This is a genomic window from Streptomyces sp. NPDC002104 (genome assembly GCF_053593795.1).
The window spans coordinates 1-46,031 of sequence record NZ_JBSFDF010000058.1 but is presented as its reverse complement, the minus strand read 5'-3'; the positions used below and the strand labels follow the sequence as shown (position 1 = coordinate 46,031).

Sequence of the window (46,031 nt, the reverse complement as noted above, 5' to 3'; positions counted from 1 at the left end):
GCCTCCGCTTCCGCTTCCGCGAGACGGACCCCGCGGCATACGGGCGGAATTCGGGTCCCTCCGGACTCCCAGACGGAATATAGAATTCCGAAGCCCCCGGGAACGGGTCCGGGCAGCGCCCGGGGAACGGCGGAAGGGTGGGTAGGGGAACTCCGCCCCGCAGGGCCGCCCAGCCAGGCCGGGCCCGGGCCGGGCCGGGTCAGGGCCGGCTGGGCCGGGTCAGGGCAGGGTGCGGGAGACGCAGTGGGACAAGTGGTCGTTGACCAGGCCGCAGGCTTGCATGAGGGCGTAGGCCGTCGTGGGGCCCACGAAGCGGATGCCCGCCTTCTTCAGGGCCTTGGCCAGGGCCGTGGACTCCGGGGTCACCGCCGGGATCTCGGTGGTGCTCTTCGGGGCCCGCCCCGGCGCGGGGGCGTGGGACCAGATCAGGGCGTCCAGTTCACCCGCCTCCCACCCGGCCAGGGTCTTCGCGTTGGCGAGCGTCGCCTCGATCTTGGCCCGGTTCCGGATGATTCCCTCGTCCGCGAGGAGCCGCTCCGCGTCCGCCGCCCCGAACTCCGCCACCTTGGCGATCTCGAAGCCCGCGAAGGCCGCCCGGAACCCCTCCCGCCGGCGCAGGATCGTCAGCCAGGACAGCCCCGACTGGAAGGCCTCCAGGCACAGCCGCTCGTACAGCGCGTCGTCCCCGTGGACCGGACGGCCCCACTCGGTGTCGTGGTACACGACGTAGTCCTCGGTGGCCAGCCCCCAGGGGCACCGCAGGCCCCCGTCCGGACCGGCGAGCACGCCGCTCACTGCTCGGCGCCCTTGGTCAGGTCCACGGAGGCATCGGCGGACCCGGCCGCCACCGCGGACCCGGCCGCCACCGCCGGCCCCGCCGCCGCGGTGAGCTCGGCGATGCGCGCGTCACGCTCCGCCAGCTCCGCCGCCAGCCGCTCCAGTACGTCGTCCACGTCGGACATCCGGTAGCCGCGCGGGGCCACGGGCAGGCGCAGCTCGTCGATGTCCGCCCGGACGACGGGCCGGTTCTCCGGCAGGGCGTCGGACAGCCGGTCGGGCTCGGCATCCGGCAGCACGGCCTCGGACCCCCCGCCGGCCACCGCGAGGGTGACTCCCGCGACGACCACGACCAGCGCGATGAGCAAGAACGCGAACACGATCAACTCCCCTGAGAGACTCCGGCCACCAGGTTAAGGTCGCAGGCGAGGCGCGAGGGTCGCCGAAGGAGGAAAGAGCGGGATGCTGCGACTGGGCAGGCGCGAGTTCGACGAGCACGAGCCGGTGATCATGGCCATCGTGAACCGGACCCCTGACTCCTTCTACGACCAGGGAGCGACCTTCCGCGACGAGCCGGCCCTGGACCGGGTCGAGCAGGCGGTGGCCGAGGGCGCGGCGATCATCGACATCGGCGGGGTGAAGGCCGGTCCCGGCGAGCACGTGGACGCGGCCGAGGAGGCCCGGCGCACGGTGGGCTTCGTCGCCGAGGTCCGCCGCCGCCACCCCGACGTGGTGATCAGCGTGGACACCTGGCGCCACGAGGTCGGCGAGGCGGTCTGCGAGGCCGGGGCGGACGTGCTGAACGACGCGTGGGGCGGGGTCGACCCGAAGCTCGCGGAGGTCGCCGCGCGCTACGGAGCGGGCATCGTCTGCACGCACGCGGGCGGGGCCGAACCGCGGACCCGGCCGCACCGGACGGAGTACGAGGACGTGATGGCGGACATCCTGCGCGTCACGGTCGGGCTGGCCGAGCGCGCGGCGGCGCTGGGCGTACCGCGCGAGTCGATCATGATCGACCCGGGTCACGACTTCGGGAAGAACACCCGGCACTCGCTGGAGGCGACCCGCCGCCTCGCGGAGATGACGGAGACGGGCTGGCCGGTCCTGGTCTCCCTGTCCAACAAGGACTTCGTCGGCGAGACCCTCGACAAGCCGGTGAAGGAACGCCTCCTGGGCACCCTGGCCACGACGGCCGTCTCGGCCTGGCTGGGCGCCCAGGTCTACCGCGTCCACGAGGTCGCGGAGACCCGGCAGATCCTCGACATGGTCCGCTCGATCCAGGGCCACCGGCCCCCGGCGGTCGCCCGCCGGGGGCTGGCGTAGCGCCGGGGCCCTAGATCCCGACTTCCTTCGTCACGAGCGCGATGGCCTCGTCCACGTCGTCCGTGACGTGGAAGAGGTAGAGGTCCTTCTCCGAGGCCTTGCCCTGGGCGATGACCGTGTTCTTCAGCCAGTCGATGAGCCCGCTCCAGTACGCCGTGCCGAACAGCACGATCGGGAAGCGGGTGATCTTCTGCGTCTGGACCAGGGTCAGGGCCTCGAACATCTCGTCCAGCGTGCCGAGGCCGCCCGGCAGGACCACGAAGCCCTGGCTGTACTTCACGAACATCGTCTTGCGGACGAAGAAGTAGCGGAAGTTCAGCCCGAGGTCGACGTGCTCGTTGAGCCCCTGCTCGAAGGGCAGCTCGATGCCCAGGCCGACCGAGAGGCCGTTCGCCTCGCGGGCGCCCTTGTTGGCGGCCTCCATCGCGCCCGGACCGCCGCCCGTGATCACCGCGAACCCGGCCTCCACGAGCGCGCCGCCGATCCGCACGCCCGCCTCGTACTCCGGCGAGCCCGCCGGCGTCCGGGCGGAGCCGAACACGCTGATCGCCGGCGGCAGCTCCGCCAGGGTGCCGAAGCCCTCGATGAACTCCGACTGGATGCGCAGGACCCGCCACGGATCGGTGTGCACCCACTCGGAGGGCCCGGCCGTATCCAGCAGCCGCTGGTCCGTCGTACTGCCGGCCTGCACCTGGCCCCGCCTCCTCAGCACCGGCCCGAGCTGCTGCTCCTCGGGCCGACGACGAGCGGACCCTTCAGGGTTGCCCATGATGTGCTCCCTCCTGCTGATCGTTGGATCAGGTTAGGCGCACAAAGGTGACGAGAAGCGGAATTCAGGAGGTCAGCCAGGCGCGGAGTCGTTCCTCGCAGTGCAGGATCGCCTTCGTCTCCACGCGCTCGTCGGCCTTGTGGGCCAGCAGGGCGTCCCCCGGGCCGTAGTTGACGGCCGGGACGCCCAGGGCGCTGAAGCGGGAGACGTCCGTCCAGCCGAACTTCGGCATGGCGTGTCCGCCCACCGCCTCCATGAAGGCCGCGGCTGCGGGGTGGGAGAGGCCGGGGAGGGCGCCGGGAGAGAGGTCGTCGATCACGAACTCGTCGATGTCGCAGTCCGCGAAGACCTCGCGGACGTGGGCGATCGCCTCGTCCGTGCTGCGGTCGGGGGCGAAGCGGAAGTTGACCGTCACCGTGCACGCGTGGGGGATGACGTTGTTGGCGACGCCGCCGTCGATGCGGACCGCGTTGAGGCCCTCGTGGTACTCCAGGCCGTCGATCACGGGCTTGCGGGGCTCGTACGCCGCCAGCGTGGCCAGGATCGGGCTCGCCGCGTGGATGGCGTTGGAGCCCATCCAGCTGCGCGCGGAGTGGGCGCGCTCGCCGGACGTGCGGAGCAGGACGCGCAGGGTCCCCTGGCAGCCGCCCTCGACCTCGGCGTTGGAGGGTTCGAGGAGGACGGCGAAATCGCCGGTCAGCCAGTCGGGGTGGGCTTCGGCGACCTTGCCGAGGCCGTTGAGGTCGGCGGCGACCTCTTCCTGGTCGTAGAAGACGAAGGTGAGGTCGCGGTTCGGCTCCGGGACCGTGGCGGCGATGCGCAGCTGCACGGCCACGCCCGACTTCATGTCGGTGGTGCCGCATCCCCACAGGACGTCGTTCTCGTCGAGGCGGGAGGGCACGTTGTCGGCGATCGGCACGGTGTCGAGGTGCCCGGCGAGTACGACGCGTTCGGCGCGGCCCAGGTGGGTGCGCGCGACCACGTTGTTGCCGAAGCGGTCCACGGTCAGGTGCGGCAGGCCGCGCAAGGCGTGTTCCACGAGGTCGGCGAGTACCTTCTCGTCGCCGCTCACGGAAGGGATGTCGACGAGCCGGGCGGTCAGCTCGGCGGCGTCCAGGGTGAGGTCCAGCTCGGATTCGGACATGGAGCTGACCCTAACGCCCCGGACTGCGGCAGAGCCTTGTCCGTCCGGCCGATGGACGCGTCACATGGCTCAAGTACGGTGGGCGGCGTGCCGCAGACCGATCATTCCCGCCCTCGCCGCCGCCGCCCGCTCCGCTGGGCCGCGGGGTTCCTGGTGCTGGTGGCGGTGGCCGGGTACTTCGTGGTGCAGCGCGCGTCGAACGACAACGCCGGTGTCCCCTACTGCACGGCTTCGGCCGACGGGAAGGGTGGCGCGAAGGCCTCCGGCCAGTTCGGCGAGATGTCCCCCGAGCAGGCGGCGAACGCGGCGACGATAGCCGCCGTCGGGGTGTCCAAGGGGATGCCCGACCGGGCGGTGACGATCGCGCTGGCGACCGCGATGCAGGAGTCCGCCCTGCGCAACCTCGACCACGGCGACCGCGATTCGCTGGGCCTGTTCCAGCAGCGGCCCTCGCAGGGCTGGGGCACGCCGGACCAGATCATGGACCCGGTGTACTCGGCCGGGATCTTCTACGACCGGCTGGCCGACATCAAGGGGTACTCGCGGCTCCCGCTGACGGTGGCGGCGCAGAAGGTGCAGCTGAGCGGATTCCCGCAGGCCTACGCCAAGCACGAGCCGGACGCCACGGTGCTGACCGCGGCCTTCACCGGCGCCGGCCACCTGACCTGTACCGGGCCCGCGCCCGTACGGGCCGGCGATCCGGCGAAGGTCCGGGCGGACCTGGCCCGGCTGCTCGGCAAGAACCCCCTGTACGCGCTGCCGCCCGCGGGCACCCCGTCCGGGGAGGGCGCCGGGTCCGAAGTGAGCCTGGTGGCGAAGCCCGGCGGCGGGGATCCGGCGGTCCGGACCGGCCGGGTGCTCGCGCAGTGGGCGGTGGCCTGCTCCCGCGAGCTGGGGATCACGCGGGTCTCGTACGACGGGAAGTCCTGGGTCGCGGGCAAGGACGGCGACCGCTGGCGCGAGCAGGGCGCGGCGGCCTCGGGGAACGGCGCCGGGGATCCGGCCGCCGCGGGTCCGGGCCGGGTACGGATCTTCGTGCGCGGCTGATGTCCCGGGATGTCCGGCTGGACGGGCGTACGGCCGATCCCCCGTTCGGGGGTGACCCGTACGGCGGACACGGGGGTCCCGGCGGGATCACAACCGCAGGTCGGCGCGTGTTCCGGGCGGTCGGACCGGAAGCCGATTAAACGATCCGTTACTGATCCTTTACCCACCGGCTCCGCAACTCGCGCCCCCCTGCGAGCGGTTGTCACGGCGTACTCAGCCGCTACCGCTTAGGAGCAACATGTCCCTCCCCCTGACCCTCCGGATCGCCCGTGCCGCGCTGCTCGTCGCAGCCGGGGCAGCGCCCGTGGTCGGTGCGGCCGGCGCGGCCAGCGCCGCGGGCCTGGAGTCCGTGCCGCAGCTGGGCGCGCTCACCGCGCCGGACGCGACGGTCGCCGCCGCGGGCGACACCGCCACCCAGGCCGCCCCCGTCGCCTCCACCCTCCCGGCCCCCGCGCCCGCCGACGAGGTGACCGGCGCCGCGGGCAGCCTGCTGGCGGGGCTGCCGCTCGCGGGTGGCGGACTGCCCGGCGGGGTTCCCGGCGGTCTGCCGGGCGGGCTCCCGGGCGGGCTGCCCGGCCTCGGCTAGGGCCGGCCGCCGCCACAGGAACGCCGAGGGGCCCGGGAGCACGAACTCCCGGGCCCCTCGGGCCGTTCACCCGCCCGCCGGCAGGGGTCCGGCGGTCCCGCCGGATCAGCTCAGCCGCTTGACCGCCGCCTCGACGCGCTCGTCCGTGGCCGTGAAGGCGACACGGACGAAGTGCGCGCCCGCCTCGCCGTAGAAGTCGCCCGGTGCGACGAGGATGCCCAGGCCGGCCAGGTGGGCGACCGTGTCCCAGCAGGGCTCGTCCCGGGTCACCCACAGGTACAGGCTGGCCTCGCTGTGCTCGACGCGGAAGCCGTGGGCCTCCAGGGCGGTGCGCAGCGCCGCGCGGCGGGCCGCGTAGCGCACCCGCTGCTCCTCCACGTGCGCGTCGTCGCCCAGGGCCGCGACCGTGGCCGCCTGCACGGGGGCCGGGGTCATCATGCCGCCGTGCTTGCGGATCTGGAGCAGTTCGCCCAGGACCTCGGCGTCACCGGCGACGAAGGCCGCCCGGTAGCCGGCCAGGTTGGACCGCTTGGAGAGCGAGTGGACGGCGACGATGCCCTCGTACGAGCCCCCGCAGACCTCGTCGTGGAGGACGGAGACGGGCTCGGCCTCCCAGCCCAGTTCCAGGTAGCACTCGTCGCTGAAGATCAGGATCCCGTGCTCGCGCGCCCAGGCCACGATCCGTACGAGCTCCTCCTTGGGGAGGACCTTGCCGGTGGGGTTGGACGGGGAGTTGAGCCACAGCAGCTTCACGCGGGCCGGGTCGAGATCGGTGGTGGGGTCGTCGTAGACCACCGGTTCGGCGCCGCACAGCCGCGCGCCGACCTCGTACGTCGGGTAGGCGAGGCGGGGGTACGCCACCTGGTCGGCCGCGCCGAGGCCCAGCTGGGTGGGCAGCCAGGCCACCAGTTCCTTGGAGCCGACGACCGGCAGGACGTTGCGGTGCCCGGCGGCGCTCGCGCCGAGCCGGGTCCGCGCCCAGCCGGTGATCGCGTCGCGCAGGGCGGGGGTGCCCCACACCGTGGGGTAGCCCGGGGAGTCCGCGGCCCCGATCAGGGCGCGCTGGATCAGCTCCGGCACCGGGTCGACGGGGGTGCCGACGGAGAGGTCGACGATCCCGTCCGGGTGGGCCGCGGCCGTCGCCTTGTACGGCTCCAGCTTGTCCCAGGGGAAGACGGGAAGACGGGCTGAGACTGCGGCCACGTTGCGCGCTCGCTTTCGTGCTTTCCAGGAGGTCTTCGTTGTGCTGTGCAAACACCTCGGTCCCGTGCGGCTGCGAGCCGTACGGGACCGAGTGGCGCTACTGCCGGAAAGGTCAGTGCTCGCCGTTGATGCCGGCGGGCAGCGCCGCGACGAAGGGGTGGTCGCGCTCGATCAGGCCGAGCTTGGAGGCACCACCGGGCGAACCGAGCTCGTCGAAGAACTCGACGTTCGCCTTGTAGTAGTCCTTCCACTCCTCCGGGGTGTCGTCCTCGTAGAAGATGGCCTCGACCGGGCAGACCGGCTCACACGCACCACAGTCGACGCACTCGTCCGGGTGGATGTACAAGGACCGCTGGCCCTCGTAGATGCAGTCGACGGGGCACTCTTCGATGCATGCCTTGTCCTTGACGTCGACACAAGGCTCCGCGATGACGTAGGTCACGCTCTCGTTCCTCCTCATAAGGGCTTTCCATATCGCGCGGGAGCGCGGCGTCGTCGATGCCCGCCTCTAGTATCTCCGTTCCCGGGCACGATCCGAACAGGAGGGGCGGACAGAGCTGTGGAAATCACTGCCGGTGGACGGCTGGAGATCCGGATTACACCCGCTGACGTGGGTAAACGTGTCTCTGTGCGACAGGTGGAGCACGGCTCGACCGGGACCCCCCGTTTCACGGACACCGTAGGGGTTCTCACATCCTGGAACACGGGTGTGGTGACGATCACACGAAAGACCGGCGAGTCCGTCCGCATCGCGGAATCCTCGCTGGTGGCGGGCAAGGTCGTACCGGCCGCACCGGCGCGCCGCAGGGGGCCGGCGGCCTCCTTCGAGGAGCTCTCGCGGGTCTGCGCGCGGGCCTGGGTGCCGCTGGAGAGCGAGCCGCTGGGCGGGTGGACGCTGCGCGCGGCCGGCGGATTCACCCGCCGGGCCAACTCCGTACTGCCGCTCGGCGATCCCGGTGTTCCGGTGGACGATGCACTCGCGCGGGTGACCTCCTGGTACGCGCAGCGGGGTCTTCCGGCCTACGTCCAGACCGCCACGGGGGCCGCGGGCACGCAGGAGCTGCTGTGCGCGGAGCTGGAGGACCGGGGCTGGGCGCGCGAGGTGTCGGCGGAGGTCCAGGTCGGCGGGCTCGCGGCGGTGGGCGACCTCGACGTGGACGATTCCGTGGTCGCGGGCGTACGGCTGACCCGTACGCCGGACGAGGACTGGCTCTCCCGCTACGGGCGGGTGAAGGACCCCGCGACCGCGCGCCGCGTCCTGACGGCGGGGCCCTCGGTGTGGTTCGCGACGGTGCCCGGCCGGGCGATCGGGCGGCTCGTGGTGGACGGCCGGTGGGCCGGGTTCGCGGCCGTCGAGGTCGACCCGGAGCACCGGCGCCGCGGCCTGGCCACGGCCGTGATGGCGGCGCTGGCGCGGCGCGCGCTGGAGGAGGGCGCGTCGGCCGCGTGGCTGCAGGTGGAGAGCGACAACGCCGGGGCCCGGGGGCTGTACGGGGGGATGGGCTTCGGGACGCACCACGCCTACCACCACTACCGCCGGGCGGATCGGTGACCTCGCCCTGGCGCGAGCGGTTCGCCGCCGAGGCGCGGGCGGAGCGGCCCGACCTGGCCACGCTGTGCCTGCTGCTGGCCGCGGAGGGGGATCCGGAGCTCGACGAACGGGCCATGGACTGGGCGCAGATCGAGCTGGACCGGCTGGCGGGGATGCTGCCGTACGGGCTGCGGGGCGCCCGCGCGTGGGCCTCGGCGGTGTCGGAGCTGCTGGGCGGACGGCTCGGCTTCCACGGCACCCCGGCCGACTACGACCGGCTCTCGTCCTCGCTGCTGCACGAGGTGCTGCGACGGCGCCGCGGGCTGCCCATCCTGCTGTCCGTGGTCTGGCTGGAGGTGGCCCGGCGGGCCGGGGCCCCGGTGTACGGGCTGGCCCTGCCGGGGCACTTCGTGGTGGGCTTCGGTGATCCCGAGGAGGGCGTGGTCGTCGACCCCTTCGCGGGGGGCGCCTCGCTGGGGGCGGGTCCCGCGGAGCTGGCGGCGGGGCCGGGGCCGCGGACCGCGGCGCGCACGATGGACATCGTGCTGCGGATCCTGAACAACATCCGGGCGTGGGCCTCTTCACGGCCCGAGCAGTCGGGGGTGGCGCTGTGGGCGCTGGACCTGGCGCTGCTGCTGCCCTCGCATCCCGCGGCGTTGCGGTACGAGCGGGCGAAGCTGCTGGTGGAGCGGGGGGAGTTCGTGGCGGGGGCGGTGGAGATGGAGTCCTACGCGGTGGTCGTGGACGTGATCGATCCGCCGGCGGCGGTGCGGATTCGCGCCGAGGCGATGGCTGCGCGGGCCCTGCTGAACTAGGGGTCCCCGGGCCCTGCCCGGACCCCCTGGGGCTCCGCCCCGGCCCCCGGGCCTCGGACGCCTGCGGGGCCGGACACGGCTGGAGCCCCTCGCCGTTGTGCGGGGAGGGGCTCCGAGGCTCGGGCGGTCAGCTCGGGTTGGTTTCGATGACCGCGGTGCGTTCGGCGGTGGTTTTGCCGCGGAGGGCCTTGCCGAGGACTCCGGCGACGTCCTGCGGGGTGACGGCGGTCTTCTCGCCGGTCCCGCGCATGATGAGGACGCCGTCGAAGGTGTTCCCGTAGGCCGTCTTGAGGGCTTCCAGGTCGTACTTCTCGACGAGGTGGCCGTCCACGACCTGCATGCTCAGGATCTTCGGCAGGGACTTGGCGCCCAGCGGGATGGACTTGGCGCCCGCCTTGACGAGGACCGGGGCCGACATCGCAGGCTGGGCGAACTCCTTCATGGCGCGGTCCAGTTCGGCCTTGTCGACGACCGGGTCCTTGGTGGCGACCGGGAGTTCGACGGGGGCGGCCCGGCCGCTGGCGACCAGGTCGTGGAAGGCCTTGGTCACCAGGGTGACGGAGCCGTCCACATCGAGCGTGGAACCGGCCTTGCCGGGCACGGCGACGGCCTTGCCGCCGTCGAAGGTGATGGTGCCCTCGACGGCGGAACCGGCGGTGCCGGCCAGTTCCTGGAGGGCGACCCGCAGCTTCTCCTCGTCGGTGGGCATGACGGCCTCGGCGGCGCGCTGGCTGCCGAACAGGGAGCCGATGACCGTGACGGGGTTGTAGTCGCTGCCCGCCGCGTTGCGGACGGTGGTCTGGCTGTCCAGGCTCAGGCCGGCCTTCTCGGGCTTCAGCTCGACCTTCTTGCCGCCGACGGTGAGCTGGAGCGGGGTGGCGGCGCGGTTGCCGAAGGCGGTCTGGAGCTTGGCGACGGCCTCGTCGCGGGTGCCGCTGATGTCGACGTCGAGCACGGTGGTGCCCTTGGGGACGTCGGAGTGGTTCAGGAGCAGCCCGGCTCCGTAGGCCACGCCGAGCAGCCCGAAGAGGGCTCCGCCGACGAGGACCAGCTTGTTGCGGCCCTTCTTCGCCGGCCGGGCCGGGGCGGACGCGGGAGCGGCCGCCTGGGGCCTGGTCCTGTTCACGGGCGCCGAGGCCGGCACGGGCGGGAGCTGCCCGGTGGAGTCCAGCTCGGGGCCGGGCCAGCTCGGCTCCTGCGCCCCTCCCACCGGTACGGAGCCCAGCGCGGGCCCGCCCGTCGGCCCGTCCGGGCCACGGCCCGGGCCGGTGCCGGGCCACGCCGGGGCCGGCGGGACGGGAGTGCCGAGGGCCTGGGCGACGGGACCGGAGCCGGAGCCGGGGCCGTTGCTGTTGCCGTTGCCGTTGCCGTACGCGGCGCCGGGACCCTGCGCGGGGCCCGTGGGGGCACCCGTACGGGGGCCGCCGGGGCCGCCGGGGCCCGCGGGCGGCGCGGGGTAACCGGCGCCCGGCCCGGTGCCGACACCGGGTCCGCCGGGGCCGGGGCCCGTGGGCGCGCCGGGGCGCGGGCCGGCCGGGCCCTGGGCGAAGCCCTGCTGCGGGGGCCCGTCGAAGCGCGGGCCGCCGGACCGCGCCGGAGCGGGACCGGGACCACCGGGGCGGGAGCCCATGGGCGCACCCGGGCCGGGACCCATGGGAGCACCGGAGCCGGAACCCATCGGCGCACCCGAGCCAGGCCCCATCGGAGCACCCGGACCGGAGCCCATCGGAGCACCCGAGCCGGGACCCATCGGCGCGCCCGGGCCAGGACCCATCGGTGCGCCGGGGCGCGGGCCCGCCGGGCCCTGGGCGAAGCCCTGCTGCGGGGGGCCGTCGAAGCGCGGGCCGCCGGGCTGGGCCGGAGCCGGGCCGCGCGGCGGGGCCGGAGCCTGCTGCGGGGCGGGTGCCGGGGCGGTCTTGCGCGGCGCGAACCAGTTGCTGGCCGTCTCCTCGCCCTGACTCGGTTCGGGGGCGGGCACCGGGGCGGCGGGCTCGGGCTCGGGCCCCGCCTCGGCTTCGGGCATGGTCTGGCGTACGACCACGGGCGGAATCGGCCGCGAACCCGGGATGTTGATCCGGATCCGGGTCGTCAGCTGGGTCTCCGTCTTCGGCCCGTCGGAATCGGGTGTGGACGGCTTCGCGGGCGGTGCGGTCACTGAACTCTCCTCCGGGATGGTCGCCGTGCCCGGACCGGGGGGCACTGTCGTGGGCGGATTCTGGCCTGATCCGTACGGCGGCGTGCCCGACGGGTAGGCGGCCGCGCCGCGCCCGTTGGGCCCGGCGGGCGGACTGTCAGTTTCACGGCTCAAGGCAGGTTCTCCCGATCGGCTCCGCCGCCCGTCATAGCGTGCGCGGGCAGCTCGGCGGCCGGTCCACCATACTGGCCACCGCCCACATGCACCCGGCCGCCGGGAACGAAGGGTTCCCCTTGGCCTCCTGGACGCCCCCCGCGCAACCCTCCTGAGCACCTGTCGCCCGGTTGCCGGGGGTGCGCGAACGCACCGGCCGAGCCGCTCGTCAAGGCGTCGTGCGCGGCCGACGCCGCGTCACCCGGCCTTCCCCGCGGCCGAAACCGGCCGGTCTCCCGCGATGTTCATCGTGGCGCACATCACAGCGAGCACCACTCCACCCAAAAGGTAGACGTACATGCTGATTCCGGACGAACCAAGCAGGAAGTCCCCTTCCGGCCGGGGCACACCGAGGAGCACGTAGGAGAGGAACCAGCCACCCGTGGCGGCTCCCACCCCGACGCCGGTGCCCAGGGCGATGCGGGCTCCGGCGAACAGGCCGAAGAGCGCGAGGAGCGCGAGCACCAGTCCGCCCGGGAACCACAGGTCGACCACGAGCCAGCCGGCCGCGCCGGTGAGCACCCCCGCCGCCAACAGGCCGAGCAGGGCGGCGATCCGCGCACCGTTCCACGTGGTCGTCACGCCTCCACCCCCGCGAAGAGGTCGCGCTCGCGCTCGCCCGCCGGGGTACCCGGCAGGCCCGCGGCCAACTCGTAGTACTCGTGGGTGAACAGCGGCTGCGCGAGGTCGTTGGAGAGCGCGAAGAAGGGCCCGTCCACCGCGATCTGGGTGGCGTGGGCGCGCATCGCGGCGGTCTTCGCGGCCACGAACGCCTGCTCGGCGGCCTCGTCCCCGCCGATCTCGGCGGTGATCCGTTCGTCGGCCACCACGCCCGGTACGTCGTCCGGCGCGGCGGGTGCCGGGAAGGGCACCTCGCTCCCGGCCTCGCGCAGCCGGGCGAAGCCCTCCTCGACGACCGTGCGCGGTACGCGGTTCCAGTAGAGCTTCTGGATGGCGTGGGGCGCCCCGAGGTCCGGGCGGTACGCGGGCTCCGCGGCCAGTCCGGCGGCGCGGGTGGCCACGCGGTGGGCCTGGATGTGGTCGGGGTGGCCGTAGCCGCCGTCCGGGTCGTAGGTGACGAGGACCTGGGGGCGCAGTTCGCGGATCACCTCCACGAGGTACCCCGCGGCCTCGTCCACGTCGGCCGACCAGAAGGCGCCGGGCCGGCGGTTCTGTTCGGCGCCCATCATCCCGGAGTCCCGGTAGCGGCCGGGGCCGCCGAGGAAGCGGTGGTCGGCGACGCCGAGTTCCTTCATGGCCTCGGCGAGCTCGCCGACGCGGTGGGCGCCGAGGGTGTCGTCGCGGTCGGCCGTCAGGTGGGCGAGGGCGGGCGGGATGACCTCGCCCTCCTCGCCGAGCGTGCAGGTCACCAACGCGACGTGGACGCCCTCGGCCGCGTACTTGGCCATGGTGACGCCGTTGTTGATCGACTCGTCGTCCGGGTGCGCGTGCACGAGCAGGAGCCGATGGGCGGGAAGACCGTTCATGGGGGTAACCCTACGAGAAACGGCGGCCCGGCCCGCGGACCCGGAACGCCGCTAGAACTTGAGGCCGCTGATCATGCTCGCCACATTGTTGGTCAGCTGGGAGAGCGTCGGAGCCACGGTCGAGCTCGCCAGATAGAAGCCGAGCAGTACACAGACCACTGCGTGACCCGCCTTCAGGCCCGAACGCCGGACCAGCAGGAAGACGACGACTGCCAGCAGCACCACGGCCGAGATCGATAGTGCCACGGCGTTTCACCTCCACGTCGAGCGGACATCGGGTTCGCGTACTCGCAACTCGGTGCTCGGCAGAGTCATACCCACCGTGCGCTACGGATCATAACTATCCGTACCGCAACATCGATCGATTCCGGCAGCACGAGGGGCGCACGCCGCGCACGTCCGGGGTCACAGGAGTGCCGGCCGGGGAAGCTGTACGCCTCCCCGGCCGGCTGTCGGCACCCGCACGGCCGCACGAATCCAGGCTGCCCGGCCCAGATCTCGGGACAGAAACGGTCAAGTTGCCTACGTGTAAACCGAGTTGTGGATATGCCAGGTGCCGTTCACAGCTGTGGCGAGAAATGAGCGGTCACGGGGGCCCGCAGCTCACTCCTTGGTCGGCGGGACGACGGTCCGCTCGGAGGCGAAGTGGCAGGCCGAAGGATGGGCCGCCGGGCCAACCGGGAGGAAGGCCGGGATCTCCAGGAGCGGGACCTCGGAGGCGCAGCGCGCCTCGGCCTTCCAGCAGCGGGTGCGGAAGCGGCAGCCCGACGGCGGATTGGCCGGGGAGGGCACGTCGCCGGAGAGGATGATCCGCTCGCGGCCGGCGCGGGCCGCCGGGTCGGGGACCGGGACGGCGGAGAGCAGCGCCTGGGTGTACGGGTGGGTGGGGTGGTCGTAGATCTGGGTGTCGGTGCCGATCTCGACGATCCGGCCCAGGTACATGACGCCGACCCGGTCGGAGATGTGCCGGACGATCGAGAGGTCGTGCGCGATGAACACGTAGGAGAGGCCGAACTCGTCCTGGAGGCGCTCCAGGAGGTTGACCACCTGGGCCTGGACGGAGACGTCGAGGGCGGAGACGGGCTCGTCGGCGACGATGATCTCCGGCTGGAGGGCGAGGCCCCGGGCGATGCCGATGCGCTGGCGCTGGCCGCCGGAGAACTGGTGCGGGTAGCGGTTGATGTACTCCGGGTTGAGGCCGACCACGTCCAGCAGGTCCTGGACCTTGCGCCGCCGGTCGCCCTTGGGGGCCACCTCGGGGTGGATCTCGTAGGGCTCGCCGATGATGTCGCCGACGGTCATGCGCGGGTTCAGGGAGGTGTACGGGTCCTGGAACACCATCTGGATGTTGCGGCGCGCGGCCTTCAGGGCCCTGGCGGAGAGCTTGGCGAGGTCCTCGCCCTTGTACGTGATCGCGCCCGCGGTCGGGCGTTCGAGGTTGACCAGCATCTTGGCGACGGTGGACTTGCCGCAGCCCGACTCCCCGACGATGCCGAGGGTCTCCCCGGCCCGCAGGTCGAAGGAGACCCCGTCGACGGCCTTGACGGCGCCGACCTGCTTCTTGAAGAGGATGCCCTGGGTCAGCGGGTAGTGCTTGACCAGGTCCTCCACCACGAGGATGGGCTCAGCCACCGAGGCACTCCTTCCAGAAGAAGCACGCACTGGCGCGGTCCGGTCCGACCTCGGCCAGCGGCGGTACGTCGGTGCGGCAGACGGCCCGGGCCATCGGGCAGCGCGGGTTGAAGGCGCAGCCGGGCGGGATGGCGAGCAGGTTGGGCGGCAGGCCCTTGATGGCGTACAGCTCCTGGCCCTTCTGGTCCAGGCGCGGGATGGAGTCCAGCAGGCCCCGGGTGTAGGGGTGGGCCGGGTTCCGGTAGATCTCGTGGACGGGCGCGGCCTCGACGATCCGGCCGGCGTACATGACCGCGATCTTGTCCGCGACGTCGGCGACGACGCCGAGGTCGTGGGTGATCAGGATCAGGCCCATGTTGAGCTCGCGCTGGAGCTCCGCGAGCAGGTCCATGACCTGGGCCTGGACCGTGACGTCGAGGGCGGTGGTCGGCTCGTCCGCGATGATGAGCGAGGGTTCGAGGGCCATCGCCATGGCGATCATGATGCGCTGGCGCATGCCGCCGGAGAACTGGTGCGGGTAGTCCCCCACCCGCTCCCGCGCCGCCGGGATCTTGACCCGGTCCATCAGTTCGACGGCCTTGGTGCGGGCGTCCTTGCGGGACATCCCGCGGTGGACCTCGTACATCTCGCCGAGCTGCGCGCCGACGCTCAGGACCGGGTTGAGGGAGGAAAGGGCGTCCTGGAAGATCATGGCCATCTCGGCGCCGCGGACCTTCCTGCGCTCCTCCTCCTTCATCTTCAGCAGGTCCTTGCCCTTGAAGAGGATCTCGCCGCCCGCGATGCGGCCCGGCGGCATGTCGAGGATGCCCATGACGGCCTGGGCGGTGACCGACTTGCCGGAGCCGGACTCGCCGAGCACGGCGAGGGTCTCGCCCTCGGCCACGGAGTAGTTGACCCCGTTGACGGCCTTGGCGACGCCGTCCCGCGTCTTGAATTCCACGTGCAGATCGCGCACTTCGAGCAGCATGTGCGGGGCTCCTCAGCGCAGCTTGGGGTCGAGGGCGTCGCGCACCGCGTCGCCGAGCATGATGAACGCGAGCACGGTGATGCTGAGCGCGCCCGCCGGGTAGAGCAGCATGTGCGGGGCGTTGCGGATCTGCGAGGCGGCGTTGGAGATGTCGATGCCCCAGGAGACCGTGGGCGGCCGCAGGCCGACGCCGAGGAAGGACAGGGTGGCTTCCAGCGCGATGTAGGTGCCGAGCGCGATGGTGGCGACGACGATGACGGGCGCGATGGCGTTGGGTGCCACGTGCCGCAGCAGCATCCGGCCGTTGCCGGCGCCCAGCGCCCGCGCGGCCTGGACGTAGTCGTTCTGTTTGGCGGTGATGACCGAGCCGCGGGCGATGCGGGCCAGCTGGGGCCAGCCGAGCAGCACGATGAAGCCGACGACGGGCCAGACGGTGGTGCTGGTGACCACGGACAGGAAGACCAGGCCGCCGAGGACCACGGGGATGCCGAAGAAGATGTCGGCGACCCGGGAGAGCAGTGCGTCGCCCCAGCCCCCGAAGAACCCGGCGAGCCCGCCGAGCGCGGAGCCCAGCAGGGCCGCGCCGAGGGTGGCGCAGATGCCCACGGTGATGGAGGCGCGGGCCCCGTAGACGGTGCGGGTGTACACGTCGCAGCCCTGGGTGTCGTAGCCGAAGGGGTGGCCCGGGGCGGAGCCCTGCTGCGATTTGGACAGGTCGCACTGGAGCGGGTCGCCGCTCGCGATGAGCTGGGGCCAGATGGAGATGATCACGAGGAAGAGGATCAGCAGCGTGGAGACGATGAAGACCGGGTTGCGGCGCAGCTGGTGCCAGGCGTCGGACCACAGCGAGCGGGCCCGCTCCTGGGGGCCGGCGGGGCCCGCGCCGAGCTCCTTCTCCAGGCTTTCGCCCTCTTCCAGGGCGAGATCCATGGCTCCTCCCTGGCCGGTGGGGGCGACGGACTCGTACGGGCCGGGGCCCAGCGGATCGTAGGCGGCGCGCTCGGGGTCGGGCTCAGGCATAACGGATCCTCGGGTCCAGGACCGCGTAGAGCAGGTCGACGAGCAGGTTCGCCAGCAGGAAGACGATCACGAGGATGGTCACGAAGCCGACCACCGTCGGGGAGTTGTTGCGCAGGATGCCCTGGTAGAGCTGGTAGCCGACCCCGTGGATGTTGAAGATCCGCTCGGTGACGATGGCTCCGCCCATCAGGGCGCCGATGTCGGTGCCGATGAAGGTGACCACGGGGATCAGCGAGTTGCGCAGCAGGTGGCGGGTGACGACCCGGCGCCGGGGCAGGCCCTTGGCCACGGCGGTGCGGACGTAGTCGGCCTTGACGTTCTCGGCGATGGAGGTCCGGGTCAGCCGGGTGACGTAGGCGAGGGAGACCAGCGCGAGGACGATGCCCGGCAGGATCAGTTCGCTGAAGGGGGCGTCCGGGGAGACGGTGGGGCGCACCCAGCCCCATTTGACGCCGAAGACGAACTGGAGGAGGTAGCCCGTCACGAAGGTGGGCACCGAGATGACGACGAGGGTGAGCACGAGCACGCCGCTGTCGATGGACTTGCCGCGCTTGAGGCCGCTGATCACGCCGAGGGTGATGCCGACGACGATCTCGATGGCGATCGCGACGATGGTCAGGCGCAGGGTCACCGGGAAGGCCGAGGCCATGAGTTCGGTGACCTTCTGGCCGTTGAAGGCGGTGCCGAAGTCGCCCTGGAAGATCTGGCCCATGTAGTGCAGGTACTGCTTCCACAGGGGCTGGTCGAGGTAGAGGTCCTTGCGGATGCGCGCGGCGGTGGCGGGGTCGGGGGCCTTGTCGCCGAAGAGGGCCGCGACGGGGTCACCGAGCGCGTACACCATGAAGAAGATCAGGAACGTGCTGCCGATGAACACGGGGATCATCTGGAGCAGTCGCCGGATCACATAACGTCCCATGGACTGCTCCAGGTTCGATCCGTCTGAAGGGTCAGCTGACCTTGATCTGGTCGTACACCGGGACGCTGAACTGGTTGAGCTTCACGTCCGAGACCCGCTCCCCGTAGCCCGCGCTGCCGTTCTGGTACCAGAGCGGGATGGAGGGCATCTGCTCGGCGAGGATCTTCTCGGCGTCCTTGAACGTGGCGGTCGCCTTGGCGGCGTCGCTCTCGCGGTTCGCCGCGTCGACGAGCTTGTCGAAGTCCGGGTTGCTGAACTTGCCGTAGTTGGAGGAGGCGCCGGTGTAGTAGAGCGGCTCCAGGAAGTTCTGGATCAGGGGGTAGTCGGCCTGCCAGCCGGAGCGAAAGGGGCCGGTCAGCTTGAAGGCGCTCTGCTGGTTGCGGAAGTCGGCGAAGGTGCCGATCGGGTTGACCGTGCAGACCGGGCCCTCGCCGAGCGCGTTGTTGATGCTGTTGCAGACGGCGTCCATCCACTCGCGGTGCGAGCCGGTGTCCACGTTGGAGGTCAGCGAGACCTTGCCGCCGGGCAGGCCGCCGCCCTCCTGGATGAGCTTCTTGGCCTCGGCGGGGTTGAAGGAGCAGGCCTCGCCGCAGGCGGTGGCGGAGAAGCCGCCCTTGTCGCCGAGGGCGGGGGAGGTCCAGTCCTTGGCCGGGGTGCGGGTCTCGCGGAAGATCTGCTTGGTGATCTCGTCGCGGTTGATCGCCATCGAGATGCCGCGGCGGACCTTGTCCATGCCCTCCTTGTTCCACTGCGGGTCGTACAGCGGGAAGGTGAGGGTCTGGATGATGAGGGCCGGCTGGTTGATGTAGCGGTCGCCGAGGTCGTTCGCGACGTTCTTCAGCTGCTGCGCCGGGACGTCGTCGACCAGGTCGAGGTTGCCGGAGATCAGGTCGGTGTAGGCGGTGTTGTTGTCGGTGTAGACCTTCAGGTCCACTCCGCCGTTGACCGCCTTGTCCGCGCCCGTGTAGGCGTCCCACTTGCGCAGCTTCATGCCGGTGCCCTTGGTGTACGAGTCCACCGTGTACGGGCCGTTGCCGACGGGCTTCTTCAGCCAGGCGTCGTGGTCGGTGAAGAAGGCCTTGGGCAGGGGGGAGAACGCCTGGTAGCCGAGGGTCTCGGGCCAGGTGGAGAACTTCTCCTTGAGCGCGACCGTGAAGGTCTTGGGGTCCTTGACGACCAGCCCGGACATGGTCTTGGCCTTGGGGTCGCCCTTCTCGGGGTGGACGTCCGCGTAGCCGACGATGTCGGAGAAGAAGGGCGAGTTGTTCTGCTTCTTGGTGACGTCCGCGCCGTAGTTCCAGGCGTCCACGAAGGACTGCGCGGTGACCGGCTCGTCGTTGCTGAACTTCCAGCCGTCCTTCAGCGTGATCGTGAAGTTCTGGCTGTCGGTGGTCTCGATCTTCTCGGCGAGGAAGTTCTTCGCCTCACCGGTCTCGGGGTCGTACCGCTTGAGCCCCCGGAAGATCATGTCGAGGACCTTGCCGCCCTGGACCTCGTTGGTGTTGGCCGGCTCCAGCGGGTTCTGCGGGTCTCCCCACGAGGAGCTGACGATGCCGTCCGCGCCGCCTCCGCCGCTGTCGCTTCCGCCGCCGCAGGCGGTCGCCGCGAGGGCGACGGCCGCCGCACATGCGGCCCACTTGGCGTGGGTGGCTCCGCGCATGGAGTGCCTCCTCATGGATCCCAAGACTCACTTAGGGCCCAATGTCACCCTATGTGGGGTCCCGCACACTCCTCGTTGGACCGATTGCACCCTCGTGCCCCCCGCCTGTCACCCCTGCGAGTGCAAAGCCGGGGCGACGGCTCAAGGCCGCGGCCCGGAGCGGGGCGGGGGCGCGGGCAGGGAGTCGGGCAGAGGCGCGGGCAGGGGCGCGGGCAGGGTGTCGGCCCGGATCACAGCGCCAGCTGCCAGGTGTCCACCGTGTGATGGGCCGTCATCCCGTGCGCCTCGTACAGGGCGAGCGCTCCGCTGCTGTTGGCCGTGTCCACGCCGAGGCCCAGGGTGGCGCGGCCGCGGGCGGCGTAGGCGGCGAAGCAGTGGCGCAGCAGGTAGGAGCCGACGCCCCGGCCGCGGGCCTCGGCGCGTACGCCGAGGTGGCTGAGCCAGCCCATGCTGGTGCGGTCGTCGCGGGTGAGCACGACCCCCGCGTCGCCGAGCCCGGGCAGGCTCGCGATCCACACCAGCGACCAGTCCAGGGCGCGGCCGTCGATGTGGTCCAGCCAGGGCTCGTACGGGCGCTCCACGTGCCCGAAGTGCGCGGCGAAGGTCTCCTCGATCAGGGCGTGCGCACGGCGGCGCTCGCTCGCGTCCCCGTCGCAGGGGCGAAGGGTGAGCCCCGCGGGCGGGACCGGGGGCGTGTCGGCGGGCCCGAGCGCGCGGGTCAGCACCCGGTGGCGGCGCACCGTGCGGTAGCCGCGGCCGGGCAGCAGGCCGGGGTCGAGCGTGCGTCCGCCGCTCGGCGCGAGCCACAGGACGGGGTGCGGGGCTCCGGCGGTGAGTTCGCGGGCCCGGGTCTCCACCCGCTCCAGCAGCCGGACGGCGGCCTCGCGCCGGCCCGGCAGGACCCGGAAGTGGCAGTCGGCCCGGCCGGGGCCGGAGTCGGCCCACACCAGGGCGTAGCCCAGGAGCCGCCCGCCGTGGAAGGCGAGGAAGGAGTCCGCCTCCAGGTCGACGTCGGGGTGGTGCAGATCGGCCTCCACCGCGCCGAGGTCGGTCTCCGGGCGGCCGATCTCGATCCGGTCGATGGCGTTGAGGAGCCCGCAGATGTCCCCGGCGTCGGAGGGCCCGGCGGGCCGTACGGTGAGCATGCGGGCCATCAGACCACGCCGGCCGTCGGGGCGCCGTCAGCCGGCCCGGGGCGCGTGCCCCTCCCCCGTACCGTCACCCGCGGACGCCCGGTGCGAAAGAGCAGGGCGCCCGCCGCCGGAGTGGATCCGGTGACGGGCGCCCTGTGGTGCCGCTGTGCTGCTGTGCTGCTGTGTCGCTGCCTGGGAGGTCAGACGCCCAGGACGGCCTTCTCCTCGGCGAAGTGACAGGCCGACTCGTGCGAGGCCAGCGACGTGACGCCCTGGAACCGCTCCGGGATCGCGAGCAGCGGCTCCTCCACGGAGCACTTCTCCTCGGCCTTCCAGCAGCGGGTGCGGAAGCGGCAGCCCGACGGCGGGTTGGCCGGCGAGGGGACGTCACCGGTGAGGATGATCCGCTCGCGGCCCTCGCGGGCGGCCGGGTCCGGCACCGGCACCGCGGAGAGCAGCGCCTGGGTGTACGGGTGCGTCGGGTGCTCGTAGATCTGCTCGTCGGTGCCGATCTCGGCCATCTTGCCGAGGTACATGACGCCGACCCGGTCGGAGATGTGCCGGACGATCGAGAGGTCGTGCGCGATGAAGATGTAGGAGAGGTTGAACTCGTCCTGCAGCTTCTCCATCAGGTTGATGACCTGGGCCTGCACCGACACGTCGAGCGCGGAGACCGGCTCGTCGCAGATGATGATCTCCGGGTTGAGCGCGAGGCCGCGGGCGATGCCGATGCGCTGGCGCTGGCCGCCGGAGAACTGGTGCGGGTACCGGTTGATGTACTCCGGGTTGAGACCGACGACGTCGAGGAGCTCCTGCACCTTGCGGCGCCGGTCGCCCTTGGGGGCCACCTCGGGGTGGATGTCGTAGGTCTCGCCGATGATGTCGCCGACCGTCATGCGCGGGTTCAGCGAGGTGTACGGGTCCTGGAACACCATCTGGATGTTGCGGCGGACGGCCTTCAGGGCGCGGCCGGACAGCTTGGTGATGTCCTGGCCCTTGTAGAAGACCTCGCCGGCGGTGGCGCGTTCCAGGTTCATCAGCAGCTTGGCGACGGTGGACTTGCCACAGCCGGACTCGCCGACGATGCCCAGGGTCTCGCCCCGGTACAGGTCGAAGGAGATCCCGTCGACCGCGCGGACCGCGCCGACCTGCCTCTTGAACAGGATTCCCTGGGTCAGCGGGAAGTGCTTGACCAGGTTGCGGACCTGGAGGATCGGCTCGCGCTCGGGGGCGTTCTTGGTGAGCTCAGCCATGGATCTGCTCCTTCCAGAAGTGGCACGCGCTGTGACGGCCGGCCAGCTCGCTGCCGTCCTGCTCGCTGACGGGCTGGAGGGCGGGGATCTCGGACCGGCAGATGTCCTGCGCGGCGACGCAGCGCGGGTTGAACGAGCAGCCGGTGGGCAGGCGCAGCAGGTTCGGCGGCAGGCCCTTGATCGCGAAGAGCTCCTGGCCCTTCTGGTCCAGGCGCGGGATCGAGTCCAGCAGGCCCCGGGTGTACGGGTGCGCCGGGCGCTTGTAGATCTCGTGGACCGGTGCGGTCTCGACGATCCGGCCGGCGTACATGACGGCGATCTTGTCCGCGACGTCGGCGACCACGCCGAGGTCGTGGGTGATCAGGATCAGCCCCATGTTGAGCTCGCGCTGGAGCTCCGCGAGCAGGTCCATCACCTGGGCCTGGACGGTGACGTCCAGGGCGGTGGTCGGCTCGTCCGCGATGATCAGGTCGGGCTCCAGCGCGATCGCCATGGCGATCATGATGCGCTGGCGCATACCGCCGGAGAAGTGGTGCGGGTAGTCGTCGACCCGCTCCTTCGCCGCCGGGATCTTGACCTTGTCCATCAGCTCGATGGCCTTGAGCCGGGCGGCCTTCTTCGACAGGCCCTCGTGGACGCGGAACATCTCGCCCAGCTGGTAGCCGACGGTGAGCACCGGGTTCAGGGAGGACAGGGCGTCCTGGAAGATCATGGCCATCTTGCGGCCGCGCAGCTGGCGCCGCTCCTCGAAGGACATCTTGAGCATGTCCTGGCCGCGGAAGAGGATCTCGCCCTGCGGGATCTTGCCGGGGGGCATGTCGAGGATGCCCATGATGGCCTGCGCCGTCACGGACTTGCCGGAGCCGGACTCGCCGAGGACGGCGAGGGTCTCGCCGGCGCTCACCGAGTAGTTGACGCCGTTGACTGCCTTGGCCACACCGTCGCGGGTGTGGAACTCGACGTGCAGGTCGCGCACTTCGAGGAGCGGCGTCTGCGGGTCCCCGTCACGCGGGGAGGGAACGCTGGAGGTGTTGTCCATGGTGATCACTTACGCCCTCCTCAGCGCAGCTTGGGGTCGAGGGCGTTGCGGACCGCTTCGCCGAGCATGATGAAGGCGAGGACGGTGATGCTGAGCATGATCGAGGGGTACAGCAGGATGTGCTGGGCCACTCGGATCTGGGCCGCACCCGCGGAGATGTCCATGCCCCAGGAGATGGACGGGGAGGCGAGGCCCAGACCCAGGTAGGACAGGGTCGCCTCCGCCGCGATGTAACCGCCGAGGGCGATCGTGGAGACCACGATCACCGGGGCCATGGCGTTCGGCAGGATGTGCCGGAAGAGGATCCGGGAGGTGCCGGCGCCCAGCGCCTTCGCGGCGTGCACGTAGTCGGACTGCTTCACGGTGATGACCGCGCCGCGCATGACGCGGTTGATCTGGGTCCAGCCGAGGAAGGCGAGCGCGAAGACCACCGTCCACACCGTGCGGTCGGCGAAGGCCTGCAGGACGACCATCGCGCCGAGCAGGAAGGGGATGCCGAAGAAGATGTTCGTGATCCCGGAGATCAGCGTGTCCGTCAGGCCACCGAAGTAGCCGGCGAGCATGCCGGTGATGCCGCCGACGACGGTGACGATCGCGGTGACCGACACGGAGACGATGATCGAGGCGCGGGTGCCGTAGATGAGCCGCGAGTAGACACTGCGTCCCTGGCCGTCCCAGCCGAGCCACTCGGGAGAACCGACCTTGGCGAGCTCGGGCTTGCCGAGGAAGTGGTGGACCAGGTCGCCCTTGGTGGGGTCGATGCTGGTGAACCAGCCCGGGAAGGCGGAGATCACCAGGAGCACGAAGATCAGTACCGAGGAGACCACGAAGTAGGGATTGCGGCGCAGGTCCACCCACGCGTCGCCCCAGAGGCTGCGCGCCTTCTCGGCCTTGAGCGGAGCGACGGGGCCGACCGGGGGCTGCTGCACCCCGGTCTTGACGACTTCGGTCTGGGTCGTGTCAGGCATACCGGATCCTCGGGTCCATGACCGCGTAGAGGAGGTCGACGAGCAGGCTTGCTATCAGGTAGACGACCACCAGGAAGGTGACGACGCTGACCACGGTCATCCCTTCGCGGCGGACGACAGAGTCGTAGATCAGACCGCCGACGCCCTTGACGTTGAAGAGGCCCTCGGTCACGAGCGCACCACCCATGAGGGCGCCGATGTCGGTGCCGAGGAAGGTGACGACGGGGATCATCGAGTTGCGCATGAGGTGCACGCCGATGACGCGGCGCTTGGGCAGGCCCTTGGCGATCGCGGTCCGCATGTAGTCGGACCGCAGGTTCTCGGCCATCGAGGTGCGCGTCAGGCGCGCCACGTAGGCGAGGGACAACGAGCCCAGAACCATGGCGGGGGCGATCAGTTCGGACCACGTCGCCTGGTTGGAGACGTTGGGGTCGATCCAGCCGAGCTGGAAGGCGAACACCGTCTTGACGATGAAGCCCAGGACGAAGACCGGCATCGAGATGATCAGCAGGGTGAAAATCAGGATGAGGTTGTCCACGAACTTGCCGGCCTTGAGACCGGCGATGATCCCGAGGGTCAGGCCCAGGACGATCTCGATGGCGAACGCGAAGAAGGCCAGCCGGAGCGTGACCGGGAAGGCGTCTCCGATGACCTCGGTGATCGCGCGTCCGCTTCGGATCTGCGTTCCGAAGTCGAAGTGGAACAGGATGCCGGAGATGTAGTTCCAGTATTGCTGCCAGATCGGTAGGTCCAGACCGTGCTCGTGCCGGAGTGCGGCGAGCGTGGCCGGGTCTACACCCTTGTCCCCGAAGAGCCCGGCCACGGGGTCACCGGGCAGGCTGAACACCATAAAGAAGATGAGCAGGGTCGTCCCGAAGAAGACCGGGATCATCTGGAGCAGTCGTCGTGCGACATAGCGCCCCATCATGCCTCCGTAGAAGATGCGGCAGGCGCAGCCGGACGGGCCCTTTCGCCACGCACGCGCGTGACGGGATCGTCACTGCGTCGCGAAAGGGCCCCCCGGGCGCTGCATGTAGGCCCGGATGTGGGCCGGCTCCCCGCCGGCCCACATCCGTCGAAAGGAATTACGCTGTGGGACTTACTTCTTGACCTCGACACCTTCGAGGATCGGGTCGCCGTCCTGGGCGTACTTCACGTTCGAGACCTTCTCCGAGTAACCCGCGTTGACCTTGTAGTACCAGAGCGGGATCGACGGCATGTAGTTGACGAGCTCCTTCTCGATGGCCTGGTAGGCCTTCACGGACTCGTCGAGCGTCGGCGCGGTGTCCGCGGCGGCGATCTTCGCGTCGAGCTCGGGGCTGCTGAAGCCACCCTGGTTGCCGCCGGCGCCCGTGCGGAACAGGTCGCTGATGAAGTTGGCGTTCACCGGGTAGTCGAGGACCCAGCCGGAGCGGTAGATCGACTTGACCTGCTTGGTCTTGCGGGCGGTGAGGTCGGCCTGGAAGTCGGGCTTCGCGTCACCGGTGCACTTGACCTGCGTGGCCTGGGTGATGCTGTTGCAGACAGCCTCGACCCATTCCTTGTGACCGCCATCCGAGTTGAACTGGATGAAGATCTCGTTGTTCGGGACGCCGCCGCCCTCGGCGATGAGGGCCTTGGCCTTCGCCGGGTCGTACTTGGTGACGTCACCGGAGCCGGTCGGCGTGTAGCCGAGGACGCCCTTGGCGACCCAGCCGGTCGCCGGCTCGCGGGTGCCCTGGAGCACGGTCTTGGTGATGGTGTCGCGGTCGATCGCCATCGACAGACCCTGGATGACCTTCGGGTCGATCTTCTTCGGCTTCGACCACTGGTCGGCGTAGTACGCGATGGCCAGCGTCTGGACGGCGGAGTACGCCTGGTCCACGGCGCGGTCACCGAGGTCGGCGCGGTAGACCGGGAGGTCCTTCGGGCCGATCTGACGCAGGACGTCGACGTTGCCCGACTTCAGGTCCTCGTAGGCGGTCTCGAGGGTGGAGTAGTTCTTGAGAATCACGCCACCGTTCTTCGCCTTGTTCTCGCCCTTGTAGTCGTCGAAGCGGGTCAGCTCGATCTGCTTCTTGTGCTCCCAGGACTTGAACTTGTACGGGCCGTTGCCGACCGGCTTCTCACCGGCGGCCGCGGGGTCCGCGTAGAACGAGGCGGGCAGCGGGGAGAAGACCTCGTAGCCGAGCTTGTACGCGAAGTACGGCACCGCGTTGTTGAGCTCGATGGTGAAGGTGTTCTCGTCGACGATCTTCAGACCGGTGAGCGCCTCGGCGGTGGGCTTGGCGCCCTCGGCCTCGGGGTGCAGGGCCTCGAAGCCCTTGATGTCGGCGAACCAGGACGCGTTGCCCTGCTTGTTGTTGATGTTCGCGGCCCAGTTCCACGCCTTGACGTAGGACTCGGCGGTCACCTTGGTGCCGTCGTGGAAGGTCCAGCCCGGCTTCAGCTTGACGGTCCAGAGCTTGCTGTCCGTGCTGGTGACCGACTCGGCGTTGACGTTGACGATCTTGCCGTCGGCGTCGTAGTCGACGAGCTGCGAGAACAGGCCCGACATGACGATCGAGCCGTTGGACTCCATCGTGTCGGCCGGCTGGAGGAGCTTCTCCGGCTCGCCCACCTCGACCGAGAAGATGCCGTTCGGGTCGGCCTCACCGCTGGCGCCGGACTTGCCGCCGCCACCGCCGCAGGCAGTCGCTGCCAGGGCGACGACAATCGCGCCCGCTACCCACTTGGCGCTCTTGGCACCGCGCATGGGTTTCCTCCTCATGAGTCCACTGTCTGATGTGAAGGACACAGGCGCGTTTCGCCGACACCCCTGACGGCGATAGGACCGGTGTCCCGAGTGTGCTCGTGAGTCGACGCTCCCCACAGCGTGTGACCCATTGACCCGAGCTCAATGGAGCCATCCTCAGGGACGCCCTGACCGTAAACCACACTTAAGTGGTCTCGTTTTCACAACATCGCACTACGGCTAAAACCCGAAATCCGGACAAACGGATAGGAGACAGACATGAACGAAACGGACTGTTAGCTCTTCTTCCGGAGTGTCACGGTCGGTATGCGGACACCGGACCGAAACAATCCGCTTGACAAAAGCGAACAGCCCCCTCCGTCACGGTGTACGTGACGAAGAGGGCTGTTCACTTGAGCCGTCGCCGGACAGGACCCAGGTGTGACCCAGGTCCTACGCGACTACTTGCCGGACTTGGCGCGCGACGCGGTGCGCGAGCGGTCCTTCTGGTCCAGGACGACCTTGCGGATGCGGACGGCCTCCGGGGTCACCTCGACGCATTCGTCGTCGCGGCAGAACTCCAGGGACTGCTCCAGGGAGAGCTTGCGCGGGGGCACCACGTTCTCGGTGTTGTCCGCCGAAGCCGCACGCATGTTGGTGAGCTTCTTCTCCTTGGTGATGTTCACGTCCATGTCGTCGGCGCGGGAGTTCTCGCCGACGATCATGCCCTCGTACACCTCGGTGCCGGGCTCGGTGAACAGGACACCGCGCTCCTGCAGGTTGATCATCGCGAACGGCGTGACCGAACCGGCGCGGTCGGCGACGAGCGAACCGTTGTTACGGGTCACCAGCTGGCCGAACCACGGCTCCAGGCCCTCGTGGATCGAGTGCGCGATGCCGGTGCCGCGCGTACCGGTCAGGAACTCGGTACGGAAGCCGATGAGGCCGCGCGACGGGACGACGAACTCCATGCGGACCCAGCCGGAGCCGTGGTTCGACATGTTGTCCATGCGGCCCTTGCGGACGCCCATGAGCTGCGTGACCGCGCCCATGTGCTCCTCGGGGACGTCGACCGTCATGCGCTCGACCGGCTCGTGCACCTTGCCGTCGATGACCTGGGTGACCACCTGCGGCTTGCCGATGGTCAGCTCGAAGCCCTCGCGGCGCATCTGCTCGACCAGGATGGCGAGCGCGAGCTCACCACGGCCCTGGACCTCCCAGGCGTCGGGACGCTCGGTGTCGAGGACGCGGAGCGAGACGTTACCGACCAGCTCGCGGTCCAGACGGTCCTTGACCTGGCGGGCGGTGACCTTGCGGTCCTTGACCGCGGACTTGGCGTCCGCGCCCTTGCCGCTGCCGCCGCGGCCGACCATCGGGGAGGTGTTCGTACCGATGGTCATCGAGATCGCCGGCTCGTCGACCGAGATCAGCGGGAGCGCGATCGGGTTCTCCGGGTCGGCCAGGGTCTCGCCGATCATGATGTCGGGGAAACCGGCCACCGCGCAGATGTCACCCGGGCCTGCCACCTCGGCCGGCTTGCGGGTGAGCGCCTCGGTCATCATCAGCTCGGTGATGCGGACGTTGGAGATGGTGCCGTCCCGCTTGATCCACGCGACGGTCTGGCCCTTGCGCAGCTCGCCCTGCTCCACGCGCACCAGCGCGATGCGGCCGAGGAAGTTGTCCGCGTCCAGGTTGGTGACGTGGGCCTGGAGGGGGGCCTCCTCGTCGTACACCGGGGCCGGGACGTGGGCCAGGATGGTGGAGAAGAAGGGCTCCAGGCTGTCGCTGTCCGCGGGGACGGTGCCGTCCTCCGGCTTGGTCAGCGAGGCCACGCCGTCACGGCCACAGGCGTAGACGATCGGGAATTCGATCTGGTCCTCGTCGGCGTCCAGGTCGAGGAAGAGGTCGTACGTCTCGTTGACGACCTCGTCGATCCGGGAGTCCGGGCGGTCCGTCTTGTTGATGCAGAGGATGACCGGCATCTTCGCCTGCAGGGCCTTGCGCAGGACGAAACGGGTCTGGGGCAGCGGGCCCTCGGAGGCGTCCACCAGCAGGACGACCGCGTCCACCATGGACAGACCGCGCTCGACCTCACCACCGAAGTCGGCGTGGCCGGGGGTGTCGATGATGTTGATCGTGATCGGGGCCGACCCGTCCTTCGGGTGGTACTTCACCGCCGTGTTCTTGGCGAGGATCGTGATGCCCTTCTCACGCTCCAGGTCGTTCGAGTCCATCATGCGGTCGTCGAGGTGCTGGTGGGCGGCGAAGGCACCGGCCTGCTTGAGCATGGCATCGACGATGGTCGTCTTGCCATGGTCGACGTGGGCGACGATGGCGACGTTACGGATGTCGTGGCGCGTGGGCACTTCGGCGCTTCTCCCGGGATCGTGGATGGCGACGCGTACGGTCCGGCACGCGCGCCTCGACCGGGCGGAAAACCTGCCACGGCCTTACCCCATCGTACGTCGGCTGGCGGGAACTGCCTGCCGGGGGGTCTGTCAAGAGGCCGGACGACTGAGCACGACCGAGTCCTGGGTGGGGGAACTCGGGTGTGGGTGAATCCTGCAAACACGCGGGTCAACGGGTACGTACGACCTTGCCCGCCGGGTGATCCGGCGGGCAAGGGACTTGAGTCACATCTGAGCTTGAGACCTTCGAATCAACCCCGGATGCACCCGTTCGTCATCACTTCTTCGCGCTACTTCTTCGTGTTCTTGTCCTTGGCCGCGGCCGCCGGCTTCTTCCAGCCGATGTCCTGGTAGCGCGGGGCTCCGAGGCCGAAGGCGCCCGCGTTGGTCAGGCCCGGCTTCACGGCCACCAGCTCGGGGCGCTGGTAGAGCGGGATGGACCCGGCCGTCGCCCAGATCCGGGCGTCGGCCTTGCGCATCAGGTCGCGGGAGGCCGCCTCGTCCAGTTCGCCGAGCGCCTGGTCGAAGAGCTGGTCGATGTGGTCGGTGCCGACCCGGGTGTAGTTCTGTTCGACCAGGAGCGAGCCGTCGGCGGCCGGCTCCGGCTTGGCGAAGATGGGCCGGGCGTCGGTCGCCGGGTAGGCCGTCGCGGGCCACGAGTAGAGCGCCAGGTCGTACTGGCCCGAGGCGATGTGGTCCTTGAAGAAGCTCTCGTCGGCGACCTTGGTCAGCTCGGTCTGCACGCCGACCTTGTGGAGCATCTGCGCGATCCGCTCGCCGACCGTGCGCAGCGCCTCCGAGCCGGGGCCGGCCGGCAGGACGAAGCGCAGGGCGAGCGGCTTGCCGTCCTTGGCGAGCATGTTGCCGGAGGTGCGTACGGCCTGCTTGGCGGGGGCCGGGGCGGGGCTCGCCTTGGCCGGGTCCGCCGGTTCGGCGGCGGCCTCCGCGTCGAGGGCCGGGCTGCGCTTGCCGTCGTCGACGGCGTCGGACTGGGCCTCGGCCTGGGTGCGCAGACTCTGCTCCTGGAGGGCCGCGAAGGGGGCCGGGGCGAGCACCGGGGAAGGGTGGTTCTGCCCGCTGGGCCCGCTCTCGGCGAGGGCGTCCGCGTCCGCGTCGGCGTCGGCGTCGGCGAGCCCCCCGTCCGAGCCGGGGTGGCCGTACCGGCCTTCGGGGAGGTCATGGCCCGCCGGGTCCTCGGGGCCCTCGGGGCGTCCGTCGCCGTTGCGCCCGTCGTCCTGGCCGACGATGTAGAGGCCGTCGTTCCCGGTGCCCGGGCCCGCGGCCGCCGGGACGGCGGGGGTCTTGGAGTCGTCGGTGCCCTTCTCGGCCTCCGAGCCCGCCTTCGCACCGGCCGGCTCGGTGATCTTGCCGCCCCGGCGCCAGCCGGCGTCCGCGAGCAGGGCCTGCGAGGCCTGGGTGTCCTGGCCTCCGAGGGCGTCGCTGTTGTCGGCGTACGCCTGCTGCCCGGCCAGCGCGAGGTGGCTGCCCACCGGCTTCGCGGGCAGGCCGAGCGGCTTGAGGACGATGTCGGCGAGCGCCTGGCGGTCCAGGGCGCGGGCCACGGCGCGGCGCACCCGCTCGTCGGCGAGGGGGCCGCTCGCGCCGTTCATGGCGAGCTGCGTGTAGGCGGGCTCCAGGGACTTGCGGACGGTGAAGCCGCGCAGGGCGTTCTGCTCCCCGGCGTACCGCTTCACCGACTCCGCGTGCTTCTCGCGGCCGGCCTGGGCCTCCTTGGCCTTGTCCTCGTCCAGTCCGTAGGCCAGCGCCCACGAGAGGGTGGCCTGCGCGGCCGTCAGTGAGGCGGCCGGGCCGTGGGCCCCGTCGGCCTTGGCGGCGTCGCGGCGGGCCAGGGCGATCCGGTCGGCGCCGGTGCGGTCGATCTCCGCGATGTCGAGCTTGCCGGCGGCCAGCGCGGATGGGCGCTCGGAGCGGGGCACCGCGGTGAGCACCAGGGTGTCGAGCTTGGCGGGGCTGCCCCACCAGCGCGGGTTGCGGGTCAGCGAGGCCGTACCGGTCTTCTTGTCGATGGCGCCGAGCCCGAAGGGCCCCGCGGTGGCCTTCAGGGCGCCCCGGGCCCCCTCGTTGAAGCTCTCCGGGGTGCCGGTGACCTGCTTGGGGTAAAGGGGGCTGAACAGGGAGCGCCAGTCGGCGTACGGGCGGACGAAGGTGACCTTGACCTCCAGGTCCGTCTTGCCGCGCTCGATCTTCTCGATCCGGTCGTATCCGGCGTTGCGCGCCGTCCAGTACGCGGAGTCCTTGCCGTTCAGGGCCCGCCACTGGGAGACGAAGTCGGCGGCGCCGATCTCGCGGCCGTCGCTCCAGACCGCCTTCTGGTTGAGCTTGTACAGGACGACCTGCTTGGGCTCCCGCTCGACGACCTCGGCCTTCTCCAGGTAGTCGGGATTGGCCACCGGCCGCCCCTTGCCGTCCAGCACGAACAGCTGGGGCAGGACGGCCCCGGCGATCCGGTTGGTGGTGGCGTCGGCATCGGCCTGGAAGGCGTTGAGGGTGCCCGGCATGGAGTCCACGGCCCACCGCAGCACCCCGCCGTCGGCGACCTTGTCGCGGGTGGTGGCCGCGATGTCCTGGCCGGCGGCGGCCGGGCCGCCCTCGTCTTCACCCGCGCCGCAGCCCGCGAGCAGCGGCAGTGCAAGAACTCCCGAGGTCAGGAGCGCCAAGGACCTGCGCCTTCTCTGGGACATGGGTGGTACCTCCGGGACGGGGCGTGGGGGGAGCCGTGAAAGGGGGTTTTGATCACGTTCGGCGGTATATGGAGCTGATCACACTGGGTGCCGAAACCCACTGAAATCGACACCCCGCCACACCCGTCGCAGCCGCCCCTCGCCACGCCGCGAACCCCACCCGTGCGGACCAATCCGGCTTGCTTTCCGGGCGGGCGTTCCCCCGTAAGAGGGATGAAAGGGGGGCGGGAGGGGCGCACGGTTCACGCCTGCGCGCCCGCAATCGCTGCACGTCCCTTCACAACCGGGGACGGGAGGGGCGACACTCGCAGGCGCACATGAGCGTTGCCACCGCACCCAAGCGGAAGTGAGGGCAAATCATGTCCCTGCACGACGATGTGACCGCCGTACGGCGCAACCTGAACGAGCTGGTCCGCTCCGTGGAGCGGCTGGAGCGGGACGTCGCGAACGCGGCGCGGCAGGATCCGGCCGCCTCCCGGCCGCCGGCCGGCGGCGCGATGGTCAGCGTCCCGGACACCCCGTACGACAGCGCGCTGTGGACGGACGTCGACGACGAGGGCCTCGGCGCCCGCGACCGCCGCGCCCCCTGACCCACCGCTCCCGCACACCCCACCGTCCCGCCCGACCCGGTCACCCGCAGCGACGGCGGCCGGGTCCCCGGGGCACCCCTCATCACTCCACCCGGAGTCCCCCTTGGCCACAGGCACCCAACCATCCCCACAGCGGCCCGGCGGCGTCCACGACGCCTCGCGGGCCGCGATCGCGGCCCGGCACCTGCGGACCGACCGGTGGTGGCTCTCCCCCGCCGGCACCGCGGCCGGGCTGCTCGCCTTCATCGTCTACTCGTCCTGGCGGGCCTTCGCCAACGCCGACTACTACGCGGCTCCCTACGTCTCGCCGTTCTACTCCCCGTGCCTCGCGGAGAACTGCGCGGACATGCGGGGCGGCCCGAACCTCGATCTCCTCGGCAGCTGGTGGGGCCTGTCCCCCGCGCTGCTGATCCTGGTCTTCCCGCTGGGCTTCCGGCTGACCTGCTACTACTACCGCAAGGCCTACTACCGGGGCTTCTGGGCCTCGCCGCCCGCCTGCGCGGTGGCCGAGCCGCACGCCTCGTACAGCGGGGAGACCCGCTTCCCGCTGATCTTCCAGAACATGCACCGGTACTTCTTCTACGCGGCGCTGCCGGTCGCGGGCATCCTCACCTACGACACCGTGCTGACCTTCCGCGACGCGCACTACGCGTGGGGCCACATGGGGCTGGGCACGCTGCTGTTCCTGCTCAACATCGGGCTGATCTGGGCGTACACCCTGTCCTGCCACTCGTGCCGGCACATCATGGGCGGCCGTCTGAAGCACTTCTCCAAGCACCCGGTCCGCTACCGGCTGTGGGGCTGGATCAGCCGTCTCAACACCCGTCACATGCAGCTGGCCTGGGCCTCGCTGATCAGCGTGGCCCTGTGCGACTTCTACGTGTACCTGCTGGCCGGCGGCGCCTTCACCGATCCGAGGTTCTTCTAAATGACCCAAGTGGAACGGCAGCAGTGGGACGTGGTCGTCGTCGGGGCCGGCGGCGCCGGGCTGCGGGCCGCGATCGAGGCGCGCGAGCGGGGCGCCCGTACGGCCGTGATCTGCAAATCCCTCTTCGGCAAGGCCCACACCGTGATGGCGGAGGGCGGGATCGCCGCCTCCATGGGCAACGTCAACGAGGGCGACAACTGGCAGGTGCACTTCCGCGACACGATGCGCGGCGGCAAGTTCCTCAACCAGTGGCGGATGGCGGAGCTGCACGCCAAGGAGGCCCCGGACCGGGTCTGGGAGCTGGAGACCTGGGGCGCGCTCTTCGACCGCACGCCCGACGGGAGGATCTCGCAGCGCAATTTCGGCGGGCACGAGTACCCGCGGCTCGCGCACGTCGGCGACCGGACCGGGCTGGAGCTGATCCGCACCCTCCAGCAGAAGATCGTCCAGCTCCAGCAGGAGGACTTCAAGGAGTACGGGGACTACGAGGCCCGGCTCAAGGTCTTCCAGGAGTGCACCGTGACACGCGTGCTCAAGGACGGCGAGCGGGTGTCCGGGACCTTCTGCTACGAGCGCGAGAGCGGCCGGTTCTTCGTCCTGGAGGCCCCGGCGGTGGTGCTGGCCACGGGCGGGATCGGGAAGTCCTTCAAGACCACCTCCAACTCCTGGGAGTACACCGGCGACGGCCACGCGCTGGCGCTGCTCGCCGGGGCGCCGCTGCTGAACATGGAGTTCGTGCAGTTCCACCCGACCGGCATGGTCTGGCCGCCCTCGGTCAAGGGGATCCTCGTCACCGAGTCGGTGCGCGGCGACGGCGGGGTGCTGCGCAACAGCGAGGGCAAGCGGTTCATGTTCGATTACATCCCGGACGTGTTCAAGGAGAAGTACGCCCAGTCCGAGGAGGAGGGCGACCGCTGGTACGAGGACCCGGACCACAACCGGCGCCCGCCCGAGCTGCTCCCCCGCGACGAGGTGGCCCGCGCGATCAACTCCGAGGTCAAGGCGGGGCGCGGCTCCCCGCACGGCGGGGTGTTCCTCGACGTGTCCACCCGGATGCCGGCCGAGAGGATCAAGCGGCGGCTCCCGTCGATGTACCACCAGTTCAAGGAGCTGGCGGACGTGGACATCACCGCCGAGGCGATGGAGGTCGGCCCGACCTGCCACTACGTGATGGGCGGCATCGCGGTCGAGTCCGACACGGCCGCCACCCTCGGGGTGCCGGGCCTGTTCGCCGCCGGTGAGGTCGCGGGCGGGATGCACGGCTCGAACCGGCTCGGCGGGAACTCCCTGTCCGACCTGCTGGTCTTCGGCCGGCGCGCCGGACTGCACGCCGCCGAGCACGCGGCCCGGGACGCCCCGGCCGTCGGCGGGCGGCCCGAGGTGTCCCAGGCGCAGATCGACGCGGCGGCCGCGGAGGCGCTGGCCCCGTTCCACGCCGCCGAGGGCGCGGAGAACCCGTACACCCTCCACCAGGAACTCCAGACGGCCATGAACGACCTCGTCGGGATCATCCGCCGGGAGGGCGAGATGGTCCAGGCCCTGGAGACGCTCGCGGCCCTGCGCGTACGGGCCTCCCGGGCCGGGGTCGAGGGGCACCGGCAGTTCAACCCGGGCTGGCACCTGGCCCTGGACCTGCGCAACATGCTGCTGGTCAGCGAGTGCGTGGCCCGCGCGGCCCTGGAACGCACCGAGAGCCGCGGCGGGCACACCCGTGAGGACTGCCCTGCGATGGAGCGTTCCTGGCGGCCGGTGAACCTGCTGTGCCGGCCGGTCGATCCGGCCCCGTCCGATCCGGCAGCGGACCGGATCGAGCTGACCCGGGTGCGCACCGATCCCATCCGACCCGACCTGCTCGCGCTCTTCGAGAAGGAAGAGCTGGCCAAGTACCTCGCCGAAGAGGAGCTCTACGAGTGAGTACCTACGATGCCGCGTTCCGGATCTGGCGGGGTGACGCGGAGGGCGGTGAGCTGCGCGACTTCACCGTGGAGGTGCACGACGGGGAGGTGGTCCTGGACATCGTGCACCGGCTCCAGGCCACCCAGGCCTCCGACCTCGCCGTGCGGTGGAACTGCAAGGCGGGCAAGTGCGGTTCGTGCAGCGCGGAGGTCAACGGGCGGCCGCGGCTGATGTGCATGACGCGGATGTCGACCTTCTCCCGCGAGGAGACGATCACCGTGACCCCGCTGCGGGCCTTCCCGGTCGTCCGCGACCTGGTGACGGACGTGTCCTTCAACTACCAGAAGGCCCGCGAGGTGCCCGCGTTCGTGCCGCCGGCGGGGGTCGCCCCGGGCGAGTACCGGATGCAGCAGATCGACGTGGAGCGCTCGCAGGAGTTCCGGAAGTGCATCGAGTGCTTCCTGTGCCAGGACACCTGTCACGTGGTGCGCGACCACGAGGAGAACAAGGCGGCCTTCGCCGGTCCTCGCTTCCTGATGCGGGTGGCGGAGCTGGACATGCACCCGCTGGACGCGGCGGCCGAGGCCGGCCTGGACCGCAAGCGCACGGCGCAGGAGGAGCACGGGCTCGGCTACTGCAACATCACCAAGTGCTGCACGGAGGTCTGCCCCGAAGGCATCAAGATCACCGACAACGCCCTGATCCCGCTGAAGGAGCGGGCCGTGGACCGCAAGTACGACCCGCTGGTCTGGCTGGGGAACAAGATCGGCCGCCGCTCGGCCCGATAGCCGCCCCCAATCGTTCACTTGGCAGGACAGAATGCCCCCTGAGCAACGTCGTTGACGTGACGTCAGGGGGCATTCGCGGTGCGGGTGGGGGATGAGCTGGCGGGCCGGTACCGCCTCGAACAGCGGCTCGGCAAGGGCGGCATGGGCGAGGTCTGGCGGGCGCGGGACACGGCCCTGGAGCGGGCCGTGGCGGTGAAGGTACTGCTGGAGGCGGCCACGAACGACGAACTGGTCGCCCGCTTCCGGCGCGAGGCCACCATCGGGGCGCGGCTCCAGCACCCCGGCATCACCGTGGTGCACGACGTGGGCCAGGAGGACGGGCGGCTCTTCATCGTGATGGAGCTGCTCGCCGGCGAGGATCTGCGCACGATGCTGGTCCGGGCTCCGGGCGGGATACCGGTGGCGGACGCGCTGGACCTCGCCGCACAGACCGCCGAGGCCCTGGCCGCCGCGCACGAACGCTCCGTGATCCACCGCGACTTGAAGCCGGCCAACCTCTTCCTGCTGCCGGGGGGCCGGCTGAAGATCTGCGACTTCGGCATCGCGCACTCCTCCGACGCCACGGCCGGCTGGACGGTGACCGGCCGGATCTTCGGCAGCCCGCCGTACATGGCCCCCGAGCAGTGGCGGGGCGAGCGGGTGGACGCGCGGTGCGATCTGTACGCGCTCGGGGGCGTGCTGTACGCGCTGCTGAGCGGGGAGGCGCCCTTCGGGGAGGCCGAGAGCCCGTACGTCCTGATGCGCCGGCACATCGAGGATCCGCCGCTCCCGCTGCGCGAGGCCGGTGCGCAGGTCGCGCCGGAGGTGGAGCGGCTGGTGCGGCAGCTGCTGGAGAAGGCCCCGGCGGACCGGCCGGAGTCGGCGGACAGGGTGGCCGGGACGCTGCGGGCGCTGCTGCGGGCGGGGGCCCGGGCCGGAGCCGGGCCGGAGGTGGGCTCGGAGGTGCCCGTGGGGCGTACGGCCGCGGCGTTGCCGGACGGTACGGCGGCCCCGGGTGGTGGCGAGGCCCCGGGTGGTGGCGAGGTCCCGGGTGGTGGCGAGGCGCCGGGCGGTGGCGAGGCCCCGGGTGGTGGCGAGGCCCCGGCGGCCGTGCCGGGCCGGGCGGGTGCGGGCGGGGTGCCCCGGAACGGCTTCGGCCCCGCATCCGTGTCCGCGCCGGACGTCAGGGGCGGCTTCGGGCCCGCGTCCGCACCCGCGCCGGACACCGAGGGCGGATACGGGCCCGTCCCCGCACCCGCACCGGACCACGGAAGCGGGCACGGGCCCACCACGGCATCCGGTCCCGGCACCGAGGCCGGGCACCGGCCCGTCCCCGCACCCGCGCCGGACCACGGAAGCGGGCACGGGCCGCGCACGGCGGCCGCTCCCGGCACCGAGGCCGGGCACCGGCCCGTCTCCGCACCCGCGCCGGACCACGGAAGCGGGCACGGGCCCACCACGGTGTCCGGTCCCGGCACGGGGGCCGGGTACCGGCCCGTCCCTCCGCGCACGCCGGACACCGGCAGCGGGTTCGGGTCCGTCTCCGTGGCCGGTCCCGGTGCCGGGGGCGGGCCCGCGGCCTCCGCCGCGGCGGACACCGGGGCCGTTCCCGCTCCCGTACGGGAGTTCGTACGGGAACTGCTGCGGGAGGCCGAGGAGTCGCTCCGCGCGCTGCCCGCCGGCGACGCGGCGCGGATCGAGGTGCTGGCCGTCGCCGCCGATGCCGCGGCCCGCTTCGACGGCGGGCTCGCGGGACGGCTGCTGGCCGCCGCCGAGGTCGCGGCGTGGGACGGCGGCGGGGGCGACGGGGCCCGGGCGGCCCGGCTGCTGACCGGGCTCGCCAAGGACACGTCCGCGCATGCCCCGGCCCGGGCCCGGCGGCTGCTGACGGACGCGCAGCAGGCGCTGTTCACCGCGTTCGGTTCGAACCGGGCGGGCCCGCTGCGCGCGGTGGCGGAGGAGCTGGCCAAGGTCGCCCCCGGGCAGGCCGCGCGGATCGCCGAGGACCACTTCGCCGACAGCCCGGCCGAGAAGCGCCTCGGCGCCCGCATCGCCACGGCCGTCGCGGCGGCCGACCCGGCCGAGGCCGAGCTGCGCCTCGCGCTGATCCGGGACGCCGGGCTGCGCGGGGCCGCCACCTACGACACGGTGCTGGCCGTCGCCCCGAACGACCTGGCGGCGGCCCTGCGCCTCAGCGAGCGGATCGGCTCCGCCGGGGGCCGGCTGCTGGCGCTGTGCCAGGTGGCGCGCGACCGCGCCGCGGCCGGGGACCCGGCGGGCGGGTCCCGGGCCCTGGAGCAGGCGGAGGAGGAGCTGCCCCGGTTCCTGGAGGAGCGGGCGGCCTGGCTGCGCGAGGAGGCCGCGCACCACGCCGAGCAGGGGCGGCTCGTCCAGGCGGAGCGGCTGCGCAACCAGGCCTCCGGCCTGCTGCGCGGCCGCCCGCTGGAGGCCGACGACGAGAAGGCCGGGCACGCCCTGAACTCGCTGGCCTCGGCGCGGGCCGCCGTCGAGCAGGAGGCGCGGCCGCCGCTGGACTCGGCGGTGGCGCGGGAGCGCGCGGGCCGGGCCCGGAACCTGCCCGACGCGGCGGACCGCGCACGCGCACTGGCCCGGATCGCCCGGGAGTGCGTGGCGACGGCCGGGGCACCCTGGCTGCCGGAGGCGGCCGCCGACGCCGGGAGCCCCCCGCCGGCGGGCACGACGGTCACGGGTCGCGACGGGACGGCGCCGCGCGTGCGCGCGGCGGACCCCGGGGCCCGGGCGTGGCACACCGGCGACCGGCCGGCCGAGCTGTACGCGGCCGGGGCCCGCGTGGTGTGGCGCAAGGGGACCGAGGTGGGCTGCGTACGGGCCGACGCGGGCGCGACGCTCTGGACCGCTTACGCCGACGAGGGCGCGGCCGCCGCGCCACTGCCCGGGACCGGGCCGCTACTCGTGTCCTGCGAGGCGGACGCGGCCACGGTGTACGTCCAGGTCCGCCGGGAGGACGCGGCGGGGGTACGGCTGCTGGCGCGCGATCCGCGCGACGGGCGCGTGCGGTGGTGGCGGGACCTGCCCGCGCAGCGGCCGCTGCGCAGCGCCGGGCCGGTGCTGGTGCTCGGGGCGCCCGGCGATCTGACCGCGCTGCGGGCCGCGACGGGCGAGGTCCTGTGGCAGCGGACGCTCCCGGACCCCGCCACCCGCTCCCCCGCGGCGGTGGGCGACTGCCTGGTGCTGACGGACGAACGGCTGGTCCAGGCCCTGCACCTGCCGACCGGCCGGCCGGTGTGGTCCTTCCCCCGGGCCCGCCCGCAGGAGCGGGCGCTGCACGGGCAGCAGGTGTCCGGCGGCCCGGTGCACCTGCTGGACGGGGGCACGCTGCTGGCCCTGGACCGGGCCACCGGCCGGGAGCTGTGGCGGTTCGCGCTGGGCACCCCGGCGGAGCGGCTGCTCGCCGAACGCGGCACGGTGTACGCGGCGGCGCACCGTCCGGACCAGGGCGCGGACCTGGTCTTCGCGCTCGACGCCCGGACCGGGGCCCTGCGCTGGCAGCGGGCGCTGACCCGGCGCGAGGGCCGGGTGTGCGCGCTGGACCTGCTGGGCCTGCGCCCGGGCGGCCTGTACGTCAAGGTCCCGCGGGGCGGCCGGCGCGGGCTCCTGAACCGTTCCGCGGACCCCTTCGTCACCGTGCTGGACCCGGCGACGGGCAAACCCCGCCGTCAGTGGGATCGGCCGGAGCTCGCCCAGGGGCACACCCTCCTGGTCGGTGACCGCCTCGTCCTGTCCCGTCCCGAACTCACGGCGTACGCCCTGCCGTGAGTTCGCGGGCGGTGGCCGCGCGGTGTTCTCCGGGTGCGGAGGCACCGCGATCTCCAGGTGCGGGGCCGCGAAACGGCCCATACGCTCCCCAATGTGACGCCGCCCAAGACACGCACCACCGCCGCAATATCCCTCCGCGCCGCCCTCGCCCTGGCCGCCGCGGGCCTCGCGCTCACCGGCTGGACGACGGCCGCCGCCCCGGCGGCCCGGGCCGACGACCCGGTCACCCTGTCCCAGCAGGGGCAGATCACCGACCGCGTGGGCGCCCTGGGCGACCGCAAGGGCGAGGTCACCGCCGCGCTGGACAAGCTGTACGCCGACCGGAAGGTCCAGCTGTTCGTGACGTACGTGCGCGACTTCTCCGGCCGGTCCGCGCAGAGCTGGGCCGACGCCACCGCCCAGAAGAACGGGCTCGGCCAGAACGACGTCCTGCTGGCCGTCGCCACGGGGGCCCGGCAGTACGCCTATTCGGCCGATGTCGACTCCGGTTTCACCAAGGAGCAGCTCGCGGCGGTCGCGCAGACCGGCATCGAGCCCGCGCTGAAGCAGAACGACTGGGCGGGCGCCGCGATCGGCGCCGCCAACGGCTACGACGCCGTCCTGGGCGGGCTGCCCGTGCCCGTGCCGGCCATCGTCCCCGGCGAGGCCGACCCCGGAGGCGCCGCGGCGAGCGGCGGCGAGAGCGGCGCCGGGGACTTCGTCCTCCCGGTGGTCGCGGTCGGCGCGGCCGGCGCCCTCGGGGCGTACGCGTACACCCGCCGCAAGCGCCGGCAGGCGGGCGGCAGCGGCGGCGGTGCGAAGACCACCGGCTGGTCCGGGCAGGGCCCCGCCCCGCTCCCGCTGCCGGAGCTGGACGCCAGGGCCAAGGCCCTGCTGGTGGAGACCGACGACGCGATCCGTACGAGCACCGAGGAACTCGGCTTCGCCACCGCGCAGTTCGGGGAGGACGCGGTGTCGGCCTTCACGCAGGCGGTGGAGTTCGGGAAGGGCGAGCTGACGGCGGCCTTCCGGCTGCGCCAGCAGCTCGACGACGCGTACCCGGAGGACGACGCCACCCGCCGCCGGATGCTGGACGAGATCGTGGCCCGCTGTACGGAGGCGAGCCGGCGGCTCGACGCCGAGACGGCGGACTTCGACCGGCTGCGGGACCTGGAGAAGAACGCCCCGCAGGCGCTGGAGACCGTGGAGGCCCACTTCCGCGCCCTGACGGGCCGCACCACCACGGCGGTGGCCACCCTCACGGCGCTCGGCCGCCAGTACGCGGACTCCGCCGCGGCCCCGGTGGCCTCCAACCCGGAACAGGCCAAGGACCGGCTGCTGTTCGCGACGACCAGCCTCGGCGAGGCCCGCGCCGCGCTCGGCACCGGCGACAACGGCAAGGCGGCCGTGCACGTCCGGGCGGCCGAGGGCGCCGTGGACCAGGCGGCCACCCTGGTCGACGCGGTGGAGCGGCGCGCGCAGGAGCTGGCGGAGGCGGCCGGGAAGCTGCCGGGGGCGCTGGACGAGACGGACACGGACCTCGCCGACGCGCGCGGGCTGCTGACCGGCACCGCCGAGGGCGCCTCGACCGCCGATCTGCGCGGCCGGATCAGCCGGGCGGAGGCCGTACTGGCCCGCGTACGGCAGGAGCAGAGCGCCGGACGGTACGACCCGATGGACGCGCTGCGCCGCGTGGAGGAGGCCGACGCGGCCCTCGACGAGGCACTGGCCGGGGCCCGTGAGCGGGAGTCGGGCCGCCAGCGGGCCGCGGCCCTGCTCGACCAGGCCCTGCTGACGGCCCGCAGCGCGATCGGCGCGGCCACGGACTACATCACCACAAGCCGGGGTGCGATCGGCAGCCAGGCCCGGACCCGGCTGGCGGAGGCCCAGCGGCACCTGGAGCGGTCCGCCTCCCTGGCGGGCGCGGACCCGGCGGGCGCGCTCGCCGAGGCCCAGCAGGCGGAGTCGCTGGCGCGCCAGGCGCAGCAGCTGGCCGAACAGGACGTACGGGGCTACCAGAACCCGTACGGCGGTGGCGGCCGGCAGCAGGGCGGCGGCATGGGCGGCGCGGTGCTCGGCGGGATCATCCTCGGCGAGATCCTGGGCGGCGGCCGCGGCGGAGGCGGCTTCGGCGGGGGTGGGGGCGGCGGCTTCGGCGGCGGCTTCGGCGGGGGCGGCGGACGCGGCCCCGGTTCCTTCGGCGGCGGCGGCACCCGCGGCCGCATGGGCGGCGGCGGCCGCTTCTGACACGCACTCCCCTCACATCCCCCTCCCCCTCCCAAGGAGACAGAGCACATGAGCAAGCAGAGCATCCTCGGCCGCGTCACCCAGCTCGCCAAGGCCAACATCAACTCGCTGCTGGACCAGGCGGAAGACCCGCAGAAGATGCTGGACCAGCTCATCCGCGACTACACGAACAACATCTCCGAGGCGGAGCAGGCCGTCGCCACCACCATCGGCAATCTGCGGATGCTGGAGGCGGACCACAAGGAGGACGTGGACGCGGCCGCGGAATGGGGCGGCAAGGCCCTCGCGGCGAGCAGGAAGGCCGACGAGCTGCGGACGTCCGGGTCGACCGCCGACGCCGACAAGTTCGACAACCTCGCGAAGGTCGCGCTCGGCCGCCAGATGCAGTCGGAGAAGGAGGCGAGCACGGCCGCGCCGACGATCGCCGCCCAGACCGAGGTGGTCGACAAGCTGAAGTCGGGCCTGGACTCGATGAAGACCAAGCTGACGGAGCTGACGGCGAAGCGCGACGAGCTGGTCTCGCGGGCCAAGACCGCGCAGGCCCAGAACACGATGATGGACGCCGTCAAGAACATCGACGTGCTCGACCCGACCAGCGACATCGGCCGCTTCGAGGAGAAGGTCCGCCGCGAGGAGGCCATGGCCCTGGGCAAGCAGGAGCTGGCCGCCTCCTCCCTGGACGCGCAGTTCGAGTCCCTGGACGACCTCGGCAAGACCTCGGAGATCGAGGCCCGGCTGGCCGCCCTGAAGTCCGGCAGCCTGAGCAAGCCCTACTAGGGCCGCCCCCCGGACCTCCCCGCACCTCCCCGGGCCGGCCGCGGCCGGCCCGGGGGCGCGCTACCCGGCCGCGCTCGCCCGGCCCGCTCACCCGGCCGTGCTCACCCAGCCGTGCTCACCCAGCCGCGCTCACCCAGCCGTGCTCATCCATACATGCTGAGCAGTTGCTCCGCCGACAGCTCGGTCACCGATTCCGCCACCGCGCCCGGGAGCGGGAGTTCGAACCAGACCGTCTTGCCGCGGTGCGTGCGGCGGGTGCCCCAGCCAGCGGAGAGCAGGCCGACCAGCTGGAGGCCGCGGCCGCCCTCGTCGGTGTCCCGCGCCCGGCGGCGGCGGGGCTGGACCAGGTTGGCGTCCCAGACCTCGCAGACCAGGGTCCGGTCCAGCAGGAGGCGCAGCCGGATCTCGCCCTCCCCGTACCGCAGGGCGTTCGTGACGAGCTCGCTCACCAGGAGTTCCGTGGTGTCGAGCAGCCCCTCCAGCCCCCACGCGGGCAGCTTCGCCCGGGCCAGCTCGCGGGCCCGGCCCACCGAGCGGGCCTCGCGCGGGAGCTGCCAGTCGCCGACCGCGTCCACCGGAAGGCCCTGGACCCGGGCCATCAGCAGCGCGATGTCGTCCTCGCCGTGCCGGGTGTCCAGGGTGTTCAGGACGTGGTCGCAGACCTCCTCCAGCGGGCGCGACGGATCGGCCAGCGCGTCGCGCAGGCCGCGCAGGCCCTCCTCCAGCGGGTGGGTCCGGGATTCGACCAGGCCGTCGGTGTACAGGGCGAGCAGGGCCCCCTCGGGCAGCTCGACCTCGACCTCCTCGAAGGGTTCGCCGCCGACGCCCAGCGGCATGCCGGTGGGGATCTCCAGCAGCAGTCCGGGGCGGGGCGTACCGCCGTCCTCGACCGGTTCCACCAGCACCGGCGGCATGTGGCCGGCGTTGGCGATGGTGCAGCGGCGGGTGACCGGGTCGTAGACGGCGTAGACGCACGTCGCGAGGTACACCTCCGAGCGGTCGGCGTCCCGCGAGTGCAGTGCGGCCCGGGAGGCCTGCTGGGAGCCGCCGGGGGCGCCGAGGCCCCGGGCGATCTCGTCCAGCGCGGTCAGCACCTCCGCCGGTTCCAGGTCCAGCAGCGCGAGGGTCCGTACGGCCGTGCGCAGTTCGCCCATGGCCACGGCGGCCCGCAGTCCGCGGCCCATGACGTCGCCGACGACCAGTGCCGTACGGTGCCCGGGCAGTTCGATGACGTCGAACCAGTCGCCGCCGACCTCGGTGGCGGCGTTGCCCGGCAGGTAGCGGCAGGCGATGTCGAGTCCGGCGGCCTCCGGGTCGCCCGGGGGCAGCAGGCTGCGCTGCAGTATCAGCGCGCGTTCGTGTTCGCGCCGGTAGAGCCGGGCGTTGTCGATGCAGACGGCGGCCCGCGCGGCGAGCTCCACCGCGACCGCCCGGTCGCGTTCCCCGAAGGGCTCGCTGCCCTTGGTGCGGGAGAACTGCGCGAGGCCGACCACCGTGTCGTGCGCGACCAGCGGGACGACCAGCGTGGACTGCACGAGGTCACCGGACTCGGACCCGCCGCCCTCCACCAGCCGCGGCCGCGCCGTCCGCAGGGCGAACGCCCCCGGAGAGCCGGCCGGGTACCGGTGCACCTCCCCTACGGAGACCAGCGCGCCCGGACCCGACAGCGGCGCGTCCGACACGGCCGAGGAGAAGGCCACCCGCCGCAGCGGCGCCGAGGGCGCGCGGCCGGGTCCGTAACCGGGCAGGCTGGGCACACCGGGGCCCTGGGGGCGGGCGGGGCGGTCGTCGTCGCCGAGCAGCAGCCCCTGGTAGAGGTCGACGGCGGCCAGGTCGCAGAAGCCCGGGACGGTGACGTCGAGGAGTTCGCGGGCGGTGGTCTCCAGGTCGAGGGAGTTGCCGATGCGGTGTCCGGCCTCGTTGAGCAGGGCCAGGTTGCGCCGGACCCCGGCGGCCTCGCGGGCGGCGAGGTGGCGGCGGGTCACGTCGATGCCGATGCCGGCGACCCCGATGGGGCGGCCGGTGCCGCCGTGGACCCGGTAGAGGTTGATGGACCAGTGGCGGTTGTCCCGGCTGCCGGGGGCGGCGCCGGTGATCTGGAGGTCGTTGACCGAGTCGCCGGTCTCCAGGACCCGGCGCAGGGCCTCGGCCATCCGGTCGGCCTCGTGCGCGGGCAGGTAGTCGTGGACGGTGCGGCCGCGGTGCTCCTCGGCGGCGCCGCCGAAGACGGTGGCGAAGCGGCGGTTGGCCCGCTGCACGGTGAGGTCCGTACCGAAGAGCAGGAATCCGAAGGGAGATTGACCGAAAATCGCCTGCGAGGCGGCCAGATCGGATTCGATCCGCCGCAGCGCGCGGACGTCGACCACGACGCAGAGCGCGGCCCGCTCGGCGGTTTCGGTCTGGGTCGGCATCACATAGATCTCGGCCACCCCGTGCGCACCGTCGCCGCCGGGGATCCGGAACGGGATCAGGCCGGTCCATTCCTTGCCGTCGAGGATCTCGGCCACCCGGCGGTGCGCGCCGGCGCGCAGCTCCGGGGGCATGAAGGCGTCGACGGGGTCGCGGCCGACGGCCTCGGCCGCGGTCAGCCCGAAGAGTTCCTCGGCGCGCAGACTCCACTGGTCGATGAGCCCGTCGGGCCCGATCGAGAAGGAAGCGACCTTTATGTAGTCATATATCGAGCCAGGCGGGCTGCTGTGCCACAGGGAGTCGCGCCAGGTCTCCCCCGACGCGTCCCCGGGCACACGGGCCTGATGTGCCTGTGCAGGTATCTCGCTCACGCGACCGTCCCCTCCAGCTCACCGCAACCGGACCGGCCATGACCGAAGTATTCAGCACCACGGCGCTCTACGACACGGCCTTCGCGATCACAAAAAGATCCCGTTGTTTTCCGGCCAAGCCTGGTGATCGGCGACGGGCTCTCTCCTTGTTACTCACCAGGAAGAGCCAATTCGAACCACACGGTCTTGCCCGACTTCCCGTGGCGGGTCCCCCAGCGCTGTGCGGAGACGGCCACGAGGTGGAGTCCGCGGCCCCCCTCGTCATCGGGTTCGGCGACGCGCTCCCGGGGCGGATCCGGAAGCGGATCCGAAACCTCCACGAGAAGTGCCGGACCCGAAGGAGCGTCGGCGACGGCCGGATTGCGCCGTACGAGACGGACTCCGATGGGGCCGGAGGCGTAGCGCAGGGAGTTGGTGACCAGCTCGCTGACCAGCAGGACGGTGACGTCGCCGACGGAGTCGAGACCCCATGCGCGAAGGGCGCCGCGCACCGCGTGGCGGGCGGTGCGGACGGCACCCGGTTCGGCGGGAAAGGCCCATTCGGCGCATTCACCGTCTGTGTCGATCACGCCGATCACTTCCCGGGCCGGCTGGCGACCCCAGTCCGGTTCGACAGGGACAGAACCTACGGGGACAAGTACGAGATAGGGATTAATAGCGACATACCCGATATTCACGGCGTCGTACCACTCGGCCCCCCACGGACCGGCGCACTGTGGCGCAGACGGCCTAGCTGTGTTGTCCCGGGACGTTGGTGACACGCGTGCTGGGTTCTTGAAATGGGTGAGGGCCTCCGGGTTCGGTGTGGATTGCGACATCTGCACCGAAG

The 46,031-nt window shown here is 71.9% G+C and carries 37 protein-coding genes; 12 read left to right on the top strand and 25 right to left on the bottom strand.

What is annotated here, in order from left to right; all coding sequences use genetic code 11:
- Positions 1-219: 219 nt before the first annotated feature.
- Both ACWCP2_RS32970 and ACWCP2_RS32965 read right to left on the bottom strand, forming a co-directional pair.
- Positions 220-795, bottom strand: coding sequence for a DNA-3-methyladenine glycosylase I (locus ACWCP2_RS32970; RefSeq protein WP_450912227.1), 576 nt, complete (start codon positions 793-795; stop codon positions 220-222).
- The gene (locus ACWCP2_RS32965; RefSeq protein WP_450912226.1) at positions 792-1,163 is read right to left on the bottom strand and encodes a DivIVA domain-containing protein; all 372 of its coding nucleotides are present in this window, start codon (positions 1,161-1,163) and stop codon (positions 792-794) included. The genes ACWCP2_RS32970 and ACWCP2_RS32965 overlap by 4 nt, the downstream gene beginning before the upstream one ends.
- Before the next feature lie 76 nt (positions 1,164-1,239).
- On the opposite strand from ACWCP2_RS32965, the gene folP reads away from it, so the two are divergent.
- Positions 1,240-2,100 (top strand): dihydropteroate synthase, encoded by an 861-nt coding sequence (gene folP, locus ACWCP2_RS32960; RefSeq protein ID WP_450912225.1) that lies wholly within the window; start codon positions 1,240-1,242, stop codon positions 2,098-2,100.
- Between the two features lie 10 nt (positions 2,101-2,110).
- On the opposite strand, the gene ACWCP2_RS32955 is transcribed toward folP, so the two are convergent.
- Positions 2,111-2,869: an LOG family protein gene (locus ACWCP2_RS32955; RefSeq protein ID WP_450912224.1), complete on the bottom strand. Its 759-nt coding sequence runs from the start codon at positions 2,867-2,869 to the stop codon at positions 2,111-2,113.
- A 64-nt stretch (positions 2,870-2,933) separates the two neighbouring features.
- A complete protein-coding gene (dapE, locus tag ACWCP2_RS32950) occupies positions 2,934-4,013 on the bottom strand; it encodes a succinyl-diaminopimelate desuccinylase (protein ID WP_351441536.1) in 1,080 nt (359 codons plus the stop codon).
- An 87-nt stretch (positions 4,014-4,100) separates the two neighbouring features.
- On the opposite strand from dapE, the gene ACWCP2_RS32945 reads away from it, so the two are divergent.
- Positions 4,101-5,060 (top strand): hypothetical protein, encoded by a 960-nt coding sequence (locus ACWCP2_RS32945; protein WP_450912223.1) that lies wholly within the window; start codon positions 4,101-4,103, stop codon positions 5,058-5,060.
- A 238-nt stretch (positions 5,061-5,298) separates the two neighbouring features.
- Positions 5,299-5,646, top strand: coding sequence for an ATP-binding protein (locus tag ACWCP2_RS32940; protein WP_450912222.1), 348 nt, complete (start codon positions 5,299-5,301; stop codon positions 5,644-5,646).
- A gap of 105 nt (positions 5,647-5,751) precedes the next feature.
- Here the strand turns inward: ACWCP2_RS32940 and dapC are convergent, their stop codons facing one another.
- Positions 5,752-6,849: a succinyldiaminopimelate transaminase gene (gene dapC / locus ACWCP2_RS32935; RefSeq protein WP_450912221.1), complete on the bottom strand. Its 1,098-nt coding sequence runs from the start codon at positions 6,847-6,849 to the stop codon at positions 5,752-5,754.
- Positions 6,850-6,961: 112 nt separating this feature from the next.
- Positions 6,962-7,291 carry a ferredoxin gene (gene fdxA / locus ACWCP2_RS32930; protein ID WP_030011906.1) on the bottom strand — a complete coding sequence of 110 codons (330 nt, stop codon included), beginning with the start codon at positions 7,289-7,291 and terminating at the stop codon, positions 6,962-6,964.
- A gap of 117 nt (positions 7,292-7,408) precedes the next feature.
- Here fdxA and ACWCP2_RS32925 point away from each other — a divergent pair, with 117 nt between their 5' ends.
- Entirely contained in the window at positions 7,409-8,401 is a 993-nt protein-coding gene (locus ACWCP2_RS32925) for a GNAT family N-acetyltransferase (RefSeq protein WP_450912220.1), read from the top strand.
- Positions 8,398-9,195 carry a transglutaminase-like domain-containing protein gene (locus tag ACWCP2_RS32920; protein ID WP_450912219.1) on the top strand — a complete coding sequence of 266 codons (798 nt, stop codon included), beginning with the start codon at positions 8,398-8,400 and terminating at the stop codon, positions 9,193-9,195. The genes ACWCP2_RS32925 and ACWCP2_RS32920 overlap by 4 nt, the downstream gene beginning before the upstream one ends.
- Positions 9,196-9,322: 127 nt before the next feature.
- Here ACWCP2_RS32920 and ACWCP2_RS32915 read toward each other — a convergent pair whose 3' ends face one another.
- The 17 genes from ACWCP2_RS32915 to ACWCP2_RS32835 all read right to left on the bottom strand — a co-directional run bounded on the left by ACWCP2_RS32915 (position 9,323) and on the right by ACWCP2_RS32835 (position 31,440).
- The gene (locus tag ACWCP2_RS32915) at positions 9,323-11,503 is read right to left on the bottom strand and encodes a hypothetical protein (protein WP_450912218.1); all 2,181 of its coding nucleotides are present in this window, start codon (positions 11,501-11,503) and stop codon (positions 9,323-9,325) included.
- 237 nt (positions 11,504-11,740) lie between these two features.
- Entirely contained in the window at positions 11,741-12,124 is a 384-nt protein-coding gene (locus tag ACWCP2_RS32910) for a DUF6113 family protein (RefSeq protein WP_450912217.1), read from the bottom strand.
- Entirely contained in the window at positions 12,121-13,029 is a 909-nt protein-coding gene (gene mshB / locus ACWCP2_RS32905; protein WP_450912216.1) for an N-acetyl-1-D-myo-inositol-2-amino-2-deoxy-alpha-D-glucopyranoside deacetylase, read from the bottom strand. The genes ACWCP2_RS32910 and mshB overlap by 4 nt, the downstream gene beginning before the upstream one ends.
- Before the next feature lie 51 nt (positions 13,030-13,080).
- Entirely contained in the window at positions 13,081-13,275 is a 195-nt protein-coding gene (locus tag ACWCP2_RS32900) for a hypothetical protein (RefSeq protein WP_250741735.1), read from the bottom strand.
- Positions 13,276-13,632: 357 nt separating this feature from the next.
- Positions 13,633-14,661 carry an ABC transporter ATP-binding protein gene (locus ACWCP2_RS32895; RefSeq protein WP_450912215.1) on the bottom strand — a complete coding sequence of 343 codons (1,029 nt, stop codon included), beginning with the start codon at positions 14,659-14,661 and terminating at the stop codon, positions 13,633-13,635.
- Positions 14,654-15,628: an ABC transporter ATP-binding protein gene (locus ACWCP2_RS32890; RefSeq protein WP_450912214.1), complete on the bottom strand. Its 975-nt coding sequence runs from the start codon at positions 15,626-15,628 to the stop codon at positions 14,654-14,656. The genes ACWCP2_RS32895 and ACWCP2_RS32890 overlap by 8 nt, the downstream gene beginning before the upstream one ends.
- 12 nt (positions 15,629-15,640) lie before the next feature.
- Positions 15,641-16,648, bottom strand: a complete 1,008-nt coding sequence (locus ACWCP2_RS32885) for an ABC transporter permease (RefSeq protein WP_450912213.1) — start codon at positions 16,646-16,648, stop codon at positions 15,641-15,643.
- On the bottom strand, positions 16,641-17,564 hold the full coding sequence (locus ACWCP2_RS32880; RefSeq protein WP_450912212.1) for an ABC transporter permease: 924 nt from the start codon (positions 17,562-17,564) through the stop codon (positions 16,641-16,643). Before ACWCP2_RS32880 ends, ACWCP2_RS32885 begins: the two co-directional genes overlap by 8 nt.
- Positions 17,565-17,595: 31 nt before the next feature.
- Positions 17,596-19,224 carry a peptide ABC transporter substrate-binding protein gene (locus ACWCP2_RS32875; RefSeq protein WP_450912211.1) on the bottom strand — a complete coding sequence of 543 codons (1,629 nt, stop codon included), beginning with the start codon at positions 19,222-19,224 and terminating at the stop codon, positions 17,596-17,598.
- Between the two features lie 230 nt (positions 19,225-19,454).
- Positions 19,455-20,369, bottom strand: a complete 915-nt coding sequence (locus tag ACWCP2_RS32870; protein ID WP_450912210.1) for a GNAT family N-acetyltransferase — start codon at positions 20,367-20,369, stop codon at positions 19,455-19,457.
- A gap of 188 nt (positions 20,370-20,557) precedes the next feature.
- On the bottom strand, positions 20,558-21,610 hold the full coding sequence (locus ACWCP2_RS32865) for an ABC transporter ATP-binding protein (RefSeq protein WP_450912209.1): 1,053 nt from the start codon (positions 21,608-21,610) through the stop codon (positions 20,558-20,560).
- A complete protein-coding gene (locus ACWCP2_RS32860; protein ID WP_450912230.1) occupies positions 21,603-22,649 on the bottom strand; it encodes an ABC transporter ATP-binding protein in 1,047 nt (348 codons plus the stop codon). The genes ACWCP2_RS32865 and ACWCP2_RS32860 overlap by 8 nt, the downstream gene beginning before the upstream one ends.
- 20 nt (positions 22,650-22,669) lie before the next feature.
- Entirely contained in the window at positions 22,670-23,617 is a 948-nt protein-coding gene (locus ACWCP2_RS32855) for an ABC transporter permease (RefSeq protein WP_450912208.1), read from the bottom strand.
- Positions 23,610-24,542, bottom strand: a complete 933-nt coding sequence (locus tag ACWCP2_RS32850; protein WP_450912229.1) for an ABC transporter permease — start codon at positions 24,540-24,542, stop codon at positions 23,610-23,612. The genes ACWCP2_RS32855 and ACWCP2_RS32850 overlap by 8 nt, the downstream gene beginning before the upstream one ends.
- A 174-nt stretch (positions 24,543-24,716) precedes the next feature.
- On the bottom strand, positions 24,717-26,351 hold the full coding sequence (locus ACWCP2_RS32845) for a peptide ABC transporter substrate-binding protein (protein WP_450912207.1): 1,635 nt from the start codon (positions 26,349-26,351) through the stop codon (positions 24,717-24,719).
- A gap of 440 nt (positions 26,352-26,791) precedes the next feature.
- Positions 26,792-28,696 carry a translational GTPase TypA gene (gene typA, locus ACWCP2_RS32840; protein WP_274549404.1) on the bottom strand — a complete coding sequence of 635 codons (1,905 nt, stop codon included), beginning with the start codon at positions 28,694-28,696 and terminating at the stop codon, positions 26,792-26,794.
- A 332-nt stretch (positions 28,697-29,028) separates the two neighbouring features.
- Entirely contained in the window at positions 29,029-31,440 is a 2,412-nt protein-coding gene (locus ACWCP2_RS32835; protein WP_450912206.1) for an ABC transporter family substrate-binding protein, read from the bottom strand.
- 359 nt (positions 31,441-31,799) lie between these two features.
- On the opposite strand from ACWCP2_RS32835, the gene ACWCP2_RS32830 reads away from it, so the two are divergent.
- From ACWCP2_RS32830 to ACWCP2_RS32800, 7 genes are all read left to right on the top strand, one after another.
- A complete protein-coding gene (locus tag ACWCP2_RS32830; RefSeq protein ID WP_450912205.1) occupies positions 31,800-32,030 on the top strand; it encodes a hypothetical protein in 231 nt (76 codons plus the stop codon).
- A gap of 103 nt (positions 32,031-32,133) precedes the next feature.
- Positions 32,134-32,958: a hypothetical protein gene (locus tag ACWCP2_RS32825; RefSeq protein WP_450912204.1), complete on the top strand. Its 825-nt coding sequence runs from the start codon at positions 32,134-32,136 to the stop codon at positions 32,956-32,958.
- Positions 32,959-34,872, top strand: coding sequence for a fumarate reductase/succinate dehydrogenase flavoprotein subunit (locus tag ACWCP2_RS32820; RefSeq protein WP_450912203.1), 1,914 nt, complete (start codon positions 32,959-32,961; stop codon positions 34,870-34,872). It begins immediately after the preceding gene.
- The gene (locus ACWCP2_RS32815) at positions 34,869-35,642 is read left to right on the top strand and encodes a succinate dehydrogenase/fumarate reductase iron-sulfur subunit (RefSeq protein ID WP_450912202.1); all 774 of its coding nucleotides are present in this window, start codon (positions 34,869-34,871) and stop codon (positions 35,640-35,642) included. Before ACWCP2_RS32820 ends, ACWCP2_RS32815 begins: the two co-directional genes overlap by 4 nt.
- A gap of 78 nt (positions 35,643-35,720) precedes the next feature.
- Positions 35,721-39,419, top strand: a complete 3,699-nt coding sequence (locus tag ACWCP2_RS32810) for a protein kinase domain-containing protein (protein ID WP_450912201.1) — start codon at positions 35,721-35,723, stop codon at positions 39,417-39,419.
- Positions 39,420-39,512: 93 nt separating this feature from the next.
- A complete protein-coding gene (locus ACWCP2_RS32805; protein WP_450912200.1) occupies positions 39,513-41,645 on the top strand; it encodes a TPM domain-containing protein in 2,133 nt (710 codons plus the stop codon).
- A 48-nt stretch (positions 41,646-41,693) separates the two neighbouring features.
- A complete protein-coding gene (locus ACWCP2_RS32800) occupies positions 41,694-42,422 on the top strand; it encodes a PspA/IM30 family protein (RefSeq protein ID WP_450912199.1) in 729 nt (242 codons plus the stop codon).
- Between the two features lie 143 nt (positions 42,423-42,565).
- Here ACWCP2_RS32800 and ACWCP2_RS32795 read toward each other — a convergent pair whose 3' ends face one another.
- A complete protein-coding gene (locus tag ACWCP2_RS32795) occupies positions 42,566-45,166 on the bottom strand; it encodes a SpoIIE family protein phosphatase (protein WP_450912228.1) in 2,601 nt (866 codons plus the stop codon).
- A 185-nt stretch (positions 45,167-45,351) separates the two neighbouring features.
- On the bottom strand, positions 45,352-45,780 hold the full coding sequence (locus ACWCP2_RS32790) for an ATP-binding protein (protein ID WP_450912198.1): 429 nt from the start codon (positions 45,778-45,780) through the stop codon (positions 45,352-45,354).
- Positions 45,781-46,031 lie beyond the last annotated feature (251 nt).

Coding starts and splice junctions, on each gene's coding strand:
- ACWCP2_RS32845 (WP_450912207.1), bottom strand. CDS start 26,351: ATGCGCGGTGCCAAGAGCGCCAAGTGGGTAGCGGGCGCGATTGTCGTC.
- mshB (WP_450912216.1), bottom strand. CDS start 13,029: ATGAACGGTCTTCCCGCCCATCGGCTCCTGCTCGTGCACGCGCACCCG.
- ACWCP2_RS32890 (WP_450912214.1), bottom strand. CDS start 15,628: ATGCTGCTCGAAGTGCGCGATCTGCACGTGGAATTCAAGACGCGGGAC.
- ACWCP2_RS32835 (WP_450912206.1), bottom strand. CDS start 31,440: ATGTCCCAGAGAAGGCGCAGGTCCTTGGCGCTCCTGACCTCGGGAGTT.
- ACWCP2_RS32860 (WP_450912230.1), bottom strand. CDS start 22,649: ATGGACAACACCTCCAGCGTTCCCTCCCCGCGTGACGGGGACCCGCAG.
- ACWCP2_RS32850 (WP_450912229.1), bottom strand. CDS start 24,542: ATGGGGCGCTATGTCGCACGACGACTGCTCCAGATGATCCCGGTCTTC.
- ACWCP2_RS32940 (WP_450912222.1), top strand. CDS start 5,299: ATGTCCCTCCCCCTGACCCTCCGGATCGCCCGTGCCGCGCTGCTCGTC.
- ACWCP2_RS32800 (WP_450912199.1), top strand. CDS start 41,694: ATGAGCAAGCAGAGCATCCTCGGCCGCGTCACCCAGCTCGCCAAGGCC.
- ACWCP2_RS32880 (WP_450912212.1), bottom strand. CDS start 17,564: ATGGGACGTTATGTGATCCGGCGACTGCTCCAGATGATCCCCGTGTTC.
- ACWCP2_RS32855 (WP_450912208.1), bottom strand. CDS start 23,617: ATGCCTGACACGACCCAGACCGAAGTCGTCAAGACCGGGGTGCAGCAG.
- ACWCP2_RS32870 (WP_450912210.1), bottom strand. CDS start 20,369: ATGCTCACCGTACGGCCCGCCGGGCCCTCCGACGCCGGGGACATCTGC.
- folP (WP_450912225.1), top strand. CDS start 1,240: ATGCTGCGACTGGGCAGGCGCGAGTTCGACGAGCACGAGCCGGTGATC.
- ACWCP2_RS32830 (WP_450912205.1), top strand. CDS start 31,800: ATGTCCCTGCACGACGATGTGACCGCCGTACGGCGCAACCTGAACGAG.
- ACWCP2_RS32875 (WP_450912211.1), bottom strand. CDS start 19,224: ATGCGCGGAGCCACCCACGCCAAGTGGGCCGCATGTGCGGCGGCCGTC.
- dapE (WP_351441536.1), bottom strand. CDS start 4,013: ATGTCCGAATCCGAGCTGGACCTCACCCTGGACGCCGCCGAGCTGACC.
- ACWCP2_RS32865 (WP_450912209.1), bottom strand. CDS start 21,610: ATGGCTGAGCTCACCAAGAACGCCCCCGAGCGCGAGCCGATCCTCCAG.
- ACWCP2_RS32820 (WP_450912203.1), top strand. CDS start 32,959: ATGACCCAAGTGGAACGGCAGCAGTGGGACGTGGTCGTCGTCGGGGCC.
- ACWCP2_RS32885 (WP_450912213.1), bottom strand. CDS start 16,648: ATGCCTGAGCCCGACCCCGAGCGCGCCGCCTACGATCCGCTGGGCCCC.
- ACWCP2_RS32955 (WP_450912224.1), bottom strand. CDS start 2,869: ATGGGCAACCCTGAAGGGTCCGCTCGTCGTCGGCCCGAGGAGCAGCAG.